The sequence below is a fragment of the Paenibacillus sp. Y930 genome (assembly GCF_056786375.1).
This window is the reverse complement of the sequence record NZ_JBXCIX010000002.1, coordinates 792,459-850,129: the sequence shown is the minus strand read 5'-3', so window position 1 is coordinate 850,129 and position 57,671 is coordinate 792,459. Positions and strand designations below refer to the sequence as shown.

At 38.8% G+C, this 57,671-nt stretch carries 56 protein-coding genes (2 of these 56 cut by a window edge); 17 read left to right on the top strand and 39 right to left on the bottom strand.

What is annotated here, in order from left to right:
* The 10 genes from AC1TO5_RS09090 to AC1TO5_RS09045 all read right to left on the bottom strand — a co-directional run.
* Window positions 1–1,144 carry the 5' portion of an ABC transporter permease gene (locus tag AC1TO5_RS09090; RefSeq protein ID WP_482062460.1) on the bottom strand. The gene continues 827 nt to the left of window position 1, outside the view, so only the first 1,144 of its 1,971 coding nucleotides appear in the window; the start codon lies at window positions 1,142–1,144; its stop codon lies off the left edge, out of view.
* Entirely contained in the window at window positions 1,119–1,895 is a 777-nt protein-coding gene (locus AC1TO5_RS09085) for an ABC transporter ATP-binding protein (protein ID WP_482062459.1), read from the bottom strand. Before AC1TO5_RS09085 ends, AC1TO5_RS09090 begins: the two co-directional genes overlap by 26 nt.
* A 151-nt stretch (window positions 1,896–2,046) precedes the next feature.
* A complete protein-coding gene (locus tag AC1TO5_RS09080; RefSeq protein WP_482062458.1) occupies window positions 2,047–3,132 on the bottom strand; it encodes a sensor histidine kinase in 1,086 nt (361 codons plus the stop codon).
* Between the two features lie 80 nt (window positions 3,133–3,212).
* Window positions 3,213–3,947 (bottom strand): response regulator transcription factor, encoded by a 735-nt coding sequence (locus AC1TO5_RS09075; RefSeq protein ID WP_482062510.1) that lies wholly within the window; start codon window positions 3,945–3,947, stop codon window positions 3,213–3,215.
* A 178-nt stretch (window positions 3,948–4,125) separates the two neighbouring features.
* Window positions 4,126–5,064, bottom strand: a complete 939-nt coding sequence (locus tag AC1TO5_RS09070) for a hypothetical protein (RefSeq protein WP_482062509.1) — start codon at window positions 5,062–5,064, stop codon at window positions 4,126–4,128.
* A gap of 17 nt (window positions 5,065–5,081) precedes the next feature.
* A complete protein-coding gene (locus tag AC1TO5_RS09065) occupies window positions 5,082–6,281 on the bottom strand; it encodes an ABC transporter permease (protein ID WP_482062457.1) in 1,200 nt (399 codons plus the stop codon).
* Window positions 6,282–6,286: 5 nt separating this feature from the next.
* Window positions 6,287–6,988, bottom strand: coding sequence for an ABC transporter ATP-binding protein (locus AC1TO5_RS09060; RefSeq protein WP_482062456.1), 702 nt, complete (start codon window positions 6,986–6,988; stop codon window positions 6,287–6,289).
* Between the two features lie 84 nt (window positions 6,989–7,072).
* Window positions 7,073–8,722, bottom strand: a complete 1,650-nt coding sequence (locus tag AC1TO5_RS09055; protein WP_482062508.1) for an alkaline phosphatase — start codon at window positions 8,720–8,722, stop codon at window positions 7,073–7,075.
* 250 nt (window positions 8,723–8,972) lie between these two features.
* A complete protein-coding gene (locus AC1TO5_RS09050; RefSeq protein WP_482062455.1) occupies window positions 8,973–9,281 on the bottom strand; it encodes a hypothetical protein in 309 nt (102 codons plus the stop codon).
* Window positions 9,282–9,318: 37 nt separating this feature from the next.
* Window positions 9,319–9,825: a Crp/Fnr family transcriptional regulator gene (locus AC1TO5_RS09045; protein ID WP_482062454.1), complete on the bottom strand. Its 507-nt coding sequence runs from the start codon at window positions 9,823–9,825 to the stop codon at window positions 9,319–9,321.
* Window positions 9,826–10,064: 239 nt separating this feature from the next.
* Between AC1TO5_RS09045 and AC1TO5_RS09040 the strand changes: the two genes are divergently transcribed.
* Complete coding sequence (locus AC1TO5_RS09040; RefSeq protein ID WP_482062453.1) at window positions 10,065–10,688, top strand: hypothetical protein; 624 nt, start codon at window positions 10,065–10,067, stop codon at window positions 10,686–10,688.
* 718 nt (window positions 10,689–11,406) lie between these two features.
* On the opposite strand, the gene AC1TO5_RS09035 is transcribed toward AC1TO5_RS09040, so the two are convergent.
* From AC1TO5_RS09035 to AC1TO5_RS09025, 3 genes are all read right to left on the bottom strand, one after another.
* Entirely contained in the window at window positions 11,407–12,507 is a 1,101-nt protein-coding gene (locus AC1TO5_RS09035; RefSeq protein WP_482062507.1) for a PAS domain-containing sensor histidine kinase, read from the bottom strand.
* Window positions 12,497–13,165, bottom strand: a complete 669-nt coding sequence (locus AC1TO5_RS09030; protein ID WP_482062452.1) for a response regulator transcription factor — start codon at window positions 13,163–13,165, stop codon at window positions 12,497–12,499. The genes AC1TO5_RS09035 and AC1TO5_RS09030 overlap by 11 nt, the downstream gene beginning before the upstream one ends.
* 116 nt (window positions 13,166–13,281) lie before the next feature.
* Entirely contained in the window at window positions 13,282–13,734 is a 453-nt protein-coding gene (locus AC1TO5_RS09025) for a GAF domain-containing protein (RefSeq protein ID WP_482062451.1), read from the bottom strand.
* Window positions 13,735–13,901: 167 nt separating this feature from the next.
* Here AC1TO5_RS09025 and AC1TO5_RS09020 point away from each other — a divergent pair, with 167 nt between their 5' ends.
* From AC1TO5_RS09020 to AC1TO5_RS08995, 6 genes are all read left to right on the top strand, one after another.
* Window positions 13,902–14,663 carry a Crp/Fnr family transcriptional regulator gene (locus AC1TO5_RS09020; protein ID WP_482062450.1) on the top strand — a complete coding sequence of 254 codons (762 nt, stop codon included), beginning with the start codon at window positions 13,902–13,904 and terminating at the stop codon, window positions 14,661–14,663.
* 245 nt (window positions 14,664–14,908) lie between these two features.
* Complete coding sequence (adhE, locus tag AC1TO5_RS09015; protein WP_482062449.1) at window positions 14,909–17,503, top strand: bifunctional acetaldehyde-CoA/alcohol dehydrogenase; 2,595 nt, start codon at window positions 14,909–14,911, stop codon at window positions 17,501–17,503.
* A gap of 59 nt (window positions 17,504–17,562) precedes the next feature.
* Window positions 17,563–19,824: a formate C-acetyltransferase gene (gene pflB, locus AC1TO5_RS09010; RefSeq protein ID WP_482062448.1), complete on the top strand. Its 2,262-nt coding sequence runs from the start codon at window positions 17,563–17,565 to the stop codon at window positions 19,822–19,824.
* Between the two features lie 38 nt (window positions 19,825–19,862).
* A complete protein-coding gene (gene pflA, locus AC1TO5_RS09005) occupies window positions 19,863–20,603 on the top strand; it encodes a pyruvate formate-lyase-activating protein (protein WP_482062506.1) in 741 nt (246 codons plus the stop codon).
* A gap of 356 nt (window positions 20,604–20,959) precedes the next feature.
* Window positions 20,960–21,133 (top strand): hypothetical protein, encoded by a 174-nt coding sequence (locus AC1TO5_RS09000; protein ID WP_482062447.1) that lies wholly within the window; start codon window positions 20,960–20,962, stop codon window positions 21,131–21,133.
* Between the two features lie 46 nt (window positions 21,134–21,179).
* Window positions 21,180–21,932 (top strand): hypothetical protein, encoded by a 753-nt coding sequence (locus AC1TO5_RS08995; protein ID WP_482062446.1) that lies wholly within the window; start codon window positions 21,180–21,182, stop codon window positions 21,930–21,932.
* Window positions 21,933–22,062: 130 nt separating this feature from the next.
* Here AC1TO5_RS08995 and AC1TO5_RS08990 read toward each other — a convergent pair whose 3' ends face one another.
* Window positions 22,063–22,422, bottom strand: coding sequence for a HesB/IscA family protein (locus tag AC1TO5_RS08990; RefSeq protein ID WP_482062445.1), 360 nt, complete (start codon window positions 22,420–22,422; stop codon window positions 22,063–22,065).
* Window positions 22,423–22,741: 319 nt separating this feature from the next.
* Between AC1TO5_RS08990 and AC1TO5_RS08985 the strand changes: the two genes are divergently transcribed.
* The gene (locus AC1TO5_RS08985; protein ID WP_482062444.1) at window positions 22,742–23,803 is read left to right on the top strand and encodes an NAD(P)/FAD-dependent oxidoreductase; all 1,062 of its coding nucleotides are present in this window, start codon (window positions 22,742–22,744) and stop codon (window positions 23,801–23,803) included.
* Window positions 23,804–24,012: 209 nt separating this feature from the next.
* Here the strand turns inward: AC1TO5_RS08985 and AC1TO5_RS08980 are convergent, their stop codons facing one another.
* Window positions 24,013–24,285, bottom strand: coding sequence for a YuzB family protein (locus tag AC1TO5_RS08980; protein WP_482062443.1), 273 nt, complete (start codon window positions 24,283–24,285; stop codon window positions 24,013–24,015).
* A 93-nt stretch (window positions 24,286–24,378) separates the two neighbouring features.
* Between AC1TO5_RS08980 and AC1TO5_RS08975 the strand changes: the two genes are divergently transcribed.
* Window positions 24,379–24,624, top strand: a complete 246-nt coding sequence (locus tag AC1TO5_RS08975; protein WP_258202428.1) for a NifU family protein — start codon at window positions 24,379–24,381, stop codon at window positions 24,622–24,624.
* A 64-nt stretch (window positions 24,625–24,688) separates the two neighbouring features.
* Here AC1TO5_RS08975 and AC1TO5_RS08970 read toward each other — a convergent pair whose 3' ends face one another.
* The 10 genes from AC1TO5_RS08970 to AC1TO5_RS08925 all read right to left on the bottom strand — a co-directional run bounded on the left by AC1TO5_RS08970 (window position 24,689) and on the right by AC1TO5_RS08925 (window position 34,646).
* Window positions 24,689–25,462 (bottom strand): SDR family oxidoreductase, encoded by a 774-nt coding sequence (locus AC1TO5_RS08970; protein WP_482062442.1) that lies wholly within the window; start codon window positions 25,460–25,462, stop codon window positions 24,689–24,691.
* Between the two features lie 79 nt (window positions 25,463–25,541).
* Window positions 25,542–26,249: a Cthe_2314 family HEPN domain-containing protein gene (locus tag AC1TO5_RS08965; protein WP_482062441.1), complete on the bottom strand. Its 708-nt coding sequence runs from the start codon at window positions 26,247–26,249 to the stop codon at window positions 25,542–25,544.
* 113 nt (window positions 26,250–26,362) lie between these two features.
* Entirely contained in the window at window positions 26,363–27,286 is a 924-nt protein-coding gene (locus AC1TO5_RS08960; protein ID WP_482062440.1) for a COX15/CtaA family protein, read from the bottom strand.
* 91 nt (window positions 27,287–27,377) lie between these two features.
* The gene (locus AC1TO5_RS08955) at window positions 27,378–27,716 is read right to left on the bottom strand and encodes a thioredoxin family protein (protein WP_482062505.1); all 339 of its coding nucleotides are present in this window, start codon (window positions 27,714–27,716) and stop codon (window positions 27,378–27,380) included.
* Window positions 27,717–27,831: 115 nt separating this feature from the next.
* Window positions 27,832–29,490, bottom strand: a complete 1,659-nt coding sequence (locus tag AC1TO5_RS08950; protein WP_482062439.1) for a putative polysaccharide biosynthesis protein — start codon at window positions 29,488–29,490, stop codon at window positions 27,832–27,834.
* 34 nt (window positions 29,491–29,524) lie between these two features.
* Window positions 29,525–30,238: a ThuA domain-containing protein gene (locus AC1TO5_RS08945; RefSeq protein WP_482062438.1), complete on the bottom strand. Its 714-nt coding sequence runs from the start codon at window positions 30,236–30,238 to the stop codon at window positions 29,525–29,527.
* A gap of 96 nt (window positions 30,239–30,334) precedes the next feature.
* Window positions 30,335–30,820 carry a DUF456 domain-containing protein gene (locus AC1TO5_RS08940; RefSeq protein ID WP_482062437.1) on the bottom strand — a complete coding sequence of 162 codons (486 nt, stop codon included), beginning with the start codon at window positions 30,818–30,820 and terminating at the stop codon, window positions 30,335–30,337.
* A gap of 40 nt (window positions 30,821–30,860) precedes the next feature.
* Window positions 30,861–31,613 (bottom strand): Cof-type HAD-IIB family hydrolase, encoded by a 753-nt coding sequence (locus AC1TO5_RS08935; protein WP_482062436.1) that lies wholly within the window; start codon window positions 31,611–31,613, stop codon window positions 30,861–30,863.
* Between the two features lie 374 nt (window positions 31,614–31,987).
* Entirely contained in the window at window positions 31,988–34,108 is a 2,121-nt protein-coding gene (locus tag AC1TO5_RS08930; RefSeq protein ID WP_482062435.1) for a peptidoglycan D,D-transpeptidase FtsI family protein, read from the bottom strand.
* A 37-nt stretch (window positions 34,109–34,145) separates the two neighbouring features.
* Window positions 34,146–34,646 (bottom strand): hypothetical protein, encoded by a 501-nt coding sequence (locus tag AC1TO5_RS08925; RefSeq protein ID WP_482062434.1) that lies wholly within the window; start codon window positions 34,644–34,646, stop codon window positions 34,146–34,148.
* Window positions 34,647–35,135: 489 nt separating this feature from the next.
* Between AC1TO5_RS08925 and AC1TO5_RS08920 the strand changes: the two genes are divergently transcribed.
* On the top strand, window positions 35,136–36,320 hold the full coding sequence (locus AC1TO5_RS08920; RefSeq protein WP_482062433.1) for an MFS transporter: 1,185 nt from the start codon (window positions 35,136–35,138) through the stop codon (window positions 36,318–36,320).
* 164 nt (window positions 36,321–36,484) lie between these two features.
* Here the strand turns inward: AC1TO5_RS08920 and AC1TO5_RS08915 are convergent, their stop codons facing one another.
* Both AC1TO5_RS08915 and cyoE read right to left on the bottom strand, forming a co-directional pair.
* Window positions 36,485–37,114 (bottom strand): SCO family protein, encoded by a 630-nt coding sequence (locus tag AC1TO5_RS08915; protein ID WP_482062432.1) that lies wholly within the window; start codon window positions 37,112–37,114, stop codon window positions 36,485–36,487.
* 21 nt (window positions 37,115–37,135) lie between these two features.
* Window positions 37,136–38,014 carry a heme o synthase gene (gene cyoE, locus AC1TO5_RS08910; RefSeq protein ID WP_482062431.1) on the bottom strand — a complete coding sequence of 293 codons (879 nt, stop codon included), beginning with the start codon at window positions 38,012–38,014 and terminating at the stop codon, window positions 37,136–37,138.
* Window positions 38,015–38,218: 204 nt separating this feature from the next.
* Here cyoE and AC1TO5_RS08905 point away from each other — a divergent pair, with 204 nt between their 5' ends.
* The 3 genes from AC1TO5_RS08905 (at window position 38,219) to AC1TO5_RS08895 (ending at window position 40,469) form a co-directional block, all read left to right on the top strand.
* Window positions 38,219–38,641 (top strand): cell wall hydrolase, encoded by a 423-nt coding sequence (locus AC1TO5_RS08905; protein WP_482062430.1) that lies wholly within the window; start codon window positions 38,219–38,221, stop codon window positions 38,639–38,641.
* Between the two features lie 26 nt (window positions 38,642–38,667).
* Window positions 38,668–39,090: a spore coat protein GerQ gene (gerQ, locus tag AC1TO5_RS08900; protein WP_482062429.1), complete on the top strand. Its 423-nt coding sequence runs from the start codon at window positions 38,668–38,670 to the stop codon at window positions 39,088–39,090.
* 383 nt (window positions 39,091–39,473) lie between these two features.
* Window positions 39,474–40,469, top strand: a complete 996-nt coding sequence (locus AC1TO5_RS08895; protein WP_482062428.1) for a metal-dependent hydrolase — start codon at window positions 39,474–39,476, stop codon at window positions 40,467–40,469.
* A gap of 400 nt (window positions 40,470–40,869) precedes the next feature.
* Here AC1TO5_RS08895 and AC1TO5_RS08890 read toward each other — a convergent pair whose 3' ends face one another.
* Window positions 40,870–41,082: an alpha/beta-type small acid-soluble spore protein gene (locus AC1TO5_RS08890; RefSeq protein ID WP_482062427.1), complete on the bottom strand. Its 213-nt coding sequence runs from the start codon at window positions 41,080–41,082 to the stop codon at window positions 40,870–40,872.
* A gap of 120 nt (window positions 41,083–41,202) precedes the next feature.
* Here AC1TO5_RS08890 and AC1TO5_RS08885 point away from each other — a divergent pair, with 120 nt between their 5' ends.
* The gene (locus tag AC1TO5_RS08885; RefSeq protein ID WP_482062426.1) at window positions 41,203–41,394 is read left to right on the top strand and encodes a DUF5325 family protein; all 192 of its coding nucleotides are present in this window, start codon (window positions 41,203–41,205) and stop codon (window positions 41,392–41,394) included.
* Here the strand turns inward: AC1TO5_RS08885 and AC1TO5_RS08880 are convergent.
* The gene (locus AC1TO5_RS08880) at window positions 41,382–41,783 is read right to left on the bottom strand and encodes an O-methyltransferase (RefSeq protein WP_482062425.1); all 402 of its coding nucleotides are present in this window, start codon (window positions 41,781–41,783) and stop codon (window positions 41,382–41,384) included. The two genes, AC1TO5_RS08885 and AC1TO5_RS08880, sit on opposite strands and share 13 nt — an antisense overlap.
* Window positions 41,784–42,037: 254 nt before the next feature.
* On the opposite strand from AC1TO5_RS08880, the gene AC1TO5_RS08875 reads away from it, so the two are divergent.
* A complete protein-coding gene (locus tag AC1TO5_RS08875; protein ID WP_482062424.1) occupies window positions 42,038–43,309 on the top strand; it encodes a methyl-accepting chemotaxis protein in 1,272 nt (423 codons plus the stop codon).
* Window positions 43,310–43,400: 91 nt separating this feature from the next.
* Here AC1TO5_RS08875 and AC1TO5_RS08870 read toward each other — a convergent pair whose 3' ends face one another.
* From AC1TO5_RS08870 to yicI, 4 genes are all read right to left on the bottom strand, one after another.
* Window positions 43,401–44,270: a CAP domain-containing protein gene (locus tag AC1TO5_RS08870; RefSeq protein WP_482062423.1), complete on the bottom strand. Its 870-nt coding sequence runs from the start codon at window positions 44,268–44,270 to the stop codon at window positions 43,401–43,403.
* 262 nt (window positions 44,271–44,532) lie between these two features.
* Window positions 44,533–45,555 (bottom strand): Gfo/Idh/MocA family protein, encoded by a 1,023-nt coding sequence (locus tag AC1TO5_RS08865; protein ID WP_482062422.1) that lies wholly within the window; start codon window positions 45,553–45,555, stop codon window positions 44,533–44,535.
* A gap of 24 nt (window positions 45,556–45,579) precedes the next feature.
* Window positions 45,580–46,362: a sugar phosphate isomerase/epimerase family protein gene (locus AC1TO5_RS08860; protein ID WP_482062421.1), complete on the bottom strand. Its 783-nt coding sequence runs from the start codon at window positions 46,360–46,362 to the stop codon at window positions 45,580–45,582.
* 236 nt (window positions 46,363–46,598) lie between these two features.
* The gene (gene yicI, locus AC1TO5_RS08855; RefSeq protein ID WP_482062420.1) at window positions 46,599–48,920 is read right to left on the bottom strand and encodes an alpha-xylosidase; all 2,322 of its coding nucleotides are present in this window, start codon (window positions 48,918–48,920) and stop codon (window positions 46,599–46,601) included.
* 155 nt (window positions 48,921–49,075) lie between these two features.
* Here yicI and AC1TO5_RS08850 point away from each other — a divergent pair, with 155 nt between their 5' ends.
* A complete protein-coding gene (locus tag AC1TO5_RS08850; RefSeq protein WP_482062419.1) occupies window positions 49,076–49,990 on the top strand; it encodes a helix-turn-helix transcriptional regulator in 915 nt (304 codons plus the stop codon).
* Between the two features lie 125 nt (window positions 49,991–50,115).
* Window positions 50,116–50,343 (top strand): 3-dehydroquinate dehydratase, encoded by a 228-nt coding sequence (locus AC1TO5_RS08845; RefSeq protein ID WP_258202455.1) that lies wholly within the window; start codon window positions 50,116–50,118, stop codon window positions 50,341–50,343.
* Window positions 50,344–50,401: 58 nt separating this feature from the next.
* Here AC1TO5_RS08845 and AC1TO5_RS08840 read toward each other — a convergent pair whose 3' ends face one another.
* From AC1TO5_RS08840 to AC1TO5_RS08815, 6 genes are all read right to left on the bottom strand, one after another.
* Entirely contained in the window at window positions 50,402–51,685 is a 1,284-nt protein-coding gene (locus AC1TO5_RS08840) for an MFS transporter (protein ID WP_482062418.1), read from the bottom strand.
* Window positions 51,686–51,856: 171 nt separating this feature from the next.
* Window positions 51,857–52,726 (bottom strand): protease modulator HflC, encoded by an 870-nt coding sequence (hflC, locus tag AC1TO5_RS08835; RefSeq protein ID WP_482062417.1) that lies wholly within the window; start codon window positions 52,724–52,726, stop codon window positions 51,857–51,859.
* 11 nt (window positions 52,727–52,737) lie between these two features.
* Window positions 52,738–53,784, bottom strand: a complete 1,047-nt coding sequence (gene hflK / locus AC1TO5_RS08830) for an FtsH protease activity modulator HflK (RefSeq protein WP_482062416.1) — start codon at window positions 53,782–53,784, stop codon at window positions 52,738–52,740.
* Between the two features lie 409 nt (window positions 53,785–54,193).
* On the bottom strand, window positions 54,194–54,703 hold the full coding sequence (locus AC1TO5_RS08825) for a hypothetical protein (RefSeq protein WP_482062415.1): 510 nt from the start codon (window positions 54,701–54,703) through the stop codon (window positions 54,194–54,196).
* Window positions 54,704–55,334: 631 nt separating this feature from the next.
* The gene (locus AC1TO5_RS08820; RefSeq protein WP_482062414.1) at window positions 55,335–56,756 is read right to left on the bottom strand and encodes an aldehyde dehydrogenase family protein; all 1,422 of its coding nucleotides are present in this window, start codon (window positions 56,754–56,756) and stop codon (window positions 55,335–55,337) included.
* Between the two features lie 164 nt (window positions 56,757–56,920).
* A protein-coding gene (locus AC1TO5_RS08815; RefSeq protein WP_482062413.1) for a proline-rich domain-containing protein crosses the window boundary here: on the bottom strand, window positions 56,921–57,671 show its 3' portion. The gene runs 1,328 nt beyond the window's last position; 751 of the gene's 2,079 nt are visible here — the last part of the coding sequence; its start codon lies beyond the right edge, outside the window; its stop codon occupies window positions 56,921–56,923.

The window sequence follows — 57,671 nt, the reverse complement described above, 5'->3', positions numbered from 1 at the left end:
CCGATTCTTCATCTGAACCGTAAGTAATTCTATTGTTGGTAAACGCTAAAGTGTAATTTCGTAATATTAACCCTTCAATCGTTACATTTTTCTCAATGTGATGTTTTGCTTGTTTTATCTCTTCTTCCACATAAGCTAATGTCGTAACTGGATTAGTATCATTTTTCTGCTCAGTCCAAGCAATGGAATATGGTCTGCCATAGTCCATTTGATCATTACTAAGCAACTGCATAATATAAATTGTACCCATAGCCGTCATAACTACTGCACTTAAAATGGTAATCGTGAATAGAATACGTGCGTTGTCTTTAATCTTATAGCCGAGCTGACCAATAATAAGCATATTGGACTTATTATAGTAGAGGCTACGATTTTTTTTCAATAGTTGTAAAAACACAATACTAAGTTGTGAATATAAGAAATAGGTACCTGCTACTACCAGAATTAGAATCGGTAGAGCGACAACAATAAATAATTCGATCGTCATCGTTGCTGCAAGACCATAGCCCCCCACAATACATAGAACGCCTAGTACGACCTGCCAAATTGAATATTTCAATTCACCTTTAGGCTTTTTGTGAGCATGTAGTAAGTCGATAATTTGTCCTTTGCCTATGCGGAGCGTCGAGTATAACGTAATAACGAAGAAGATACCTACGAATATGCCAACCGTGACTACTACTGCATTTAGTGGAATCGCAAAACTTATATTTTCTTGCAAACGCAATAATGAACCAAGTGCAAGGAAGAACAATTTGCTGAAGAGAATACCAACTGCAATCCCTACTCCCGTGGCAAGTATGCCAATAACCATATTTTCAATAAAAACGAGCTTTCGCAGCTGACGCTTAGTCATGCCAAATAACGAGAATAGACCGAATTCCTTCTTACGTGTTTTCAAAAATGATGTACTTGAATACATAATAAAAATAAAGCTGAACATGGCAATAACATACAAACAGTATTCCATCCCCATCTTCACTTTTGAAGCCGCAGCAATATTTCCACTCGTCACGTCAGGATGTTGAATGAAAGCTATATAGATATAGAAAATTGCAACTGAAAAAACACTACTCAAGAAGAATGCACTATATGAACGCCAATTTTCTTTTACATTTTTAAGCGCGAGGGAACGAAACGTCATCGAAATCGCCTCCTAGCAAACTTAATGTATCTAATATTTGTTGGAAGAAAACTTGGCGATTAGAGCCACGGTGAATTTCTGTAAACGGCTTACCATCTTTAATAAAAATGATTCGTTTGCAATAGCTTGCTGAGAATGGATCATGCGTAACCATTAATATCGTAGCATTCATATCCGAATTCATCCGCTGCAATGTATCCATAACATCTTTCGCTGACTTAGAATCTAAGTTTCCAGTAAGCTCATCCGCTAACAATAATGACGGTTTATGAATAATTGCTCTAGCAATTGCCGCTCTTTGCTTCTGACCACCTGATATTTCATAGGTGCGCTTATTCAATAATTCATGAATTTGCAGTAGCTTTACGAGTGGGAGTAGACGCTCCTCGATAACCTTCGGCTTTAGCCCTTCCATTACAAGCGGAAGAATAATATTTTCTTTCACAGTCAATGCATCTAGTAAATTGAAATCTTGGAATACAAATCCTAACTCACGACGTCTGAAGAGAGCTAACTGATGATCATTCAACTTTGCTGGGTTAATCCCGTTAATTTCTAACTGTCCACTTGTGGCTTTGTCGATGGTAGCCAAAATATTCAACAGTGTCGTCTTCCCGCTACCTGAAGGACCCATTACACCGACAAATTCACCTTTATCAACCTCAATATCAAGTCCCTGCAGCGCAGTATACAATACATTATTTTTACCACCATATACTTTACTTAAGCCCTTCGTTTTCAATACGCTCATTATAATAACTCCTTTATATAAATGATAATGTTTTCGCGAATATGTTGTTCGTTATGTATTCATTATAAAGGAGCGTTCTACTAGCAGTAATCGAAAATCATTTCATATGTAAGTTAGAACCTTACAGCTTTGTCACTTTCGAGCGTAACTATTACATCCGATGGATACCTGTAGATTGAATCGTTATGATGAATGTTGCTCCTTCTCCTAGTTGAGATTCCACACGAAGTTTATGACCTAATCGCTGACAAACTTCTTGTGCTAGATAAAGTCCCATACCCGTTGACTCACCAATGGTTCTACCATTTTCGCCTGTGAAAAATGGCTGGAATACACGCCGAATATCACTTGTTGCAATACCAATGCCTTGATCAATTACTTTTACTGTTGTGAGAGATTCTATTTGTTCAAACTCTATAGTTAGTGTCTTATTACCTGATATTGGTTTGCTATATTTTAACGCGTTACTAATGATTTGATGCATAACAAAACTGAACCATTTTTGATCTGTAGAAGCTATCGCTTCTCCTACGATCCGCGGATAGATATTATATTGAATGCATAATCGTTTGTAACGATTGATTATACCTCTGGTAACTTCATGTAACGGAACAGAACGAACATAAAGATCGAGTTCAAGCTTGTCTACTCTTGCCGAATGAAGCATCATCTCAAGTCCAGTTTCCAATCTTGTGGATTCCTCTTGAATACTTAGAAATAACTCTCCTTGCTCCTGCAAGTTCATGATAGATTTATGTTTAACCCCATCTTGAGCTTGTTGCATTAGCATATCAATAACTGATACTGGTGTTTTCATTTGATGAACCCATTGCAGAGTGAAATGATATTGAATTTCTTGTTTCCTTCGCAATGTTTCTAATTGCTCTATATACATGGATTGCTGATTAAGAAGTAACTGTCTCATCAGTTGTTGCTCACTTGTCCGCGGATCTTGTATTAACTGAACTGCGTAGAGTGGATCTTTGGCAATTAACGCTGTGGACAAAGATTCATAGTAGGGCTTTATTCTGAGGTAATTAATAATGAGCCAACTGAGCAATATGATTGAAGCGAATACTATATAGTAAATCATCGATCCAAGATCAATTTCTCCGCTCAATCTTTTCCACTCCAATATAAATAGTCCTGCACCTAATAAGCATGCAAGATAATATATGAATATATAATATCTTTGATCGGATATATACATACGTAGCATAGGAAATTTACTCTTCATATCGTAATACTCCATTCCACCTTACATCAAAGGCTTTTCTTACTATGTTAACTTGAGTATTTACTACATATTTTAAAAGGTTATATAAGTTTTAATTTATATCCTTGACCACGTATCGTCTCGATAGCTGAAGGTAGCCCTAACTCAGTAAACTTCTTGCGCAACCTCGTCATATTAACTGTTAACGTATTATCATCTACGAATTGAACATCATCCCATAAAGCTTCCAGTAATTGATCTCTTGTAACAACTTCACCGTAATAAGTGAAAAAGCATTCAGCAAGCAGTAATTCATTCTTCGTAAGATCAACTAGCTGTTGTTCATAGCTTAGCTCATTACGCGAAAGCCATAGCGTCATCCCTTCTATTTCAACTTTACCGCTCTTCCCATCAACATTTGAGGGGGAATTTTCATTCACAGCAGCAAAATTTGTTGGAGTAATCGCATATTCTCCATAAGCTCTACGCAATTGACTTCTAACTTTGGCAACTAATAATTCAAGTTGCACTGGCTTCGTAATATAATCATCTCCACCATTTTCAATAGCCATCACTTGATCCATTTCACCGTCTCTAGCAGAGATGAATATGATCGGAATATTGTAATTTTTACGTACTTGCCTACACCAATAGAAGCCATCGAAATAGGGTAAATTAATATCTAATAACAGCATATCGGGCTGAACTTCTTCAAATTGATCCATAATGTTCTTCAATTCATAAGCAATAATTGCTTCATAACTATATTGTTCTAACTTCGACTTTAATACTTGAGCAATTTTGAAATCATCCTCAACAATCATTATCGAGTACATCATATAACTCCTTTCATCTCTTGTTTCAAAATAGAAAGACACCACTTTGTTTGGCATAGTGAGCGTATTAAACCATCACTATATTACAGAAGAGGTGTCCACTATATGATAGATCAAAACTTATAATGAAATCAACTTTCCAATACCATCATATCATCTATCCAATATAATAATATTGTTACTCTTTAATTTCTTCAAAATTCGCATCATAGATTCGGAACATTGTTTTGTAGCCAGACTCATCCACTTTAACGCCCACATCTAGTCGACCAGTAATTTGAAGTGGCTTGGATGTGTAGCGAAGTTTCGTTCCATCCTTAACGTAGACGATCATTATTTTATTCCAATAGGTTTCATCCCCATTATCAAAAGGGCATTCCGCACCGGGCTCTGGAATAAGAAGAAACCAGTTATTATCTAAAGAGAGTATTTCGCCCATAAATCCTTTTATTTGAACGGTTTTTTTTGCTTCAGATAGATCCCAAAAATCATCTGAGGGTGTATTCTGTTCTTCATTATCAAAGAAGCCACTCCAACTAATAGATTGATACTTGCTCTTCCTTGTCTCTTTTTTCTGTTCAGAGGTAGATTTAATAGGTTCTTTAGTGGGAGCCGTTGTTGATTTTGGTTCTATATTATCACTGGATAGTTTACTCGTGACTGCTTGTGTTGACGTTGATTGTTGTTGTACTTCTTTTTCTTGTTGTACTTGTTGTTCTTCTTTTTCTTGTTGTTCTTGTTGCTGTTGTTTAGATACTTGATCCTTCGGTTTAGTTGAAGGAAGTGACAATGCTGATGCTGGAGTGGATACTGTAGATTCATCTTCATTACTAACTTGGGGTGAAGATAAAGCAAGTTGGTTAGCACCATTATCATTATTCTTGGACTCAAGTTCAGTTAATTCGTCTAAGTTATTCTCGTCAATGTTATTATCGTTATCACTTGTCGGAATCGTTACTACTACATCAGCTAAGTCTACTGATTGTTCCGTTAGCGTAATCCCTTCGCCAAAAGTGCCCACTTGCTCAGTTGACTTCTGCTCCCCGCAGCCGGCCAGTAGTAATATCAAAACAAGTATATAACTACTCGTAATAATGTTGTTCATTCGACGATGCATCAATGAGATCTCCTCCCTTAATTGCGAAATAAAGTTAAAGCATCGGTGCGATATACTTTCATTGCCGGTCCGAATGATGCAAGTAGAGCTAGAGATAATGTTGCGACAATAAGAACCCACTCATACGTAGCGATCTGGAACGCTTGTAATTGCACACCTGATTGAATGAACAATGAATTACTTATGATAGCACCTACAATATGACCAAGTACAAGTCCAGCTACTAATCCTATTGTAGCCAACGCGATTCCTTCGGCTACAAGTGTACACAATATGTAATATCTAGACTTGCCAATTAGGCGTAACAATCCAACATCACGCTTTCTTTCTTGAATGGATGCTGTCAATGCAAGAAGCAACGCTGTTGTCGCAAGTAACACGCAAATAGACATGACAACCATAAGTAGTTGTGAACCTGTATCCACTACATTTAATACATCTGCGACCGCTTTACTTGAATAGACAGCTTGCACATTATCCATCGCATCAAATTGTTGCTTCAAAGATTGAATACCTAATAACGAGTTCGGTTTCACGATAATTGAAGTTATTTCTTTAGCGCTCTCTTCATCATGATGAATCACCCACGCATTTTCCAACCTTGTAAATACAGTACGGTCATCAGCAGTATTAAGCTTCGGTAATATCCCAACTACTTTATAATGAAAGCTCTCATGTTCATCGTCTTCATTACTTTCATGATCTAGTTCAACATGATCAACTAATCCATGTGCACCACTGAATTGATCTCCTATACGTAAGCCAAGTTCTTTTGCTACTGAATAACCAACGGTAACTTCACCTAGCGCTGCGTATAAATGTCCTTCTTTCAGTTGACGATCCTCATAGCGAGTAGCAAAATAAGCTGATGAAACACCAACTATCGGATAACCGTTATAATTATCCCCCGTAGTCATACCAAAAGCGACATCAGTGTATTCACTATTTTCTACAATATTAAGTAGCTCTAATGGAACATTACCTGTTGGCACTCCTACTCGATAAAAAGTATTAAGAACGAGCTGCGAATCGCTACCGTCAGCTCCAATGACAAGTTCAAACGGACCATATCCTTTTTGCGCACCATGCTCAACACTATCTTTGCTCATAAGTAGAAGTACAAATAATGCTACTGTAATCATAACTGCAAAAATGGTTAATATAGACAATACAGAGCGATGTCGCATATTGTTCCATATATATTTCCAACCATTCATATGCTTTACCCATTCCTTTCTTGCACATTGTCTTGATGCATACATAAGTTAATATTGTCCATTTGTACCGTTGCAGGATACAACTGGGCTAAATGCAAATCATGTGTGACTGTCAACAGAGTCGTATTATTCTCTCCGCATATTTCCAGTAATAATTTCATAATGTGCGCAGCTGTTTCCCAATCTAAACTTCCCGTCGGCTCATCAGCAAGAATTAGTGGAGGTTGATTAATTAATGCTCGAATAATAGCTACACGTTGCTGCTGTCCTCGGGATAGTTGATAGGGGCGTTGATTCATCTTCCCGGCAAGCCCTACTCGCTCAAACCAATGTTCAATCAGCTTATTACGCTCACCTTTAGCCAAATTACGCTCCATTACAAGCTCAACATTCTGCTTCGCAGTAAGTGAAGGAATTAGATAAAAATCTTGAAAAACATAACCTACCGTTTTTGCCCGGAAGCGATCCCTCTGCATCTCATTCATCTCACTAATAAGCTCTCCTGCCACTTCAACTATGCCACGATCAACAGCTAATATTCCACCAATAAGATGAAGCAATGAACTTTTCCCGCTACCACTCGGTCCAAGCAGTGCTATCCGCTCCCCTTGCTTCACCGACCATGAAGAAATACTAACAATCGGAAGGGAACGCTGATCTGATTTATATGATTTTTCCAAGCTTTTTACGTTGATCATATCTCCCATTAAGATTATCTCTCCTCCCTATTGTAAAAATGGACAGGAGAGCACTGCTCCCCTGTCCATTACTCTTAATTTTGTTACACACTTTTACTTCACAATGCGTTCAGATAATACGTCCCAAGTCATATTTTTACTTGTAAGTTTATTAAAGGCAGCTAGCGACAAGTATAATTTACCATTATCGAGATGACCTCGCAGCCCTGTATTTGTACCGTTAAGATTAACTTCAAGTTTATTAGTATCTACTTTCATAACGTTAGTTCCACTTGTAATCGTAATGATGTGGGCATTAGCATTCCATTCAACTTTCGCACCAAGCGACTCAGCAAGAGCTTTAGCTGGGTATAGAACTTCATTATCACGAGTAATCTTAAACTTAGGATATATATATTTCGCTTGCATCGTTGCAGATGTAGACTTAAGATCAACCTCAATAATTTGTGCAGAAGCTTTTGCAATTTGCGTATTATCGATTTGACCACTCACTTGATCAACGATTGGACCATATGCCCATACTCCAACATCAACAGCTGAATGACCATGTCCGCTCCAGCCAACAAGCAATCTTTTGCTAATTACTTGGTTATACCCACCTTCTCGTCCATAAGAAGAGCCATCTCCTGCAAGAATGATTTTCGCTTCCTCATCCGAAAGATCAGTAATCCAAGTATTTGCTTTTACAATTTTTTTAATTTCATTGATAGATACTGCAGCATTGAGTTTGCTAACTAGAGATTCGGAAGAATTAATTTGCTTATCCCATAGATCAAGATTCAATTCGTATATATTGTCTCGAGATAATGATAAGCCCCCCGTCTCGTGGTCTGCTGTAATAACGACTGATGTATTGCCATCTTTCTTTGCATAATCTAGTGCAACTTTTACGGCTGCATCAAAATCAAGAACTTCCTGTACCGTAGAAGGGAAATCATTTGCATGCGATGCATGATCAATTCGTCCCCCTTCAATCATAATTGCAAAACCATCTTCATCCTTTTCCAAAATATTTAAAGCTTTTGAAGTCATCGCCGCTAGAGATGGTATTTCTGCTGTACGATCTAGTACATAAGGAATATGTGAGCTACTGAACAAACCAAGCACTTTACCGCTAGTTGCTGATAATGAATTTAGTTCAGAAGCGTTATCTATATAGGAATATCCCTTTGCTTCAAAATCAGTAATGATGCTTTTGTCTGTGCGTTTTCCACCGTCAGCTTTACTTAAGAAGAATGAGCTTCCACCACCGAATAACACATCTACACCACTATCCAAATATTGCGAAGCAATAGCAGCCTCATTATCACGACTACGGACATGTGACGCGTACACTGCTGGTGTAGCATGAGTAATTCGAGCCGTCGTTACAAGACCAGTAGATTTCCCTGCAACTTCTGCAGCTTCGATAACGGAAGCGAATGGTTTTGATACATCTTCGTTGGAAACACTAATTCCAGCATTATATGTTTTATTACCTGTTGCAAATGCAGTTCCAGCGGAAGCAGAATCAGTAACGACACCTGATACGATCGTTCCGCCATCCTCACCACGGTCTGCGTATGTAGTGGCTTGACCAACATAAATGCTATCAAGCGTTAAATGATCAATATTCTTGTTGTACATTAAATAATTGCGGGCTGCTGATACTTGGGCAGGACCCATTCCATCTCCTATTAACACGATAAGATTTTTTGATTTTGCACTTTCAGTTGTTTGATTGTCTGCTTGAACTGGATGAATGGATAAAGTAGAGAACACGAGACAGCTTGCTATTGCTGCTTTAATAACTTTCTTTTTCAATTTAATCCCTCCATTTGTTTGTTTCTAACCAATTCACTACTACCCTATTATGTAAAACAAAAGTTAGGGGAGTATTATGAAATTATATTTAAAATGTAAATTTAAGGAATATCTTTAAAAATAGGAGACCAAAAAGCGTAGTCTATGTATATTAGACTACGCTCATTTAGAATTCTATTTATCGACGATGTTACCATCTGCCACCACGGAGATGCTCAATAATTGATTTAAATTCTCCATCATGCTCTGGTGAGTCCTCTTCACCCTTCATCTCGATTTTTGTAATATCAAGCTTGTAAGTTTCCTTTGCGCTCGTAGGAGCAAAAATAAGTTCCTGTTCATTTTCAAGCTGAACTTGATAACCTGACTGGGCGAAAGCTGCAATGAAATCATTAATACTAGGTTTACGATCATCAGGAAGGAAAATTAGCGCTCTAAGCATTTTCGTCTCTGGACCATCAATAAATTTGAAGTGAAATATACATTCTCGAAGTGCCATTACTACAAATACCCCTTTCACTTGGCTTGAAGCTATTTTAACCTTTTTTGAAGCGTCTGACCAGTTTTTCCCCAACATTTGCTTTCAACCACGGTAGTACGTAGAAGTCGCCTCCGAATTTACCTGCGTTACCAGCAGCTAGCATAACAATGAAACCTAGTAAAATCATATACGGGTTCGTACTAACTGTGCCAGCAAACATGAACATGAAGTTCATTAGTAATCCAAAGAATATTGCCGGTAATGTTAGAACGCCAAGTACTAAGCCAACACCTACAAGAAACTCGCCCCAAGGTAAAATAACATCAATAATTGCTACATTAGGTAAAGCTATATGCTCGATAAATGCGTTATAGACCGGATATAATACTTCATCACCTTTCGCAACGGGATTCGTAACAACGTTTTGTAAGTAGCCTGCTGCAGTGAATTCACCGCCAGTTATTTTACCCCAGCTACTTGTAATCCATTTGTATCCTAATACGATTCTTACGATAGCAACGATAGCGGCTGCGATTTTATTTTCTCTCCAAAACTTTAACATATCAATCACTCCTTGTTCTTTATGACCTTAGTATACGACGATAGGAATGATGAGTATGTGATTATAATCACATACTCAGTGAAAATTTCCACATTTATTATTAGGATGGTATTTAGTGAGATAAAGCTACTGAAAACGGCTGAGTTGTTAGGTTTCACATTTAATCACAATGGAATATAATTACAATAGTTTTCTATTTTATTAGATTGTTTTATACTTTGAAGAAAGGTTTGATTACTATGAGAAAGGTTATTGCGATTGTTCTCCTTTGTTTATTTCTTATTGCTTGCTCATCAGGAACAACCGTTCCACCTAGTTATAACTTCAAGCTAGATTACAATGATATTAACAACCCAGTACAATACACTTCATTAGACGAAGTCATAGCACAATCAGATTATATCGTACTAGCTGAGCTCGTAAGCGTTCGAACCTCTAAGACGGCTGGTATTGGAGATACTATGAAAGTTATTAAACAATATAAAGGAAGAGATAATTTCAATAACAGTACGTTGGACTATGTCTCCATAAAGCAGCTATCTAACGATGGGGATCAATTTCTAATGTTTTTACGTGAAAACAACAATATCTATTACTCCTCACCTTATTACTCCACATTTATTAGTACGAATCCATTGCAAGATAATGTATTTCTTGAAGGTCCTTTTACTGGATATAAATTAAATGATATTATAACTCAGATCAAAAATTCTTCTCAAATTGACCAATATGATCGAATTCAAGTAAAAATCTTAGACTCAGTGATAGATCACCAACACTTAATCGAGGATGGAGAATCTGAATTGCTCCTCACATCAAGACAAGGAAGCATCATCGCCAAGAGCGATATGATTATTTTATAGAGAATGTGAAGGAAAGTATAACTCCTTAACGAATAACGTAATAATAGGAAACATTGGAATTTATTAATAAGACGTTTGGTGAAATGGACTATTAATCTAACAATGGAGTTGGTCAATGATGCCAATTATAAAAAGGTTCTCGTTTTGGTTTATTATATTTTCAATTTTGATATGCTTTTTCAATATGTCGGGAAGTGATGATTATAACATAATCATTTTTATTACAAATCCGATAAACTGGCTGAACATTAAGTGGTTAACAAGAATCAATGAAAACCCCGATACTACTTATTTGTTCTTACCAATTCTTTATTTACAACATATAGCCTTTTGGGCGATTCTTGGGCACTTAATTGATCTAATAAGAGCACGAGTAGGTAAAAACAGAAAAAAATGATATTATGTAACGAAAAAAAGGGCGTATACCCCAACCGAAGGATATACGCCGTAGAGAAGAAGAAAAAAAGATTATGAAAGTCGGTAGGTTATGACCTCTTTCACGATCCTATGGTTTAGTATTAACGACTTCATGTCGCTTATACATCCATGTCTGCCATACCTTAGCGAATGTATTGCGTAAGGTAAGCTATGAACCAGTGTAGAAATTGTCGCTAGACTTTCGATTAGATGCTGTAAGTATCACGTTATAGCTCAAAAACGACCGCTATTAGGGAAGTCCCTACATAGCGGTCGTCTGTTAATATTCTATTAAATATTGTTATTTCGGTATCGTCAACGTTATCGTCGTCCCTTTTCCTTGTGCTGATTCGACTAGAAGAGTGCCGCCTACACTATTGGCACGCTCCTCCATACTGAATAAACCTACGCCCGTCCGCTCCAGTTCACCATAATTGAAGCCTACACCTTGATCTCTAATCGTAATAACGACCCGCTCTGCATGATCTTCAAATGCTACTACAGCCTCATCTACATCTGCATATTTCGCAATATTCGTTAACCCTTCTTGAATAATACGATAAATTACCGTTTCCTTTGTAGAGGTCAAACGCTGCTTCAGCCGACCAACCAATTCGACTTTTATTCCGAAATGATCTGTATAATTGTCCAAATATGTTTTGATCGCTGGCTCTACACCAAGATCATCTAGCACAGATGGACGAAGCTGCCAGGCCATACTGCGAACATCCTGCATCATCAGCGCTACATTACTTCTTAATTGCTGTAGCTCCGTTAATTGCTCATGATCAGCTAACATTCGATCGATTTGAATCATAAACGAAAATAAACTTTGTCCGATACCATCATGTAGCTCTCGTGAAATACGTTTTCGCTCTTCTTCCTGAACTTCCATCACTTTAACCATCATATCTTTAAGTTCTTTCTCAGCAAGCTTAAGCTTAGTTACTTCATTACGGATCGCCAAATACTGGTACGGTTGGTCTAATTCATCGAGAAACGGAACAATCGTCGTATTGACCCAATAGAATGTACCATCCTTTGCACGATTTTTGATCTCGCCAGTCCAAACCTCACCATGAGAAATTGTACTCCATAGCTCCTTGAAAAAAGCTTTAGGATGGTGACCAGAATTAATGATTCGATGGTCCTGCCCGATCAGCTCCTCTTCCGAATATTGCGATATTTCTACGAATTTATCATTAATATATTGAATTTTACCGCGCACATCAGTAATCGCTACGATCGAAGATACACCTAATGCAAATTGCACATCAATTAACTCTTCTAACGATTTCTTCGTCCGTTCAAACAATTCATTGTCTTCCATTACTTCTTCCAAATGGGACAATAAAACGTCTGTTCGTTCAAAGTACTGCCGACGGGTTCGATTATTGTTCATCTTCATCAAATTGCAGCAGCCCCTTTTGCAAAGCGAATTTAATCAACTCAGGTCTAGTTTTCAAGCTAAGCTTATCCATAATATTACTTTTATGAGCTTCAACCGTTTTTACACTTATAAATAGATTTTGGGCAATCTCTTTATTCGCATACCCTTTGGCAAGCCAGCCCAATACTTCCTTCTCACGTTCTGAAAGACTCATGTAAGCTGTATCATCGGCTGGTTCTATACTTTTCCGATTCATAAATTCGCTCATTAACTTCTTCGTTGCAGAAGGATAAAGATAAGCTTCACCTTTCGCAACCGCTTGAATCGCACCAACAAGCTCATCATGAGGTGCATTTTTCAATATATATCCGGACGCCCCAACCTTAATCGCTTGGAACAAATATTGCTCATCATCGTGCATCGTAAGTATAAGAATATTGACTTGTGGCAGCAGCTTTTTCAACTCAGCAGACGCCGTCATTCCATCCTTGCCATGCGGCATACTGAGATCCATTAGTACAACATTGGGCAGATGCTTACTCGCTAGCGCAATCGCTTCATCACCCTCTGAAGCTTCACCTACAACTTCTATGTCATAACGACCATGTAATAGCATCGATAGACCTGATCGAACAACTGCGTGATCATCACATATAAGAAGCCTAATCATCTATACAACCCTTTCATCACGTCATTTTCTACATTTATTATAACGGTAAACATGAATGTTTACAGCAAAATGTACGAATTCCGTAAAATTCTAGAAGGGAATGTAAGGGATTAGGCTTAATAATGATTGTTATCTATATAATGGGCGCAATAATCGGTAAGCTCATGTACAACTTCAGCCCCAGCTTCAACTTGCTGAGCATCATAATTTCCTTCATAACGTTTACCTATTAATATAGCACCATTAATTTGATGCTGATCCAATGTAATCGGCCATACTGCTGCATGGAGCAGTTTCTCTGTCAGCATAATCGATTCACCCAAGTCAAAGATTTCATGCTTGGCTGCTCGGGATTGTAAAAAACTTCCTGTACGTAATACTTCGCCTGTCAGACCGAGATTGATCTGCTGTCGAATTCGCTGCGTGCGATTGCTTACACTACCGTACACGGGATACCAGTGGAGCTTTCTAGTTGCTCGATCTAGAACTCCAATAGCTGTTAGATCGCTTTTTGTACGCTTTAACAATTGTTGTAGCTTTTCTTCTACAATAATTTGAGTTGGAGTCATAAACCTGCTCCTTTCCGACTAGTTACCTCTATATCATACCAGCGAATAGGTCAAGTGTATGTTAGGGAGATACCTTAAACCGATGTAGGGCATTCCCCGATATTAAGTATTGTCATAACAACGTATAGTATAAATATAGAAACCGCACCAGAAAGGATGAGGCTTAGATGAGTATTTACTACGATACAGAAACAACTAAAGCGAAAAGACCGAGTAACAATTATAGACCAGGTTCTCTAAGCACTGTGTTTACAGATGAGCAACTCGACCTTCTTGCTTCAGTCATGCATACCAAAAAATACTCTGCTGGCACGCACCTATTCTGGGAAGGCGATGATGCGAATGCAGTGTATTGGATATTAAAAGGTCGCGTTAAACTGCGCAAATCTGCTTCGGACGGCAAAGATCTTCTACTATCTATTCTACAACCTGATGATATGATTGCCGACATTGATGCTTGGGACACGACCCATCGTTATACTGCCGAAACGATAGATCAAGTAGAAGTAGGGATTATTCCTAGATTGCAGCTTGAAATGCTAATGGTCAAATACGGAGATTTTGCTTATCGATATGCGATGTGGATGGGGCTTATCCAACGCAAAACAGAATCTAAGCTACGTGATCTACTAATGGGTGGAAAAAACGGTGCGCTTGCATCTACACTTATCCGTCTATGCAACAGCTTTGGCGAGAAGCAAGCCAATCAGCACATTCATATTGATATAAAATTAACGAACAATGAGCTCGCAGAATTAGTAGGAACAACGAGGGAAGGTATTAATCGCTTGCTTGCTTCCATGAAAAGAGATGGGATCATATGCAGTGAAAGTACTGGCTACTTGAAAGTAACTAATCTTGATGCTTTGAAGGATATGGCTGGTTGTCCCATATGCCCTACTTGTCCGAAAGAAATATGCCGACTATAAATGGCTATGCAAAAGCTCACTTTTGCATTACCTCTATACGAAAGAGTACTCAATGAATCTTTAATTTAGATCCGTGGAGCTGCTCTTTTTTTGCATAAGAAAAAATTTTCTCATAGACTATAAATTAATCCCCCCCCCCCTCATAAACTTTGTGATATTTAGCACATCACTTCACGCTTATCTACTCTACAATGGATTTATTATCATCGTCATAAAAGTATGAACAGGTTAAGGAGTGATGAGCTATGGCATTACATGAGTCGAAGCTCCAACATTTCAATAAAGATGATCTTCATATTCAGCTAAGTATTGAGCGTGCAGCTATAGCCGCCGAGCAATTTAGTACGATGAACCAGGAACAAATCGACGAGATTGTTCAGCATATGGCGCTTGCAGGCATTGGTCGCCATATGGAACTGGCAAAACTTGAGCTGGACGAGACAAAACGTGGTGTATTCGAAGATAAAATCATAAAAAATATGAATGCCACGGAAAGCATATATCATCAATTGAAATATATGAAAACAGTTGGAGAAATTGAAAATAATCCATATGAGCAATACAAAGTCATTGCTGAACCAATTGGCACCCTTGTTACGTTAATTACAGAAGTTTCACCTGTTGCAACTACATTATTTCAATGTTTAGTAGCGGTGAAAACACGTAATCCAATTATCTTTGTATTTCAAAAAGAAGTGACACGTTGTGGCATTGAAGCCGTTCAAAGTGTTCGAGATGCAGCTATTCTTTCCGGTGCACCCGCCTTCTGTATTCAATGGGTGGATCATTCTACTCATGCAGCAACACTCACGCTTATGTCTCATGAAAACGTTGCCTTAGTCATTTCTAATGGGGATAACGATTTACTGCAGACCGCCAAGCAGTTAGGGAAATCGACATTAAGTGTTTCCTATGGAAACGTTCCTTGCTATATTGAGCGCACAGCAGATTTGAAACAGGCGATTACAGATCTAATATTGTCTAAAAATTTTGACAATAGCATGATGTTTACTTCAGAACAAGCACTTCTCGTCGATCAACAAATTTATAATCAAGTCGTACGAATGATGAAAGTACTAGGCTGTTACTTCCTTAATGAAGAGGAAAGCAATACGCTAATGAACCATATTTTCAATGAGCAAGGTAATCTCAAAGCTAATTATATTGGCAAATCAGCGCTTGATATTGCCCAGGCGATTGAGCTAGATATACCTGAGGATACAAAGCTATTAATTGTTCCACAAGAACAGGTTGGTGCAGCCTTTCCCTTCTCAGCAGTAAAAGCTTGTCCAATTCTTGCACTCTACATTGTAGAAGATGCCGATATGGCTATAACACTCGCCCAGCAGCTTATAGCGCTAGGTCACGGGAAGCATTCGGCGATTATTCATAGTCATAATGAACCTATTATTCAGAAATTCAGCCAACAATTATCAAGTAATCGTGTCATAGTTAATGCACCATCCATTCAAGCGGCGATGAATAATCAAGAGCGCGAGCAGTCACCATTCGCATCATTCGGCTACCAATCATCAAGTAATCATCAGCGAATGAATATGGAGCTCCTTCATCTTAAACATGTATCTAATCGCAATGTCGATATGCAATGGTTCAAAATACCACCGAAGCTATATTTTTCAGCTGGTGCGACACAGTATTTAACAAAAATGCCTAATATACATCGGATTATCATCATTACGGATCAGCGTATGGAGCAGCTTGGATATGTTGATAAAGTTCAATACTTCCTACGCAAACGTAGTGAACCTGTACAAATCGAGATTTTTGCCAAAGTAGAACATGAGCCTACGATCGATATCGTGATGCAAGGTACGGAGCGGATGAATGCCTTTCAACCAGACTGTATTATTGCACTAGGAGGGGGTTCTGCAATCGATGCTGCCAAAGCGATGTGGTTATTTTATGAAAGTCCAGAAACAAGCTTTGATACGATTAAAATGAAATTTATGAACATTCGTAATCGAGTATATAAATATCCAACACTAGGTAAACGAGCAAAGCTTGTTGCTATTCCGACAACATCAGGTACTGGATCTGAAGTAACCTCCTTCGCTACGATTACCGATGTTAGAAAAGGGCATTCCAAATATCCGCTAGCAGATTATGAATTGATACCTGATGTCGCGATTATCGACTCTGAATATACAGCTTCACTCTCACCTACAGTCATTGGTGATACTGGCATGGATGTACTAACACATGCGATTGAAGCTTATGTTTCGATTATGGCCAATGATTTCAGCGATGGGCTAGCTATTAAAGCGATTCAGCTTGTCATAGAGAATTTAGAAAAATCCCATGCAATAGCTAATCCTGTTGCGCGTGAAAAAATGCATAATGCATCAACGATTGCAGGCATGGCGTTCTCCAACGCATTTCTTGGGATCTGTCATAGCCTTTCCCATAAATTCAGTGCGGAATTTCAATTGCCGCATGGTCGAGTCAATGCAATTCTGTTGCCTCATATTATTCGTTACAATGCTTCTCGACCGACAAAATTTCAAAATTTCTCCAACTATAAACATTTCCAAGCAGATATACGCTATGCAGAAATCGCTCGCTTAGCTGGCTTACCTGCCCATACGACCAATGAAGGTGTCAATAGTTTGATACTATGTGTGAGACAGCTCAATCGTTCACTTGGTATACCTGACAGCTTCGAGCAATGTGGCATCTCTGCCATTTCTTTTGACTCTAAAGTAGATTACCTTGCCGAGCGGGCATTTGAGGATCAGTACACGAACTACAATCCAAGACTTCCTTTAGTAGCTGAGCTTTCACAGCTTTACCGTCAAGCTTTCTACGGTGAATTTCAATAAATAAATGCATGTCAACTTCAACTTCAATTTCAAATTCAACATGATATGGAGGAATAAGCATGAGTACATTAAATACAGTAAAAGGTAATATTGCAGCATGGCGTAGCTTTGAAGAAGGACAATGGTCAGACGAGATCGATGTACGAGATTTTATCGTTCGCAATATGAGCTCCTACACTGGTGATGAGCAATTTCTAACAACTGCAACGGAAGCAACAACTAAGTTATGGGATCGGATTAGTCAACTTTCTCGTGAAGAGATTGAGCGTGGTGGCGTATGGGATGTTGATACAATGACGGTTTCTACAATTACTTCTCATGCACCAGGTTATATCAATCAAGAGCTTGAACAAATTGTCGGCGTCCAAACCGATGCTCCCTTCAAGCGTTCTGTCCAACCATTTGGCGGTATTAAAATGGTCGTCGATGCTTGTAAGGCATACGGATATGAAGTTCCACAAGAGCTAGTCGATGTGTTCACTACGATTCGTAAAACGCATAACCAAGGGGTATTCGATGCTTATACACCCCAGATGCGGCTAGCACGTAAAACGGGTATCATTACTGGATTACCAGATGCTTATGGTCGTGGGCGCATTATCGGTGATTATCGTCGAGTCGCATTATACGGTGTTGATCATCTTATTCAATGTAAATTAGCAGACAAAACGTTAACCGATGCTTCACCAATGAATGAAGAAACGATTCGTGAACGTGAAGAACATTCCGAGCAAATTCGCTCGCTACAAGAATTGAAAGAAATGGCAGCTACCTATGGATATGATATAGCTCGCCCTGCAGAAACAGCACAAGAGGCGATTCAATGGTTATACTTCGCTTATCTTGCAGCTATTAAAGAGCAAAATGGCGCAGCAATGAGCTTAGGTCGTGTATCTACTTTCATCGATATTTATATTGAGCGTGATCTGCAAGATGGTACATTGACAGAGCAAGAAGCGCAGCAGCTAATGGATCATTTCGTTATGAAATTACGTATTGTGAAATTCCTTCGTACACCAGATTACAATGAACTATTCAGTGGTGATCCAACTTGGGTAACAGAATCTATTGGAGGCGTTACGACGACCGGGATCCCAATGGTGACGAAATCTTCATACCGTATTTTGCATACATTGTACACGCTTGGACCATCACCTGAACCGAACTTAACGGTCCTTTGGTCTAATGATTTACCTGATGCGTTCAAAAAATATTGTGCCAAAGTATCCATTGAAACGAGCTCTATACAATATGAGAATGATGATCTAATGCGTCCGACATTCGGCGATGACTACGGTATCGCCTGCTGTGTATCTGCTATGCGGATAGGCAAACAAATGCAATTTTTTGGCGCACGAGCTAATTTAGCAAAAGCGTTATTATACGCGATTAATGGTGGCGTCGATGAGAAGATGAACCTCCCTGTCGTTGCTGCTGCATTACCAGCACTGCAATCCGAGGTACTTGATTATGAAGAGGTTATGCAACGCTTTGACCATGTCATGGATTGGCTGGCTGGATTATACATCAATACATTAAATGTTATTCACTATATGCATGATAAATACAGCTATGAGCGATTAGAATTTGCGCTACATGACCGTGAAATTTTACGTACGATGGCAACTGGTATCGCTGGCCTATCCGTCGTTGCCGACAGCTTGAGCGCTATTAAATTCGCTAAAGTATATCCGATTCGCAATGAGCAAGGCATTGCAGTTGATTTCCGTACAGAGGGAGAATACCCACAATACGGTAACAATGATGATCGCGTTGACCAAATTGCTGTAGACCTTGTCCATCGCTTTATGGAGAAGCTAAGAAAGCATCCAACTTATCGCAATGCTGTGACAACACAATCTGTGCTCACAATTACATCCAATGTCGTTTACGGTAAGAAAACAGGTACAACACCAGATGGTCGTAAAGCTGGTGAGCCATTCGCTCCTGGCGCTAACCCGATGCATGGTCGTGACCGTAAAGGTGCATTAGCATCGCTAAGTAGTGTTGCTAAACTACCGTATGAAGATTCGCTTGATGGTATTTCTAATACGTTCTCGATTGTTGGTCGTGCACTTGGTAAAGATGAAGCGACTCGGAAGAACAACTTAACAGCACTGCTTGATACGTATATGTCGCAGCATGCACATCATCTTAACGTCAACGTATTTGATCGTGAAACATTACAAGATGCAATGGCACATCCTGAGTTATATCCACAGCTAACTGTTCGTGTATCTGGCTATGCTGTTAACTTTATTAAGCTGACGAAGGAGCAACAGCTTGAGGTCATCAGTCGTACATTCCACGGTGAAATGTAATGGCGAATCTTGCTCAGCAAATAGAACATGATCGTCACATGAAAGGACGTATTCACTCCTTCGAAACGTTCGGAACAGTTGATGGTCCTGGTATTCGCTTCGTACTCTTCATGCAAGGCTGTGCACTTCGTTGTCAGTTTTGTCATAATCCGGATACATGGGATATGACGACAGGTAAAGTAATGACAGTCGATGAAGTCATTGCGGAAATTGAACCTTATCTCACTTATTATCGTACTTCTGGCGGCGGAGTCACCTTCTCAGGTGGCGAGCCGTCACTACAAGCACCATTTCTTGCTGCACTAGGCAGGGAATTGAAACGTAGACATCAGCTCCATATTGCGATGGACTCATCTGGATTCTGCGAGCCATCCCATCTTGATTCAACTAGATTGCTAGATGTATTAGATCTTATCTTACTTGATCTAAAGCAAGCTAATGAGCAGAAGCATATAGCGCTAACGACTCAATCTAATGAACGCATATTGCGAATGGCTCGTCATGTAACTGAATATGGCACGAAGCTATGGATTAGGCATGTAGTACTGCCCACATTGACTACTGATCCAGAAGATGTTGATGCACTAGCAAAGTTGGTCGCTAGCCTACCTACCGTCGAAAAGGTAGAGCTACTTCCATACCACGAAATGGGTAAATTCAAATGGCAAAGTCTTGGGCTAGACTATGAGCTTGACCATATTAAACCTCCTTCACAGGAGCAATTGGCAAGCATTAAGCAGCAGCTTGAAGCGTCATTGAACATTCCTGTTATTATGTAGCCGTTGCGAGAACTAATCGGAGTCCGCTACGGCGTAGGAGAGTGATTAGATCTCCCCGCTTGGGTATGAAGTCACTGAAAAATTAGTGTGTTAGAAAAACTTAAGCTGTTAAGGGGCGAATTTGACTCACTTAATGCAAGGTGAGCCTCCAGATGCGATATTCTGGAGGCTCATTTTTATATTAATAGTTATTTTATGTATCTTCCTTCGCTTAATCTACAAACAAGGCAATTTGTTACTCCATTTAGCTGTGGACTATAATTTTATAGTCTACGGAGCTTGGTTATCTCCTCTGCCACCAAACATTTCCAATATACTTCCATTCATGTATACTCTTTACAAAGGAGTGCTCATATATGGAAGTGATTAGTTATTGCTTATCCTACATATTACGCAAGCTTGCTGCGGCTGGGTTAACTCTTGTAAGCTTCTTCTTATTTGCTTGTCTTGTCACAGGGGCCAGCACTTATTACGCTTTTCAGTTAATGAATCTACTACCTATCTGGTTTGTTCTATATGTATATGATTAGTGAGAATTTCGAAGTGATTTGGAAGTTATATTAATAGGAGGTTAATATGAAGCGTATATTTACGATAATCTTACTGCTCACTATGTTGTTAATATTAGGTGGTTGTAGCTCCGAAAATTCCGATAAGCCGTTTATGGCATGGATGGATGCTTATATTGCTGTCGAAGTTAATACAGAGCAGCAGATTGCAGCAACCTTATATTCTAAGAAAAAACTATCCTTCCAGTCAGAAGACATCATTACTATGCAATTCATTGGAGCTCAGCAACAGCTTGCCATTCAACAATATAGGGTTATAGAAAACACGGATCCAATCACATCTTATCATCGTTATGATATTATCATTCACTACAAAGCGCTTGAAACTGGGCAGTATGAAACCTCTGGTATTGAAATTACAACATTATCTATGCCACCTATGTCTCTACCGATCGGAACATGGCACTTTGACGTAATTGATGCTCCAGCCGAAGCCATACAATCGTGGAATTCACCTGGCGCATATTCGAATAACGAGAAGCTACCTTACGACTATACTTCCTCTAATGACGCAACATTGCTTACTTCCATTCAATATAGTAAAGATTCAACTATTGAAAATAAGGATGGGTTACCATTAGCAGGAAGCATTGATATTAAGCAAGATTATAACGCTCCTTTCGTCTATATTCGGACTAAAATCCATTCTAATCATAACAATCTGACTTCACTCGACTATGGAAATGGAATCTATCTCCTTTCCCAAGCTTCTGCAAAAGAGCTTATCGAAATATCGAGAGCACATAATCAATTAGAGTAAATGAGTTCGACATAAAATCGATTAGAGGCATCTTACTCGCCGCATAATAGTATAGATATAACAGATAAAAGGGGATCATCTCTCAGTCATTTTAATGACTGAGAGATGATCCCCTTTCTTCAATTCACAATTAACAAGGATCAGCTGCTGGATTACCTGCATCTACGGCTGTACGGAAGCTAGAACCACAACCGCAAGTAGCTGATGCATTTGGATTTTCTATCGTAAATCCACCACTCATTGCCGCTTCTTTATAGTCGATAACAAGACCACGTAAATATTTTGCGCTTTCTACATCTACTGCAACTTTAAGACCATCTACTTCAAGTAATGTGTCTCCTTCTTGCTCTTCATCATCGAATCCCATACCGTAAGAGAAACCGCTACAGCCACCCTCTTTTACACCTACACGTAAAAACATTTGGTCATTTTCTTCCGCTGCAAGCATCTCACCAAGCTTTTCTCCTGCAAGTTCAGTTATTGTAATCATGTTATTTCCTCCTAAAACTTTTCATGTACTTCCCAAAATACTACTTTGTAATGAAAAGTAGCATCGGAAGCCGATACGTTATTATAATCTCGATTAGAGATGTTCACTTACCTTAATATAGTATAAGTATACTCCACTATTTCTTATTGCTCAATAGATGAACGGATTCGTTTATAAGCAATTGTTATTATCCCATCTCATACTAATTACCATCATAGAGGGATTGTACTATATAGCAAGCTTACTTTATAATGATCAATATTACTTCTATTCTATAGCATTCTAAATGGTTCGGTTACTAATAATTGGAGATGACAAAATGAGTTATAACTTAGTTGTTCTCGGTGGAGGATATGGTGGCTTAGCATTAATAAATGAGTTATTGAATAAAGGATTACCGAAAGCGACTTCAATTACACTTGTCGATCGTTCACCTTTTCAAGGGTTAAAAACAGAATATTATGCTCTTGCTGCTGGAACAGCATCCGATCTACAGTTACGAGTTGCCTTTCCTAATTCCCCGGATGTACACTTAGCTTTAGGCGAAATCATTGAAATTAATCGTGAACAAAAGACTGTACACGTAGAAGGTCATGATCCAATTCAATATGATTCGCTCGTTATCGGCCTTGGCTGTATCGATCATTATCATGGTGTTGAAGGTGCGTCGCAATATGCGAATAGTTTACAAACATTCCAAGCTGCTCGAAAAGCTTATGCTGATCTGAATAATGTGAAGCCTTATGGACAAGTTACCATTGTAGGCGGCGGACTAAGTGGCGTTGAAATGGCATCTGAGCTTCGTGAAAGTCGTCCCGATATTAACATCGCATTAATCAATCGTGGTCCAAATCTATTAGGAAGTTTCCCCTCAAATGTGCAAACTTATGTAGCGGAATGGTTTCTGGAGCATGACGTTAATTTATTAATTAATACGGCACTCCATCGAATTGAGTCCGGGGTGTTGTATGCTGAGAATCAATCGCATCCGATCGAAGCGAATTCAATTCTTTGGACTGCAGGAATTCAGCCCGTAGCATTAGTTCAACAATTACAGGCTGCCAAAGATAATCAGGGCAGATTAATTGTTAATGAACAGTATCAACTTCTTGATGATCCGCATATTTTTGTAATTGGTGATTGCGTAAGCTCTGAATATTCACCAAGCGCTCAAGTAGCTGGCTTACAAGGAGAACGTGTAGCGAAAGTACTTCATGCGATATGGAATAATTATTCCCTTCAGTTAGAACCATTCAAGCTTAGAGGTACACTTGGGGCACTTGGTAAACATAGCGGTTTCGGTGTAATGGGGAAACTTTCAATGCGTGGAAGAATACCGCGATTAATTAAAAGCGGTGTATTATGGCGCGCTAAGCATTAAGATTGGATGTTTTGAAATTCCTCTTCCAATAAAGGTTCAAAACATTCGCTTGTCAGCATCGAGAAGATGACCCACAGCGGAAACGAGTAGCACAGCGTACGTTTTGGGTACGTGAGCACACGCAGGCTTTCGATGGGGGGCATATTCGAAGCCGATTACGCTACGTTAGCATAGTCATCGTGATCACAAGTGGATGTTTTGAACTACCTCTAAAGGGTGTCGATTAGCTTATCTAGTGCTGCGGTATTCTCCTCCTCATCGATGAGAAATTGCTCTATTCGCTGCTCTAACTCTGCAACGGAATCTGCTGCGACGATTGATCCATTCACTAGTGCAAATGGCTTCAAATAACATTCGCCACAATTACCTAAGCAGCCATATTCTGTTCCTTCAAAATCATCATCCGCTTCATATTTATCAAGTAATTTTTCTGTGCCGTGGTGCATATTTCCTGCACAAAATTCAACTGTAGGTTTCATCATGATTATAACACCTTACTTTTCAAGTTCTTAATTGACTTTAGTATGCTTTTGTTTTACTTTGTACTATAATAGAGTAGAAAGGAGTTGATTGCAATGAGTGAACAAGTACAAGATACACAATATGATGAAGTATTAGACGTTCTTGACAAACTTCGTCCATTTCTACAACGTGACGGCGGTGACGTCGAGCTAGTAGACGTAGAAGAAGGTATCGTTAAGCTTCGTCTAATGGGTGCATGCGGAAGCTGCCCAAGTTCTACTATCACACTTAAAGCAGGTATCGAGCGTGCACTGCTTGAAGAAGTGGATGGCATAATAGAGGTTGTTCAAGTATTCTAATATAACCGCTACTATGTGGTCAAAAAGGCGATCCATCCCATCATCGGGAATTGGATCGCCTTTCTTATTTTACAATATTAGCTCGAATGGGATCAAATCCGCCAGTAACATCAATAATGTTTCCCGTTAAATAACTCGATTTCTCATCACATAAAAAAGAAATAACACGCGCAACATCTTCACCTGTACCAGGTCTACCGATAGGCGTCTCGCCATCCAGATCGTTAATGACTTCATGGATCGACTTTTCCTTATAGGCACCTTTAATATCTCCAGGTCCAATCAAATTAACAGTAATACCATTAGGTGCTTCTTCAACGGCGAGTGATTTTGTAAATGAGACTAACGCCGTTTTGGCAGCAGCATAAACAGCTCGTTGCGGCCATGCGCGCGCTTCATTAGCATGTCCAAAGCCGAAATGGATAATTCTTCCCCAACGTTTTTCACGCATATAAGGTAGTAGTCTATGATTCAACAGCATAACAGATAATAAATTCCCTTGAACAAGTGATCTAATGAGTTCTTCATCATATTGCTGGAATAATTTACGCTCTCTTACGAAAGGACCCGCATTATTAACAAGAATGTCCACACCGCCCCATGCCTCTACACCTGCTGCGATCTTATCAATGCCCTCTGGCTTCGCAATATCAGCTTGAACGACGGTTGCATCAACACCAAGCTTCAACAATTGCCTGCGTACATCAAGCGCTTCCTGTTCACTTTCCATATAATGAATCATAATACTACAGCCCTTTGAGGCTAGCTCCATCGCCGTTCGTTTTCCTAATCCCTTTGCGCTTCCTGTTATTAAAGCTTTTTTCCCCTTAAGCTCCACAAACATTCTCCTTCTCCGATAAAAGTTCAAATTAATCACATGCGATCAGTTCGAACAAGCTTTCTTCATGAAACGCGGGTTAATTACGATGTACCAGTATCTGAGCATATTCGAATGTAAGCTTAATTGATTGCATAGCTAAATCTAAACCAACCGCTAAATCATTCATCTGTTGATCTAAATTTTCTAGCACTAATTCTTGGCCATACATTCTCGTTCGTTGAATTAAATCATCATGCATTTCAGAATTCATATAATGCGTTTCCGTATTTCTTCGTTTACGGAGACGATGTGTTGGTTCCTTACTTTGTTCCTTTAACTCATTCAATGGCTTTGTTAATTTCACATGCACTTGTTGTTCGCGCATCGTTCGTAAAACAGTAAAATAAGAAAAGTGTGCTTTTATTTTCTCCGTTTTTAATTCCAATAGAGCATTCAAAAAAGTTCCTAATTTATCAAGCAGCGAAAAGACTCTTATAAAGCCATTTTTGTCAAAATATACATATCTAGCGTAATCTAATTTTTGCTCTGCGTCCATCTCTTTTATCGAATTCAAAACAATCTTTTCACGAAAATTTTGTGCAGCATAATGACTCGCATATAATTCACGGAGTGATGCCTGTAAACCTAACGTCCATATTTCAAATTTCGTCCACTTTTCCTTGTTATCATCCGCTTTACTACTTCGCTTCGCCATTTGCATTGCGAATTGCTCTAATAATTGATCGACTTCAGCGTACTTCCCTGTTGGTGGTTGTTCCGGTTGTTGAAACATAAACTTCAGCATACTTCTCACTCCATTCTTATACTATAGTGTAGCAACTAATGTACAAAGCAATACATCGTTATCGTATGCGACAAAAAAGCCGCTATTCCTTTAGGCAATAGCAGCTTCATGCATCATTCTTCCTTGCGATATATCCAAGAGCGAATAACAAGATCCACTAATAAGCCGAACAGCGCAACAATTATTAAGTTATGGAGTAAACTTGTAAATATAAACCAGTTTGTATTACCAATCGTATAGACTAGCCAAGCACCGCTGAATATTTGAGCAATAACGAGAATAACAATTACAGCTGACGATTTCGTCAATGAGCTCTTTCCAGTTAATCGCTTGATGTAGAAATACAATGTTATAAGTAGAATTCCTAATATCGCAGCAGCTACTCTGTGTATAAATGCTATACCAGTAGCCCCTGATAATTCAGGTACAACTTCCCCATTACATAATGGCCAGCCTAGGCAACCACCAGCTGACTCTGTATGACGAATGAAAGCTCCTAGATATACGACACCATACGTATAGATCGAAATGGCTATTGCCCACGGTAGAAACGATCGAGGATAGCTAGCCGTCTCTACAATGCCTTTTTTATCACGATAACACCAGATAACGAGTAATAACGTTGCAGCGAAGGCAATTAAAGATATGCCAAAATGAATCGCCATAACAGCATCGGATTGGGGCCATTTTACAGCAGCTGCCCCCATTAATGCTTGAATTATCGTAAATAATAGTGCATACCAAGCATATTGCATTGGCTCACGATACGTTTTACCTTCACGCTTGTACATACGGTAAATAGCGATAAAGACACCCGCAACGATAAGACCTTCCACGCCGCTAACTGCTCTGTGAGAATATTCAATCATTGAATCAACTGTATACGCAGGTATAAATTTACCATTACAGAGAGGCCAATCTGTACCACAGCCGGCACCAGAATCTGTATTTGTTACTAATGCACCACCTAACAGTACAAGTAGCATACCTATGCAGGAAATCATTGCAAATAAGCGAAATCCTTTTGAAACATTCATGTATTCACCTAATTCCAATTATTATGTTACATTAATTATAGCTATACAATTAGGTAAAAGCCATGTTCAAAATGTGAAACTTAAGTCATAACTAGACTGCATCGGCAACGTCAAGCGCACGATTCACAAACTGTTCAATTTCCTCACGTGTTTTACGTAATTTGTTAACAAAACGAACCAGTTCTTGACCATTTTTGAATGCAACAAAGCTTGGTATACCAAGAATATTCAATTCAGAACAAAGATCAGGTAATTCATCACGATCAATTTCATAGAATTCAACCTTACCTTTATATTGTTCTTCTAATTCCGGCATGAAGGGATTAATGTAATGACAATCGCCGCACCATGTTGTTTTGAATACAATAATCGTTAAATGCTCCTGTACAATTTGTTCGCGATATTGTGAATCCGTTGTAATTTTATTCATCTTCTTCATTCCTTCTTCAATTTTTTGTAACTTCTCGATAAGCGTCTTAGTATACAAAAAATACATCGAAAGCATAATCGAATCTTTTTGTAGCATCCTAACTACTTCACTATCTTTATCCTGCCCTAAGAACTCGCATAACTTTCTTCATTGGTCCACGTAATTTCCCAGGCAATGATTCGACATCTTCCGTCGTTACGATATGAAGCTTCAGCAATAATATTCCATATATTAAGCATAATATGCTGCCTGAAATGATAACGGTAATTAGATACGATAGCTTGTCAGCTAATCCAGAAGTCAGTTCTAGAACTAAATAATGTGCCAATATGCTTACTCCTGCAGAAATAACGATAGCTACAATATAAGAAGTCCATTTTTTTCCGAACACTTCTAATTGCACGTCTTTGCGTATTAAACGTAAGTTAAGCAGCGTAACCGCCAGGAAACATGCTGTTGATCCGAGAATGAATCCGAAAACACCAAAGTACAAACCACAAATAGTACTAATGACTATTTTAGCTCCTAAGCCAACAAACGTATTAACCATAGTCTGACGTTGTTTACCCATACCATACAATATGGAGTTAGTTGTCATCATGGTGATTTGCAATATGGTACCTGCACAAAGCATAGCAACAACATCACTGCCATTTGGACTTGTAAATAATAAGCCAGTAACAGAGTATGCTGCAAGGGTTAGAAACAGTGCAATTGGCACACCTGTTAAGCATACTATTTTCAACACAGCAGACGTCTGTCTATCCACTTCTCGTTGATCTTTACGTGCGAAGGCTGCTGAAATTATTGGAATAATCGAAGAACCCAAGGCAATTGCTAATATTGGTGGGATACCTGCTAGTGGTATTGCTTTACTTCCTAGAATTGCATATACCTCTTCTGATTGTGTAAATGTATAGATTTGTTCAGTAATACGTGCAAAGAACGTTGTATCAAAGAAATATACGAGATTGATTGTCATCGATGTCACAAGTGCTGGTAGAGACATTTTCAATATTTCAGCGTATATTGTTCTGAACTTGATTTTGGGTCCATGTTCAAATGTATAAGGTTGATTCGGTAAAAGTGCTGCTCTAGCCTCGGCATGAGATTGTTGATCAAAACGTTGATCTTGTTTCTTCAGTTTGCGGGCATAGTAGATCATTACTGCAAATGCTCCGATACTCCCGAATAGATTACCGAATGTTATTGCTGCCGCTGCATCTGTATCGGAAAAGCCTAGTATGAGCACATAGTAACCAAGTGCAAGTCCTAACACAATCCGAGATATTTGCTCAACAACTTGTGATATTCCTCCAGCAACCATCATCTGTCTACCTTGGAAATAACCACGCATCATCGCAATAATCGGGAAAAGTATTAGCGTTGGAGCAATGGCTCGAATCGCGAGTACAGCTGAATCTTGCTTAATGATCGTTCCATATAGTGGTGCAAATATAACTAAGACGGAAGCTAACAGCACACCCGTTACAGCGCCAAATATTAGTGCAGCTTTGTATATGCGCTTCGCTTCTTGATATTTTCCTGCAGCCATTCGTTCAGATACCATCTTACTGATCGCACTAGGGAAACCTGCAGTCGCAATAACAAGTGCAATCAAATATATTTGATTGGCAGCAATAAATGCACCTTGTCCTTCTGCATCAAGCATATACTCCAGTGGAATTCGTTGGAACATTCCTAGCATACGAGCAACAAGAGCTGCTAATGCAAGAATAAGTGTACCTTTAAGTAATGAATCTTTTTTCAACATAATATATCTAAGTCCATTCCATCTAATTTGTATGCTATAAAGTCTCTAGCGGTTGATGATTCCCTCTTACCGGCGTTGCTGTTATCGTTGGCTTAGCCCAATGAATACTATTGTCGATAACTTTTAGAATATGTTCGTTGTAATAGGTCGGGTATGTCTCATGACCTGGTCTAAAGTAGAAGATTTTACCTTGTCCACGATAGAATGTACAACCACTGCGGAATACTTCTCCGCCTTGGAACCAGCTTAAGAAAACTAATTCATCTGGAGCTGGAATATCAAAATGCTCGCCATACATTTCTTCATGCTCCAACGTAATATATTCAGGTAGCCCCTCAGCAATACGATGACCTGGATTAACGACCCAAAGCCGTTCTTTCTCGTTAGCCTCACGCCATTTCAAATCGCAGCCTGTCCCCATCAGCTTTTTGAAAATTTTAGAGAAATGAGCGGAATGAAGTACGATTAACCCCATACCTTCCATAACACGTGCATGCACACGATCAACAATATGATCCTCAACGCGATCATGCCCCATATGTCCCCACCACACAAGTACATCTGTTTGCTGTAGTACTTCTTCAGTTAATCCATGCTCAGCTTCCTCAAGCGTTGCTGTACGAATATTCAACTCATCTGATGCTAATCCCTTTTGCAGTGCAATATGTATCCCTTCGGGATAAACTCGTGTTACCTCTTCATGTTCCTTTTCGTGCAAAAACTCATTCCAAATCGTCACATTAATCATTCGATAACCTCCTGCAATTTTTCATAGACTACTTGAGCATCCTCCCGAAACATGAAAAATCACCTCGGAAGCATTAACTAGTTTTCATATGTTACCTTACCAAACCCATATCCATAAAATAAATACAATAATCATAATAAGCTGCAGGATGATTTTCACTACAATGCTACTGAATAGCCCAACTAATGATCCCCAGCCAATAAGCATAGACTGCTTAAACTTAGTTCCAATCAGTAATTCCCCTAATACAGCACCTACAAACGGGCCTAATATTAATCCGAATGCTGGAAATGCAAATGGACCAATAATAATTCCGATCGTGGAGCCAACGATAGAAGCTTTTGAACCGCCGAACTTTTTCACACCCATTGCGCCAACGGCATAGTCAGCAATAAGTAAGGCTAGAAGGATCACCGTTTGGATACACCAAAACCAAAATCCAAACTTTTCAAAGCTAATAAAGAAACCATATACAAAAAACGCAGCATATATGGCAAAAACACCTGGTAAGATAGGATATACTGTTCCGATCATTCCAATAACAAACAGCAGAACAACTAAAACGATACCTATTATTTCCATATTCCACCTCACTTTACAACATCATGTTCGTTGAATGCAACTATAGATTGAAAATAAATTTACGTATAACAGCAGCTACTCCATCGTCATTATTTGACGAAGTAATATAATCGGCAGCATGTTTTACTTCATCCTGCGCATTCTCCATAGCAACACCTAGTCCACATTGCTGAATCGCTTTAATATCATTCAAACTATCACCCATCGCGATGACTTGCTCCATCTTAATGCCCATATGATTACAAAGCTTCTGGAGTGCTGTTGCTTTGGAAGTATTGAATGGATTAATCTCGATATTATATAATGAGGAGTTCGATAACTCTAGTTGACCCCATTGCTCAATCTCTGTTCGAATTGCTGTGATCATCTCGATATCCTCAACATAATAGCCAAATTTCAACCATTCATGCTGACCATACTGACCTTGAAGCTCATTCCAGTTTTCTTTATTATAAATTTCTTCTGTCGTATATGCCCAAATCCATGCCTCTGGATAACGGTTGGCAAGTTCATATAATTTTTCAACCCATAGATGGTCTAATAATGTACGATCGAGTAACTGATAAGGTTTCTCCCATATTTCACTACCATTGACTGTAATGATTGGTGAGTCAAGTTGTAATTGTTCTACATAATCAATCGTTTTATTGAAGCCGCGCCCTGTAGAGAACATAACTGTCACTCCAGCAGCTTTCGCTTTGTTGATCCAATGAATATTTTCTTCACTAATTACACTCTCATCATTAAGTACCGTTCCATCCATGTCTAAAGCAATTAGTTTATATTGATTCATTTTCAGTCCCCCAAATCTTTTTAATGGATACTTAATATTACCATACTTAACACAACAAAAGCTCCTTCTCCAGTTGGAGAAGAAGCTAGACCATTACTTTGTTACCCATTATAAATGATTACCAAATGTAAGTAGAAATATTAGCATGACCATTTTCACCATTAATTCAAATCTTCTCACTGCAGAATTTCGAGGAATATTGCGCATGAATAACTACCCCCTTCCTAATAATAATTTATTCTATGCCACTCATACAAAGTTGGTCAAAGGAAACATTGTTGATCTCGAGAAAAATTTCCCATAAAAAAAGGTGCAAGTGTCCAGCTCATCGTACAACTGTTGACACTTACACCTATTGAACTAATCCTTGATAATTACTCCGCAGCATTACCGGTTTGTGTAACTCCCTCCGCAGTGCTACCATCTGCAATATCGCCCGCTATAGCATCCCCGCTTACTCTCGGTTTCCCGAACAACGATTCATACAACTTATCATTGGGTTTATCTCCAAGCCCATAGACTGCATCATACGCATCGAAAATTTGACGAGCAATTGGAGCAGCACCCCATCCACCAAAACCGCCATCAGGTACGACGACCGCTACTGCTAGCTTCGGATTTTCTGCAGGAGCATATGCAATAAATACTGCATTTTCCGTACGTCCGCCTGCTACGTCTTGCTCAGATGTCCCTGTTTTCCGATTAAACGTATGCTCAAACCCCACAAACCCTTGTACCCCTACTAGTCCCATGCCGGTCTCTATTTCTTTCCAATATTCAGCTGGCATATCTACTTCGTTCAGTATTTCAGGTTCAAAACTTTGTAGCAATTTGCCCTCTGATGATCGAATCTCATTAACAAATTGCGGCTTTAAACGTACGCCCCGATTAGCAAGTGTAGCTGTATATTGCGCTAATTGAAGCACAGTATAACGACCCTGTTGACCGAATGAAGCTTGCACTAAAGCTGATTGCGCACTACCGCGCTCCGCTTCACTATAGTAATCGATAACGCCCGCACTCTCTCCTAACAATCCACTACCCGTTTTAACGCCAAGTCCGAACTGCTTCATATATGAATCCCATATATCTATACTCGATAGACCATCTACTGAGCCACGCATATATAACTTATTGCCAACCCAATCTGCCATAAATGTATTAGAAGATTTCTGAATGGCTCTTGCCCCATCTGTTAGTCCATAAGCATGATTACCTGAGTTGCGAATATACCTCTCATATCCTTTTTTACCATATGAAAATCTTCCCGTATCATTGTACTTCGACTCAGTAGTAAAGAAGCCTTCATTTAATCCAATTAAAACCGTTAATGGTTTAATGACTGAACCCAAAGGCACAATGGAAGAAGGATGTTTATCACGTTCTTTTCTTGTTTCATAAGGGCCATATGCTGTTCGGATCGTTCCGTTATTCAACACATACTGGTAGTTATCGTAATCGGCCGGGCTTATGCTACCGCCCGCCCAAATATTAGGGTTATAATCCGGCATGCTTGCCATCGATATAACTTTCCCAGTTTCTACTTCCATCGCGACTGCATACCCTGTTACGGCATCGGGTGCTCGCTCATAGGAGTAGGTTGACTTCCGAATCTTCTCCAGATGACTCATAATAGACTTCTCTGTATGAAGTTGAATGTCTTTATCAATCGTAAGGTACAGATCGGAGCCCTTCGTAGGATTCGTTATACTTATATCCCCTGTTATTACCCCTTGATTATTGATTGGATAAGTTTTCAGACCATTAGTACCACGAAGTATATCCTGATACATATATTCAATGCCATCCAGTCCAACTTCTTCTTCTTCGATATATTTATACAAAGGATCTTTTATTGACAACTTTTCCTTATAAAACTCATAATCGATTCTTACACCACTATATTTTTTCAAATAACCGACAAGATGAACTGCTAATGAATCTTCATCATAATTCCTTACACTTTCCTCGAGAAGAGTAACACCAACAAAATCTGATTGATTTTCCATAATATACGCTAACTCTTCATTCGTTAAATCTTTCTTAATGCGACGAGGCGTAGACATAACATTCTGCCTGAATTCGAGATCCATCTGACGAACAATATCTTCCTTCGTCATAATGTTATCAACGTCACCATACTCCTCGAATACTTTAGCTAGCTTTTCAGCCATCGCTGTTGCTTGTTCCGTACTCTTTTTTCCTCCCTTAATAGAAGGTTGAATGTTGTAATAGATTGATTGCGTTGAAGTAGAATAGGCGATCGGATAACCATTCGCATCATAAATATTACCGCGAATTGGAGCTATTGGAACATTACGCTCATATTTTTTATTGATTGCACTAACAAATGTTGGTCCTTCTACGAATTGCAATACTGCCAATCGCACAATAAGTATGCTAAATACAACGAATACAATAAAGAAAAACACATTAAGTCGGAATGAAAACTGTTTTCTCCTCAGTATTTCTTGTTGCTTTGGATCATCTTGCACTTACAACACCCCTTCCACTACCGCTACCAAGTACGAATTATTTCTTGCTATTTGCTTCTGCTTGCTTAATAAATTGGCTAACAATATCACTGCTTTGCACCTTGAAAGCTGGAGCACCTTTAATCGATATCGATACCTCTTCACTACCAGGTTGCCCTGTCAAAGTAATAGACGAAGTTTTCACTGTAAATGTTCCATCATTATTTGTTGTATATGTTGCACTTGTTGCTTCTCCTATCATAGCATTAAGAGCCTCTTCCTTTGCACTATCTGCTACTTTAGCACCAATTTCTTTCAATTCTTCAAAGCCGTTACTCATTAGACTAGTACTTAAGCTTTTCACATCGTCAAGCGTATATCCGCTATAGATAATGACACCAACAGCCACTACTAGAATTATAGCCCATTTCACCATCGTTTTCATCACGCGAATAATTAACATGATGACAATTAATGCAATTAAAATAACGTACCATTTCTCTTCTAAAAACGCTAACCACGTATCTACATCGTAACTTGAAAAGTCCAAAAAATTCATCCTTTTTTCCCCCTAAATTTTTCATAGTACATGGGCCTACACCCAGACTCATTATAATTACTACCAAATTTTCGCTACTACCATTAAGAAATGTTATATCGAAAGCATATGCAGACTTTCAATGGGGAGGCATAATCGCCACCGAATAAGCTACGTTAGCATAGCCATCGTGATCACAAGTGACTGTTTTATACGACTTCTTCCAAGAGGAGTCACTTGAACATTATAGCCTACTGAGGCGACTACAGTAAATGTGAGCGTGTAATTTTATACCCTACCAAGACTACTAGAGTAATGTGAAGGTGTAATTTTATACCCACCAAGACTACTAGAGTAATGTGAAGGTGTAATTATAGGCATAAGTTGTCCCGCTCGAGCGTACAAGTAGCTATAGAGGATGTTCAAACCAGTTGCCTGGAATCACGCGGTAATGTATTCGGCTTCGAAACTGCCATTCATCGTTAAAAATGTTTGTAGGAGGCTTACACAGTGAAAACAGCCATATGGCTCTACTTATTTTTGTTTGTTGCATTTTTTGATTTGCATGCACAATATCCGATATTAACGCCATTTGCCATCTCTTTAGGTGCTGCTCCATCATTTATCGGACTAATTATGGGTATTTACTCTATTACTCATCTACCGGGTAATCTTATAGCAAGTGTATATGTAGATAAACTAGGAAGTCGTTTGTTCATCGTAGGTAGTCTACTCCTTGCAGGTGCTATACTACTCGTACAATCTGCCGTTACTGATCCATGGCAATTACTTATTTTACGTTCGATTGCAGGCTTCGTTCTAGCTTTTCTATCACCTGCCTGTCTATCATTATTAGCGAGACTCAGCTCAGATATAACTCAGCAAGGAAAATTAATGGCTGGTAACGGACTTGTCCACACACTAGCATCAGTACTTTCACCTGCAGCAGGTGCGATTCTAGTAGCGAAACTAGGCTTCACCAAAACATTTCTAATATTAGGTTGGCTTCTTATCGTTACTGCGATACTAGCTTTCTTCTTTATTAAAGAAAAAAAGTTTGCCTTAGCGGATTCAGCAACCGCAGTTCCAATGCATGATGCACCTGTAGCTACTACAGACGTATTAGCTACGAATACTCCGGCCAAGAAACTACGTTGGACTATTTTTCTTATTCCAATTGGCTTAAGCTGCTCTCAGGGCATTTTAACATTTGAACTTCCTCTCATGGCAGGTAGTATGGACTCTATCATGACAACCGGACTACTTTTTACAGTCGTTAGCATTGGCTCACTCATTACATTATGTATGTTGTTCGTTAATCGCTATGATCCAGCCGTTAGAACAATACTAGGGACATTATCGCTATCCATCTTCTATTTTGTTATCGCAGCAAGCTTCCAAGTTCCCTTTATGCTATTACTACTACTTATCGGTATGAGTAAAGGAGTCGTTTTCCCAGCACTTTCTCATTGGCTTATTCAACTTAGTGAAGGCAGTAAATATGGAAAAACCTTCTCCATGCTATCGATCGCAACATCGATAGGAGCATTTCTAGGACCATTTCTGGCTGGACAAGTGCGGGATATTATTTCACCATACTTTATCGCCTTCGTTATTCTATTTATTGCACTTGCTTTCAACGCTATTCCACCAAAAGATAACAAAACTATATCCCCTAATATGCTAAAAATCTAAGTGGTTGGCTGGAGCTACTTCTAGGGATCATCTGCATAGCAGTTTCACATTTTTCAAATTGAAAAGGCAGGATTAGCGCAATATCTCGGGATATTGCTACTAATCCTGCCACAGCATCGTTGAAGATTACATTCTATTAGCCATTGTTCAATTTTAAAATTTCATTAGTATAACTGTTTCAAAGATTTATATACATCCTGAGCCGTTAATTCTTTGTCGCCAGCTAAAATATTAGGTGAAGCATTAATCCATTTACGGATATTACCATCTTGATCAACGAGGATCAGTGGATTATTATGATAGAATGTTTTTGCCTCTTCATCATACATAACCGCAACACTGAACTCATGAGCCAGTTTCATCATATCCTCAGAATTCTCGCCTCGTAAAAATGTCCAATGGTCAAACTCTACGCCCACTTTTTGCGCGAATTTCGTAATCACTTCAGGAGTATCGATTTCTGGATCGTACGTAATCGAGATCAGTTCTACCTTGGTTCCGAGTTCATCTTTCTCTCTTAACATTTCCTGAACTTCACTAATTAGATATGTTGTCGGTGGACATACATCAGGACAGCTTGCAAAGTAGAAATATACTAGTCTAACTTTTCCATTAGTGTCTGCAAGTGATACTGGATTATTGTCCAAATCATTAAGTTGGAAGTTTGGTGCCGGTTCTTTTACACTAGGTACTGCTTCTGGCTGCCATAAGTAGGTGTAAAGCAAATATACACCCATTACTACGACTAAGCATGATATTGCGATCTGAAATGCGTATTTTTTCAAAAATGCCAACACTGCTTTCCCCTTTCACAGCTACATTTTCGGCGTATTGATAATCATCACAATAAACACAATCATCAAATAATTTACCGAAATTAAGAAATTGAATTTTGCCCACTTCTCTGTATCTTTTGCGAACAACCCCATAATGGTATGAACAAGCCAAAAAACAGTTAATACCGTAGACAGGATTAAGAAGTAAATACCCGCTAAGTCATATACATACATTAATATTACTGTAGCTAGCATAACGACCAAGTATGGAATCATTTGAATTTTCGTACGTTTAATTCCTTTTACAACGGGTAGTAGTGGAAAGCCAGCTGCTCGATACTCCTCTACACGACGAATAGCAAGTGACCAGAAATGTGCAGGCTGCCATAAGAATAGAAACGCAAATAATAAAATAGCGCCCATATCAACTGTACCTGTAACTGCACAATAGCCGATAACTGGAGGCATTGCTCCTGATATACCGCCAACTGAAGTACTCCAAGTAGACGTTCGCTTCAGCCACATCGTATAAATAACGATATAAGCAACCCAGCCAATAATACCTAAAATACCACATAACACATTAACTAAAGTGAATAAAACAGTAACTCCAACGACACCTAATATAATTCCGTAAATTAATACCGATGATGGCTTCATTCTACCTGATGGTAGCGTACGATCTCGCGTTCGCTCCATTTTCAAATCGAGCTCACGATCATAAAAATTATTAATAACTGTTCCAGAAGCCATCGTTAATGTACATCCAATTAGCATCCACAATAATAGCCAAAAATCAAACGACCACTTCGATGCTACCCAGAAGCCTCCTAGAGAAGCAAATACATTAAGACGCAGCAAACCAGGCTTAGTTAGTCCTATCAAGTCTTTAAACAATTGTTGATCCTCCCGCTTCACGTAAGCCGATTTTCTCGTTTGTCCTTCTATGTTGAATCGCTTCTAATCATACCGAAAAAATAGGTTTGTGACAATGTTCACTTCTGTTGTTCATTAATTCGTCATGCAAATGTGACGAAAACACTGTCACATTTAGGCAGGATACTCCATACAATGTGTTATGGATTTTCGCCTAGATAAAGTGAAAGGAGCTGCAGAAACAATATGGCTGTTATTAAAACCAATTCCGAGCAGACAAAAATGCTTGCTCGACTCATGCGTGCCGAAGCTGAAGGTGAGGGTGAGCTAGGGATGCTAATGGTTGGTAATGTTAGCGTCAATCGAGTTCTTGGTGACTGCCTTGACTTTAGAAAAATTCGCTCAATTCCTGATATGGTTTATCAAAGTCCTGGCGGATTCGAAGCAACGCAAAAAAGTTATTTTTATCAAAATGCAAGAGATAGAGAAGTACGACTTGCAGAGCGTGCTGTTCGTGGAGAGCGAACTCATCCCGCTTCCAATGCACTGTGGTTTTTCAGACCAACTGGCAATTGTCCTAGTACATGGTATAACCAGCAAAATAGTGGTCGCTACAAAGCACATTGCTTCTTCAAGCCAACCTGGGATGATTGTAAAAGCGTTTATTAATTTTTCAATTCGAAAGGAAGTTATTCATGAATTATTTTAATGCTTCACCTTATTATTATCCTTATTCCCATCCATCATTCTACCGTGATGTAGAAGTTATTCCGCCATTAGTTCCGAGCGGAGCAGCAGTAACTCCAATGGGCGGTAATATCGTTACAACATCTCCTACTTATGAGGAATCCTATGTGGAAAACATTTTACGTCTCAATCGCGGAAAAATTGGTACCTTCTATATGACTTATGAAAATAACTCACAATGGAATGCGAAAATATTTCAAGGTTTTATTGAAGCAGCTGGTCGTGATCACATTGTGGTGAGCAATCCTGAAACTGGTGAACGTTACTTGCTGCTTATGCTTAATCTTGACTACGTTACTTTCGACGAGCCAATTGCTTACGAATATCCTTTCCATGGTGAAATGGTAACACCTGAATCACCAGTAGAATAATTTCAGCTTATTCCATGCCATGAATGAACAGTGCTTTACATTGTTCATTCATGGCATTTTTAATGCATCATCATTTTTTTCCATTACCCGTGTAATATTTTCCAATAACTCGTGCATAATGGAAGTAGTGTATGTTTCCATCAGAAGAAGCACTTCAAGGTGGTAACAAAAAGTTTTAGCGTATGCTTCCGAAGCAACTTTTTGTTGGCAGGAAGCACTTCAAGTTGGTAACAAAAAGTTTTAGCTTATGCTTCCGATGTAACTTTTCATCACAAGAAGCACAGCAAGACGTTATGAAAAGTTTTAGCTTATGCTTTCGATGCGACTTTTTGTTAGCAGGAAGCACTTCAAGTTGGTAACAAAAAGTTTTAGGAGGGTTACATTTGGATACAGCATCACATTTTGTTGTCGGAGTTGGACTAGCAGGCTTATCTCAACTTGATCCGGTAGTTATTAGTCAGCCCGCTATGCAAACTGCAGTTATATTGGCAACAATTATTGGTTCACAGGCACCTGATTTCGATACTATTACCCGTTTGCGCAATAATGAAATCTATATTCGTCAGCATCGCGGCATTTCTCATTCTATACCTGCGATTCTATTATGGACTCTTATAGTTTCCGCTTCATTATATATGCTGTTCCATTTAAATGAAGGATATGGACATATCGTAGGCTGGACTTTTCTTGCCGTAAGTTTACATGTGTTCATGGATCTGTTCAATACATATGGAACACAGGCGCTTCGACCATTTTCGAGGGGATGGATATCGTGGAATATCATTCATATTTTCGATCCTTTTATATTTACGACTCATGTTATTGCTGGTGTACTCTGGATAGGCCAGTTAGCTGATCCTAGATTTATTTTCCCAATTCTGTACATCGTTATTGCCCTTTATTATGTAATAAGAGTGGATTATCACTATCGCTTAATGAAATATCTACAAAAGCATATTCCTATTCATCATGATGAAGTGCTTATGATTATTCCAACAGTACGATATCGAATATGGCATATTATGATCAAAATGGCCGATGGTAGTTATAAGCTAGGCACTTGGAAGGATGATACTATTCGCTGGGTGGAGCAAATTACGTCTGATCGTCATCCACTTATTGAGAAGTCTTGCCAACATCCTACAGTAGCTGCACTTCAAAGCTTTACTAAACATACCGTTGCGCATGTAACTGAGCATCATTGGGGTACTGAGGTGCGTTGGTCCGATGCCCGTTATCGACATCGTAGGCAATATCCGTTTGTTGCCATCGTCTTCTATGATCATGATGAACAACCACTAGCTTCTTATGTTGGCTGGCTTAACGATCGGAAGTTGTATAAGAGGCTTTACAATGAAGCGAAGCTTTCTTCTATATAGGGGAAGATCAAAAAATGGACTTTGATAACGAAGTGTATGCTAACGTAGCTTACTCGGCATCGAATATGGAGCGAACTTGGAAAGTACGGTTCGCGTGTACGTAATCATGTACACTTGCGCTTCCGCCTTTCTCAAGTAGCGCTCCATCTTCTCGGTTCTGAAAGCCCATTTTTTGAACCTTCATTGAAATGGGAAGATCAAAAAATGGACTTTGATAACGAATATGGGCTTCGTAGGTCATTCGAAATCAAATATGAACCGTACTTGGAAAGTACACGTTGCTGGGTTTTGTTTTATCGTATGATTTGATTGTACTGTTTCAACAAACATCATATAATAAAAGAAGCTCAAGGTTTGCCCTTGAGCTTCTTTTATTATTATATTGAATAAAAAATCAAATTTAACGTTGTCCGCCAGACAAATGTTGTTCAGCAATTTGTACTAGCTTTTTAGTGATATAACCACCGATTGAACCCGCTTCACGAGTAGTTAGGTTACCGTTATATCCTTCTGGTGATAAATTTACGCCTAGTTCCTGAGCTGCTTCCATTTTCATTTGATTTAACGCTTGAGATGCTTGTGGAACGATTAATTGGTTGCTTTTATTTGCCATGATGTAAATCTCCCTTCGTCCTCATAGGTAAAATTCATATGCAAGCTTGCAAACATATTATGTGCACGAAAAAGATTACTATACAGATTATCGAAAAAAAGTTTTTAAAGGAGAATGAACTTGTCTAAATCACTGTCTTTGCTGTTCTCTAGTCTAGGAATTATTTGCTTAGCAGGAATGTCGATTGCTATGACTCATAGTCTCAAATGGGTAATCTTTTGGGGGTTGTTATCGCTAATTACAATTGGAACGGGGTTTATGGTGAAGGTAAAACTACGGAAGATGAAACAACAATCTAATCAAGAAGAATAATCAATTAAACCGTTTCGCTTAGAATGCGGAACAACATTCCACGTTGACATATTGTAATTGGATTCATAAAGAACACTGGCTGACCACCCTTTTCGATTAGATCTAACCGAAAAATCGTATAGTATTTCGCCATGAGTCCAATTACGCTTCATCTTCAATGCATCGATTGCCAAAACTCTGAACCGATCTACCTGCTCTTTCGTTAATCCCGCTCCTTCTTTTTTCACCTCATCATCTTGAATATGAATAGGATGATGTTTAATGCCGAATTTACCAATCGTATCGTTTCTTACAATAATTAATACGGTACCCGCATTTGCCCCTGTTAACTCATGTTCTAATTGACGAAAAACAAAATCAACTTGTCTTGCTAATGAAATTCCAGTCATTTTATTTCTCCCTTCAAATGTTTTTTTTGTAAACTCAGTTCTAATATAACGCGAAAATTGTCTTCTTGCACCGAAAGATAGCACAGTATTTACCGAAGCATTTCGTAGTATTTACCCAATTTCTCGATAACGTTGCACAACTATTGAACTAGTTTTAGTTTAAGTATATATGAATTTCTGACTATTAATGTGATGGACCTATCCCGAAAGTGGTGCTATAATATGGATATTATTGATAAAGGAGCGCTTACATTATGGAGAAGTTCACTAATTGGTTCAACTCATTATCTGTTAGAAGCAAGCTCGTTTTCGTTACTTATTCTAACCTTTCCATTTTAACACTACTAGCGCTAATATTTACTATTATTATGAATCAGAATTTCACAGCAATAATAATCATTGCCGTAATATCTTATGGAATTGCCTATCCCATTATTTTATTTGTAGAGAATGCAATTACAGCATCATTTGATGAAATTCAAAGTGCTGCAAATCGTATTTCTAAAGGCGATTTTTCTCAAACCATTGATGTGGAGGCAACAAATGCTGGTGAGCTTGGGCATACCTTCAACAGCATGGTTATTAAATTAAGAGATATATTATCTGAATCGATGAATATTACGAAACATGTTGCAGATACAAGTCGCAGTATTTTCGAAAAAAATAATACCATTCAATCTACGATGGAGCAGGTAGCTGTATCTGCAACTGAACTTGCAACTGGTGCTAGTACGATTTCTGAAGATGTATCTCATATGACTGAATCAATCACTGAAATTGAGATTCGTGTTACAAATTACGCACATTCTACAAAAGAAATGAATACTCGTTCCGAAGAAACGATTGAGCTCGTACATAAAGGTCGTATTGCCCTTGAAAATCAAAGTGATGGTATGAATCGTAACATAGAAGCAACAGAGCAAGTTGCTATAACAATTAAAGATTTAGCTGAAAAGGCTAAAGGTATTTCAGCAGCAGCGAAAGCGATATCTGAAATTGCTGAACAAACGAACCTGCTTTCCTTAAATGCATCGATCGAAGCAGCACGCGCAGGTGAACACGGACGAGGATTTGCAGTGGTTGCACAAGAAGTTCGTAAGCTAGCTGAAGAATCAACAGCTTCGACAAAAGAAGTGTTCGACTTAGTGAAAAGTATCGATAAAGGAATTCAAAATACGATACATAATATGAAAGTCAATGAAGAAGTCGTTAGTATGCAAGCAGCACATATTCGTCAAACAGAAGATATTTTCAATGAAATTGTAGTAAGCATTCAATTTATTAGTGAGCAAATCTTCAATTTCTCTAAAGAAAGCGATAGTATGCTTGATAGTGCACAAAAGATTTCTGCTGCAATTCAAAACATTTCTGCAATTACAGAACAATCGGCTGCTGGTACTGAGGAAGTTTCAGCTTCTATGAATGAACAAATTCCTTCCGTGCAAGTTGTTGTTTCAGAAACTGAACGAATGCTTAATATGGCAACTCAGCTGCAACGTACTATCCAAATTTTCAAGTTGAAATAATCTTCGTTATCAAAGCCTGATTGCATATGAAAAGCCTTCCTTGAACTTCAAGGAAGGCTTCTTTCACCATATTGGTACAAATATGATTGCATTAACCGATGAACATTTGAACCCATTTGCCATTCACATATCCAACGCCGATTTTTGTAAAGTTAGAGCTCATAATATTCGCTCTATGTCCTGAACTATTCATCCAGTCCTTCATAACTTGAGCAGCGTTTTTTTGACCAGTAGCAATATTTTCACCTGCGTATGAGTAAGTGATTTTGTATGTTTTCAACATATTGAATGGAGAACCATACGTTGGTGAATTATGACTAAAGTAATTATTAACATCCATATCTCTTGCTTTTTCCATCGCTACTGTATTAAGGCTAGCATCTAAAGCCAATACAGATAATCCAGCTGCAGCACGCTCCGCATTAACAAGCTTTACAACTTCCTGCTGAATTGCTGCTACAGAAGAATTTCCAGCATCAGGTGCTGGAGTTGCCGTAGGCTTCACAGTCGGTGTAGGCTTCGCAGTAGGTGCAACGGTTGCTGTTGGCGTTACAGTCGCCGTTGGTTTAGGTGCAACAGTTGGCGTTGGCTTCGCAGTAGGTGTTACTGTCGCTGTCGGTTTCACTGTTGGCGCTACCGTTGCTGTTGGGTTCGCAGTAGGTGTTACTGTAGGGCTAGGTGTAACTCCAGGTTTAAGATTAGGTAAATAAATACAAAAACCAGTTTGAACATTCACTTTCCAATTTCCGATCGTTACAATCGTTTGATTGGAATCCGTGATTTTGTTAAGCAAACTATTCATAAGATTAGATTGCCAATTGGATGTATAAGTTTGCTCTTTTATGTCCATCTTAGATATAGTAGAGGCTGCATCTACACTTGCCCCTGTTAAAGTAGCTGTACTAATAAGAGCGGTTGCCACAAATGTTGCGACTCCCAGCTTCCATTTTTGCTTTGCCATAATTAATTCCTCCTAAACTTTTTGTTGCTTCTTGGATAACTGCTGTGTGTACCAATATGTCAACTTCCGCTTTATCGTATCAAAGTTTTTTTTAGGTTGCATGAATCAATAATTACCAAAATCGTTTTGTAAACGTATACATAACTGTTGTTATACCTTTGTTAAAATCCCCTCACTATGGTAAATGTAACTAAGTGAAGAAAACTTAAACAAGAAAAAGCATTTCGGGAAAGCCCGAAATGCTTTTTCTTACTGAACAATATTAGTTAACTTTAATAACACGACCAGTTTCTTGAGATTCGAAAGCATCAAGAATAACTTTCAAAGATGCTCTACCTTCCTCGCCTGTTACAGCAGGAACCGTATCATTAACGATAGATTCAATGAACTTCTCAACTACACCACTTGTTACTTGCTTCTCGTTAGTTGAAATTTCACCCGTTTGATATTTCGTTACTGTACCATCACGAAGCTCAACGATAACATCATCTACTGGGTCAGTACCGATACGCATTACACCATTTTCACACCATAACATTGTGCTATTGTCTTCGCCTTTATAATACGTCCAGCTTGCTACTAAAGTGCCAATAGCACCAGATTTCATACGTAGAATACAAGAAGAGTTATCATCACTCTCTGTATCTTTTTTATCAAGTGTTCCCACGAATGCTGCAATTTCAGATACTTCATCATCAAGTATCCAACGGATCAGATCCGATTTATGAACACCTAGATCTCCCATAGCGCCCATAATTGCTTCTTCTTTGCGGAAGAACCAGCTCTCTGCACCATCAATACTCCATGCGTCAGGACCAGGATGACCGAAAGAGGTACGGAAAGTAAGTACTTTACCAAGTATGCCTGATTTCAAAATTTCTTTTGCTTTTTCATGTGGAGGCATAAAGCGTTGGTTATGACCAACCATTAGCTTCACATTGCTAGCTTTAGTCGCTTCAATCATTGCCTCTGCTTCAGCATCAGTTACAGCCATTGGTTTTTCTACAAGGACATGTGCACCAGCTTTCGCTGCTTCAATCGTCATCTCAGCATGCAAGAAGTTAGGCGTACAAACGCTAACTGCGTCTGGCTTAATTGCTGCCAACATCTCTTTATAATCTGAAAATGCTTGTGCACCATACTCCTTAGCATAAAGCTCAGCACGTTCAATAATTGGATCTACAAATGCAACTAGCTCAACATTGGCATCACTTGCATACTCAGGGATATGACGGTATTTCGCGATAGAACCGCAACCGATTACTGCTACTTTAACTTTTGACATGAATAAATTCTCCTTTAATAATAATTATTTGAATTGATTAAGATAATTTTGCTCTAACCACTTGTAGCTTGTAGCAATCGATTCCAATGGAGGATTCGTGCATGAATCCTGCTCTACAATAATCCATTCCACACCTGCATCAGACGCTGCATTCACGATATCATTTAACGGAAGATCGCCTGCACCAAGTTCAACAGTATCAATTGTTTTTTCTGGATCACGACTTTCCTTCAAGAAATCTTTCAAGTGTAGCAACGGTAAGCGACCAGCATATTTTTTTATGTAACCAACTGGTTCAATTTTAGAGTATTGCACCCACCCGATATCCATTTCAACCTTAAGATCTGTAGCCGGAATACGTTCGAATAGTGCTTCAAACACCATTTGACCGTCAATTAACGTACTGAATTCAAAGTCATGATTATGATACAGGAATTCAATGCCTTGCTCAGTACAAGCACGACCAATGTCAGCTAGATCAATTAAATGCTGACGCCATGAATCAACATCACGAATTTCTGCAGCTAACCATGGGCAGATCGCATATTTTGCACCAATAGTTTTCAAATATGTAATTTCATTGTCCAAGTTATCTTTCAAATTGGATAATTGAATATGACTACCTATCGCTTTCATGCCAAGTTCTTCTAGTAACTCACGCATTTTCTCTGCTGGAATATCGCCATAATGGTAAAATTCTACACCTTCGTAACCTAATCCTGCAACATGACGTAAAGTACCTTCAAAATCTGCTTCCAATTGATCACGAAGCGTAAAAAGCTGCAATCCGATTGACATTCGATTCATTATATTCAAACTCCTTTATATGTTTATATATTTATGTCTTATTTTGTCCAACTAGATTAAGTATAGCGCATACATTACGATAAAACATTAATTATATTAACATATTCTTATGCTATTTTGTCATTTGTTATTTATCATGACTATTTTTACAGTCGTAACGATTTCATTTGTGCATAACTAACAACAGGACTTAGGTAGCTTTCACCTAAATCCTGTTTTCTTCAATAGTAAGCGTATTATTCTAATACAATTGTAAATTGTGTGTTACCCTTCGGATCAAGAGCAATGCGACCTGCTTCAACCGTTGCTGCGACTCCTTCAACAGCAGTTACCTCACCATGACCTTTAACAACAAGTGAAAGTGGCTTATTGGCACCGTTCAATGCAACTACGATCGAATTACCGTTGCGTGTTGCTTCAACTGTTAATGAAACATTACCTTTCACATCACGAACTACAGTTGATGCCTTAACACCTTCTTGTAAATTGTGGAGCTGTAATTCAACACCATCAGCGAAATCATAATCAGGACGATCATTAACTGCACCAATTGCAAGAATGGTATTTTCACGAACAAATAATGGCAAGCTCATGAAGCCATGCGTTTCTGATTTCCAAGTACCACCAACAACTACTTCACCCGTTAATAGATGCGTCCATTGTCCCGCTGGCAAATAGTATGTTACATCTCCCTCTTCATTGAAGATTGGAGCAACAAGTATACTATCTCCGAGCATATACTGACGATCAAGTTGCTCTACTGCAGGATCACCATGGAATTCAAGTACCATCGAACGCATAGCAGGAATTCCAAATTCATGTGCTTGAACAGCTGTATTGTATAGATAAGGCATTAATGAACATTTCAGCTTTGTAAAGAAGCGAGTAACGTCAACTGCTTCTTGATCATAAGCCCAAGGTACTCGATAAGACTTAGAGCCATGTAGACGGCTATGACTAGATAGTAAGCCGAATTGCAACCAACGTTTGAATACATGACTAGGTGCTGTATTCTCAAAGCCACCAATATCGTGACTCCAGAAACCAAAGCCTGACATGCCTAGCGACAATCCGCCACGAAGACTTTCTGCCATTGATTCATAATCCGCATAACAGTCACCACCCCAGTGTACTGGGAACTGTTGTCCGCCTGCTGTTGCTGAACGAGCGAATACTGCTGCTTCATTTTTACCAAGCTTTTCTTCAAGCACTTCAAATACGACTTTATTATAAAGCTGCGTATAGTAGTTATGCATTTTGAACGGATCAGAGCCATCGAAGTATACAACATCTGTTGGAATACGCTCACCGAAATCAGTTTTGAAGCTATCTACGCCCATATCCACAAGCTCACGTAAGTAAGATGCATACCATTCACATGCAGCAGGGTTAGTGAAATCTACTAGCGCCATACCAGGTTGCCATAGATCCCATTGCCATACGTCTCCGTTAGCTTTTTTCACTAGATAGCCTTTTGCTGCACCTTCCTCAAATAGACGAGAGCGTTGAGCAATATATGGGTTAATCCATACACAGATTTTCAAGCCACGCTCTTTCAAGCGGGCAAGCATTCCTTCTGGGTCTGGGAATACAGACTCATCCCATTTGAAATCTGTCCAATGGAATTCTTTCATCCAGAAACAGTCAAAGTGGAATACGTGAAGCGGAAGATCTCGTTCAACCATACCATCAACGAAGGAGTTAACCGTTTGCTCATCATAATTAGTCGTAAACGATGTGCTTAGCCATAGACCAAATGTCCAAGCTGGTGGCAATGCTGGACGACCAGTAAGCTGCGTATAGCGATCAAGCACGCCTTTCATATCGGGACCGTCAATGATGAAGTATTCAAGCGATTCACCTTCAACGCTAAATTGAACCTTTTTCACTTTTTCGGAAGCTACTTCAAGCGATACAAGCTCAGGCTGATTAATAAATACGCCATAGCCTTTATTCGTTATATAGAAAGGAATGTTCTTGTATGTTTGCTCAGAACTTGTACCAGCATCCTCATTCCAAATATCAACCGTTTGACCATTTTTCACAAATGGAGTGAAACGCTCACCAAGTCCATATACTAATTCGCCAACACCAAGATCAAGCTCTTCACGTACATATGCACGTTCTTTGCCCTCTGTAATGTACGCCATAGAACGCTGCGCGCTTCCTGTTAGACGTTTGCCACCACGGAAGAAGTCTACCTTCCATTCTGGACCTTTAGCAATATGAACGCTTAAGTCACCGCTAGTTAGAACGGCTTCAAGTTCATTTTCTTCAATAACTGCGTTGCTTTCCGCAGATTTCGTAAGTTCAAAGTTAGGACCAAGATTACGCACACCAGTATGATGAATAACTTTCACTCCAATAACTCCTGGTAGTGGAGAGTGGAATTGAATCGTTAATAGCATCGTATCAAGCATACTCGCTCTATTTAGAAGCGGACGTGGTGCAGCATAAGCTGTTAATACGCCATCCTTCTCATAGAATTCATGCGCTTGTACCGCGCCTTGTACATTAAATTGCTCATGGATTAACCAGTTACCATTTGTAAATTTCATAGGATATGATCAACCTTTCTATTGTTAATGTTTCTTCAATTGGACAGTAAATTAATTTGATATAATTGCATTATACTGATAAAATTAGAACAATTCTAACAGTATAATGCTGAAATATAGCACTATTTTGATAAATGTAAAAGTAGGTGTCACAAATGGACTTAAGCGTCAAAACATCGTTGAAGGAAAATCGCCTGCATGGTACTGAGCAATTTCCGCTGGCAGCCTATTGGATCGACCAAACGATTGCCGGAGCACCAATATTAGAATGTCACTGGCATAGCGAAATGGAATTTTTCTTCTGCATGCAAGGAGAGGTATTATTTCAGGTGGATACCGACTACTATGTCGTGAAGGCTGGCGAGGCTATATTTATTGATAGCGGAGAAATACATACAGGTCATTCTCATCATCATGCGACTTGTATGTATGGAGCGATCGTGTTTGACCCACAATTATTAGCAAGTGCTAGCTTTGATGCAATACAAACTGAGTATATTGCTCCTTTTTTCGAACGTACTCGCAGTTTCCCCCGTCATATTAAGCCACATTCACGCTGGGAGAAACAGCTTTTAGATTCGCTCAAAATTATATTATCACTTTGTGATCAGCAGGATTTGGGCTATCAGCTTAGTATTAAAGCATTGTTGCTACAAATGCTGCAAACGATCTTGCCAGAAGGTAGACATGCAAACCGTAGCAAACGTGAATTAACCGATCAGACGAAGACGATCAGATTGAAAAAGGCGATTAGTTATATTCAATCCAATTACAATCAGCCTCTTAAAATATCGCAGATCGCTGGGCAAATTCCGATGAGTGATGGCCAGTTCTGTCGTTTCTTCAAAAGTATGACGAGACAAACACCCATCGAATATGTGAATTCCTATCGCATACGTCGTGCAGGAGAGTTGCTGCTTGATCCATCGAACAAAATCTCATCCGTCGCATTAGATGTCGGTTTCGATCATATGAGTTATTTCGTTAAAGTATTTCGTCAGCAAATGAACTGCACACCTTCTGAATATCGAAAAAAAATGCTAAATAGCTCCTTAGACAATACGCTCTAGCTAATTTTCAATATAATTTTGCAAAATTGTTGATATATTTCGAATTTTTTGCTCAATTTTTAAGGTAATATTAATGTTCATTCGCTACAATACTCTTATACTTTGTTGTGTTGGAGGAATGAATCATGACAACTACAGTTGTATTCCAAGAAAAACAGATACCTGTATATATGCAAGAGCTTAATAAAAAAGCAATGCGCAAGCTGGAGGCCATTTTGAATCAGAAATGGGAAACAGGCAAGCAAGCTTTGAAACTTTGCTTGGCAACGCTTATTAGTATCGAAGTTATTGGTTCAGAAGCAACGTTACATGCGTTAACCGAACATCATACTTTAACGATCTCACTTTATTAATATACAAAGGGACGAGGCTACAAGTACAGTAGCTTCGTCCCTTTGTTGTTTTAATAATTTAGTTCTTAAACAGTATATTTATTTTGCGTTTAGTTAATATCGGCTTACCTTTATTACGATTTCCCCAGATGAACACAAACGTACCAATCCATCCGAAAATCGAGGCAATAATTAATATAATGTTAATTTCCACTATCGAAGTTAATCCTGTCCCTAATAACGGACCAATAGTCCCTCTTATACCAAACATCATGAGATGTATACCAAAGACAACTGCTTCTCTCCCTGGAGCAATCTTGAATATGAATGCCATAATCCCGATTTCCCAAATTGCTTCACCTACACCTTGAACTGCATTTCCAATTAATACTCCAGTAAAGCTCCCCCATAAACTATATAGCAAAGGTACAATAGCGTAAGCTGCTATTCCGATTATAAGAGTATACTTAATATCTATACGATCAATCATAATACCGCCTAACCAGAACGTTAATAAGAGTGCGATATAGTAGGCGACACGTGCATAACCTATTTCTACATTGCTTAATCCAAGTACATCGACTTGAATAATCTGGTATAAAGGAATTGACATCATATTACCAAATCCTGAAAACGTTGTTGCTATAAGAAATAATGCAAGTATTTTATTACTTTTCACAAGCTGAACTTGTTCTAGCCATTGAGCTTTTTTGCCAACTCTAGCTACTGCAGTAAGACCTCGATTAGGTTTAGAACCTTGTTTGGATACTTTAATCGAATTGAAAATACTGACAGAGATAAATCCAGCAATCGCAGCAGCAATTAATGGTCCCCTTGGCCCCAATACGTCTGTCCAGCTACCAACTAGATATGCTATTGGAATCATTAATACACCCATACCAACACGTACATAGCCCATTAATCTACCACGCAGATTAGATGGATAAATTCTAGATACGAGCGAAGCATAGGCCGGCGCTTGAATCCCCATTAATAATTGAAAAACAACAGCCGTTATTACATAGACATTAGGATTAGGGAATATTGCGGGCAATATTGGCAATAGACGACCAATCATATTAGGAATTATCGTAAATGGCTTCGGCTTATCCGATCGCTCAATCCATGAAGCCCAAATAGGTGAGAAGATTAAGCCAATTGCTGGAGCAGCTGACAATATCCCTACTTGCAAATTAGAAGCACCTTCTTGTATAGCAAAAGCAATAAAAAACTGATTCATAACTACATTGAAAAGACTAAAAAACAAAGTTGCAACAAAATCTACGCGTACATTCCACCATACCCGAGGCTGTATCTCCATTCCGAAATGTTGGTGTTGCTCAGCCTTTAATGCTTGTGACATATATTAACGATCCTTTTTTCAGTGTATTTACCCAAAAATTACTGTCCAAGAATTACCATACTATAAAAACATCTTATTTGTATAGTGGTCGCTTAATATTTAATAAATTGAAAAAACACCACAGTGCTTTAGCTCTCGAAGAGAGACAATAGACTGTGGTGTTCATGTTTACTATTCTCCTAGCAAAATTTGAGCATATGGAGATTCAATCGGCATCATAATGACTGGATTATTACTCATCGTTACAATATAACTCTCCAACGTTCGATACAGATTGTAGAATTCCGGGTCCTTACCGTATGCTTCATTATAAATTTTTGCAGCCTCTTGCTCACCTGCCGCAACTATTTTCTTGGAATCAGCCTCGGCTTGAGCCATTAATTCAAGTGCAGTACGATCTGCTTTTGATGTAATTTTTTTAGATTCTTCATCACCCTCTGATAAATAACGGGCAGCAATCGATTGACGATCGGAAATCATTCGATTATAGACACTTTCCTTATTACTTTCAGGTAGATCAGTACGCTTAATACGTACATCTACGATTTTAATACCATAATTATCACGTTGCAGTGACAGTGCTACATCCTTAGTGATTTCATCATTCAAATCACCTCTTGCAGTATTTTCACTAATAATTTCATCATAATTCACTTCAGAAAGTTTACGTCTTACTGAGTTGTATACCGCCTCATTAATCCTTTGTGCCCCATCACTTACAGCAGGACTTGTTTTGTTAAATTTCACAGGATCATCTATTCTCCATACCGTGTAATTATCGACAAGAATAACTTTCTTGTCTTTCGTCATAATTTGAGTCGGTACATTCTCATAAGTCATCTGGTACTTGGGCAACTCTTTAATTTTGTCGACAAATGGTATTTTCATATACAGTCCTGGCTCTGACTTAGCATCGATTGCTTCGCTAAAACGCAAAACAATTTTATATTCGCCTTCTTTAACGATATATAACGAGCCAAATAGGCAAATAATAATGACAATACCTGCAATAATTAATCCAGTAAGTTTAAATTTCTTCATATATTCTCCCCCTACTGCGATCCAGCAGAGTCGGAATTCGAACTGCTAGTTGATGTGTTATTCGTTGTAGAGCTACTCTTCTTACTCAAAAGCTCATTAAGTGGTAAATAGTTGACCGTATCACTACCGGTATTTGTAATAATAATTTGCGCATTAGGCAGAATTTTTTCCAGCGTCTCAATAATTAGTCGACTTTCTGTAATATCTTTATTGTTCTTATATTCAGCATAAATAGCATCGAACTTAGCTACATCACCTTGTGCATTCAAAATACGAGAAGCTTTTTCAGCTTCTGCTAGCTCAATTAATGCTTGAGCTTCTCCTCGTGCTTTTGGAATTCGATCATTTTCATACTTTGTCGCATTATTAATTTTCGTATTTTTCTCTTCTCGTGCATTGGTAACGGCACGGAAAGCCTCTGCCACTTGACCATCAGGCGGTTCAATGTCTTGGAACTTTAAGTCAATAATTATAATTCCAGTCTCATACTTTTCTTGTAGTTTCATTAATTGTTCTCTTGCTAATTCTTGAATTACTGTTTTACCATCAGTAATCGCATAATCTAGCTTCTGTGCACCCATGACCGAGCGAATAGATGCTATTGCAGAGTTACGTAAAAATGTTTCATGATTATCAATATTCGTTAAATAATTTTTGATATTTCCAATTTTCCATGTAATAACAGCATCTGCAGACACAATGTTTTCATCACCAGTAATCATCATCGCTTCAGACTCATCAACAATGTCACCATTTGCTGATTCACGATAACCAATTGTAATATACTGTGTCATTTCTGCAGGGACGATCTTCACATCTTGAATCGGATACGGAAGCTTGAAATGTAAACCTGATGTTGCCTCATCTGTAATTTTTCCGAATGTTAATATTACAGCACGTTCTCGTTCCTCCACGGTGTAAAATGAGGTCATTCCAATGTACAATAAAATAATAGCGATACAAATACCAATGACTGATTTACTAACAATTTTTGGATTCCAAGAAATGTCTTTTCTTTGTTCATTGCGATTTTCGTTGTTTTCATTTTCAAAGTTCAAATCCAATTCCCCTTTCATTCTCCTTATATCATATGACTCTATACGTTCATTTCACGATTTGGTCACAGAATTTTAAGCTTATTTTCAGCTTTACTGTTTTTGAGTCCGCTACGAGTGCAAATTGCAGAGGAGAGTTAATGAGAAAAACAACACTATTTTTTCTTTGAATCACGTAGTCGCAAGGTAATTAGACGGTTAATCAGTGAACGTTAGTATCATTCAAGCGTTTGACCCTTAATTTCGGTCAGTGCTTTCATTAAAAACATATCATTAGGATGACAAAAAAAGCTATCTACTCATTACTTTGTAGATAGCCACGATATTACGTTGATAATATATGATAGCTGCTTTTACCGCTACATTTCACTTCCTATATCGTCTTTTCTGTGTACGTTAAATTGCCGCTAAGTCAAGCATACTCAAGCGGATTTCTACTATTCATAGACAAGTAGTACGTAATAATCTCATTACCATCTTGAATACTGAACAAATCTAATGTAATTTCTTGCATAGCACCTGACTGGTTTTGAATAATACCACTCATCGAACCTGAGCCTTGCTGCAATATTTTATTCAATTTTTTAATAGCATCACTGCGAGTACTAGCTGGAAAAATAGTCGCTAAATACTTGATTGATTCTCGATATGGTTGCATCTCTGCCAAGCCAGTATATGAATAGAATAAAGCATTAGCGCCGATAATTTTATGATCTTGATCAAGTAATAGGATGCCTTCATCTATACTTTCTTGTTGTCCTAAGTTGGCGTGTTCCTGCTGTACAGTAGATAGTGTATTCATATATCTATGGCGCTTTTTAAAGTCTCTAGTAATCAGCCCTGCTAATATACCAATTCCAATTACGGTCAACATAGACCAGTAAATCTTTGCATCCATGTTACTAACTATTGAAAGTATCATCTTCATTTGCCCCTCTATGTATAATTTGATAACCATAGAGAGTATATCAGCCGATTCTGAACTTTTTTTGAACTTCCCTTACAATGAAGGGTCAATACATTCGCTTGTCAGCTTCGATGCCGACTACGCTACGTTAGCCTAATCATCGTGATCACAAGCGGTGAAACGAAACCTAGCAACGTGTACGGTACGAGTACACGAGCGGTCAAATGCCGAAACTTCCAATCAAGGTTCAAAATGTGGGCTTTCAGAATCGAGAAGATGGAGCGCTACTTGAGGAAGGAGGAAGCGCCAGTGTACGTGGTTGGTACATGCGAACCGTACTTTCCAAGTTCGTTTCAGATGCGAGGTCGATTATGCTACGTCAGCATAATCATCGTGATCACAAGCGGTGAAACGAAACCCAGCAACGTGTACGGTACGAGTACACGAGCGGTCAAATGCCCGAAACTTCCAATGAAGGTTCAATAAGTGGGCTTTAAGAACCGAGCAGGTGAAACGCTACTTGAGAAAGGCGGAAGCGCAAGTGTACATGATTACGTACACGCGAACCGTACTTTCCAAGTTCGTTTCAGATGCGATGTCGAATACGCTACCTGCATTACATCGTTATCAAAGTCCACTTTTTGAACTACCGCTTTAAGATGATGAGCTTACTTGTTGTCATATCCTCTATGGCATAAGGCACACCTTCCTTGCCAGTACCGCTCATCTTAACACCACCATATGGCATATGATCAACACGGTATGTTGGAATATCGTTAATAAGCACTCCCCCTACTTGCAAGTTCGCCGCTGCCTGCCACGCTGTTTCTAGTGTTTTGCAATAGACACCAGCCTGCAAACCATATGCAGAATTATTCACCATTGCAATTGCTTCTTCCATAGATGCAACCTTATTCACTATAACAATCGGGGCAAATACTTCCTGGCAGCTAATAACCGAATGTTCTGGCACATTTATCAAAATTGTCGGTTCGAGAATGACATTATCGATAATCTGCCCTCCCAATACGAGTGAAGCACCATCATCTAGTGCTGCTTGTATCCATTGTCTTGAGCGTGAAATCGCTGCTTGAGATATTAATGCCGATACGTCTGTATTAAGCGATAATGGATCGCCAATTACTAACTGTGAAGCTGTTGCAACAAATTGTTCTACAAAACGCTCATATTGTTCACCGATCACATATATTCGTTGCAATGAAATGCATACTTGTCCATTATTGCTAAATGCGCCTGTGACACAACGTTGAATAACTTCGTCAGTCATCATCTCATCATCAATAATTACTGCGGAATTAGATCCAAGCTCTAACGTGCGCTTCTTGATTGCTGCAAGCTGAGATATTCTTAAGCCTACGGTTGGGCTACCAGTGAATGTAATCATGTTGACTCGTGGATCGACAACGAGATGCTCTCCAATCTGCACACCATCACCTGTTACAATATTCAATGCTCCTGCTGGCAAACCTGCCTCCATGAAGAGTTCACCAATAAACAAAGCAGATAGTGGAGTTTGTGGTGCTGGCTTTAAGACAACCGTATTACCTGCAGCAATTGCCGGTCCTATTTTATGGGCAACTAAATTCATGGGGAAGTTGAACGGTGTAATAGCTCCGATTACTCCTAGCGGTTCACGAATCGTAAATGCTAATCGTCCTTCTCCACCAGGCATTGCGGCCATCGGAACCATCTCACCGTTCAAACGTTTTGCTTCTTCTGCTGCATATTGATATGTTTGAATCGTACGTTCTACTTCTATATAAGATTGCTTAATTGGTTTCGCAGCTTCAAGACTTATACAATGTGCCGCTTCATCCTTACGCTCCTCTAACAATTGAGCAACTTTGCTTAATATATGTGCACGTTCATATGCAGCAAGCTTTCGTTGTGATGCACATGCAGCTAGCGCTGAGTCTATTGCAGCATCCAATTGTGCAATCGTTGCCTGAGCAATCATCGCAATAACTTCCCCAGTATACGGAGAACGTAAAGGCTCGTAGTGTTCCGTTGACACTTTTTTTCCGCCAATGAATAAATATTTCTTCATCTCATACTCTCCTCATATCATAATGTAATCAATAAAAAACGCTCCTTTACGCAATGGGAGGACAACCCTACCATTGCTAAAGGAACGTTTTATGGTTCATTCAATGAGCGATAACATATCTATTCACGCATATAGTTAAGCATAATTAATTCTCTCAGTAGTCGTTACTCTTTACTAACTGTTTCTTCTTCGCTTTGGTTATTATACATTAAACGTGAAATCAGAATACCTACACCGCCTAATACGATGAATATTACTGCTTTAATACCTATATGCACATCCGGCAAATCAATGAATATGACTTTCATCAATACAACGAATAAGATGAAAATCCCTGTAATTCTAGGCTTTGACCATTTTTTCAATAGTCCAAGTATTATAGCACCGATGGCATATATCGTCCAAAAAGCTGACATAATGTAATGCTGCATTTCAATTCCTAATTCTGTACTTAGCACTACCGATAACATCGAGACAAATAAAAACCCAACAAAAGCTGAAGTCCAACGTAGAATTGGTAATGTAATATCCTCATCAGCGCTTTTACTGTTGTTAACAATATTCGTTTGATACTGCGTATAAATGACTGGCAAAGAAGCTAATATAAGGAACCAATTTAACATTTCAGCTGAAATGATATGTGGCACATCTTGCACCATAACAACAAGTGAAACTGTTACAAAAACGATACTTGAAAGTATTCCATATATCATATATTTCTGTCGGATCGCTACTATTAATGAAATGGCTACTATTAACTGTACCATCGTCGCTTTATAGTCATTGGCTATAAGATCGACAAATAGGATAAGAGCAATGAAACTTGCAATGTTTAAAACCAGCTCGTGGCGGTATCGAGAGGAACCTACATCTTCCTTTGCCGCATTTACCTTATTATTATAGAAGAGGACAGCA

Bases quoted from the DNA above. Each gene is read 5' to 3' on its own strand.
- AC1TO5_RS09085 (WP_482062459.1), bottom strand. From the start codon at position 1,895: ATGAGCGTATTGAAAACGAAGGGCTTAAGTAAAGTATATGGTGGTAAA.
- AC1TO5_RS09080 (WP_482062458.1), bottom strand. From the start codon at position 3,132: ATGAAGAGTAAATTTCCTATGCTACGTATGTATATATCCGATCAAAGA.
- AC1TO5_RS09075 (WP_482062510.1), bottom strand. From the start codon at position 3,947: ATGTACTCGATAATGATTGTTGAGGATGATTTCAAAATTGCTCAAGTA.
- AC1TO5_RS09070 (WP_482062509.1), bottom strand. From the start codon at position 5,064: ATGCATCGTCGAATGAACAACATTATTACGAGTAGTTATATACTTGTT.
- AC1TO5_RS09065 (WP_482062457.1), bottom strand. From the start codon at position 6,281: ATGAATGGTTGGAAATATATATGGAACAATATGCGACATCGCTCTGTA.
- AC1TO5_RS09060 (WP_482062456.1), bottom strand. From the start codon at position 6,988: ATGGGAGATATGATCAACGTAAAAAGCTTGGAAAAATCATATAAATCA.
- AC1TO5_RS09050 (WP_482062455.1), bottom strand. From the start codon at position 9,281: ATGGCACTTCGAGAATGTATATTTCACTTCAAATTTATTGATGGTCCA.
- AC1TO5_RS09045 (WP_482062454.1), bottom strand. From the start codon at position 9,825: ATGTTAAAGTTTTGGAGAGAAAATAAAATCGCAGCCGCTATCGTTGCT.
- AC1TO5_RS09040 (WP_482062453.1), top strand. From the start codon at position 10,065: ATGAGAAAGGTTATTGCGATTGTTCTCCTTTGTTTATTTCTTATTGCT.
- AC1TO5_RS09035 (WP_482062507.1), bottom strand. From the start codon at position 12,507: ATGAACAATAATCGAACCCGTCGGCAGTACTTTGAACGAACAGACGTT.
- AC1TO5_RS09030 (WP_482062452.1), bottom strand. From the start codon at position 13,165: ATGATTAGGCTTCTTATATGTGATGATCACGCAGTTGTTCGATCAGGT.
- AC1TO5_RS09025 (WP_482062451.1), bottom strand. From the start codon at position 13,734: ATGACTCCAACTCAAATTATTGTAGAAGAAAAGCTACAACAATTGTTA.
- AC1TO5_RS09020 (WP_482062450.1), top strand. From the start codon at position 13,902: ATGAGTATTTACTACGATACAGAAACAACTAAAGCGAAAAGACCGAGT.
- adhE (WP_482062449.1), top strand. From the start codon at position 14,909: ATGGCATTACATGAGTCGAAGCTCCAACATTTCAATAAAGATGATCTT.
- pflB (WP_482062448.1), top strand. From the start codon at position 17,563: ATGAGTACATTAAATACAGTAAAAGGTAATATTGCAGCATGGCGTAGC.
- pflA (WP_482062506.1), top strand. From the start codon at position 19,863: ATGAAAGGACGTATTCACTCCTTCGAAACGTTCGGAACAGTTGATGGT.
- AC1TO5_RS09000 (WP_482062447.1), top strand. From the start codon at position 20,960: ATGGAAGTGATTAGTTATTGCTTATCCTACATATTACGCAAGCTTGCT.
- AC1TO5_RS08995 (WP_482062446.1), top strand. From the start codon at position 21,180: ATGAAGCGTATATTTACGATAATCTTACTGCTCACTATGTTGTTAATA.
- AC1TO5_RS08990 (WP_482062445.1), bottom strand. From the start codon at position 22,422: ATGATTACAATAACTGAACTTGCAGGAGAAAAGCTTGGTGAGATGCTT.
- AC1TO5_RS08985 (WP_482062444.1), top strand. From the start codon at position 22,742: ATGAGTTATAACTTAGTTGTTCTCGGTGGAGGATATGGTGGCTTAGCA.
- AC1TO5_RS08980 (WP_482062443.1), bottom strand. From the start codon at position 24,285: ATGATGAAACCTACAGTTGAATTTTGTGCAGGAAATATGCACCACGGC.
- AC1TO5_RS08975 (WP_258202428.1), top strand. From the start codon at position 24,379: ATGAGTGAACAAGTACAAGATACACAATATGATGAAGTATTAGACGTT.
- AC1TO5_RS08965 (WP_482062441.1), bottom strand. From the start codon at position 26,249: ATGCTGAAGTTTATGTTTCAACAACCGGAACAACCACCAACAGGGAAG.
- AC1TO5_RS08960 (WP_482062440.1), bottom strand. From the start codon at position 27,286: ATGAATGTTTCAAAAGGATTTCGCTTATTTGCAATGATTTCCTGCATA.
- AC1TO5_RS08955 (WP_482062505.1), bottom strand. From the start codon at position 27,716: ATGAATAAAATTACAACGGATTCACAATATCGCGAACAAATTGTACAG.
- AC1TO5_RS08950 (WP_482062439.1), bottom strand. From the start codon at position 29,490: ATGTTGAAAAAAGATTCATTACTTAAAGGTACACTTATTCTTGCATTA.
- AC1TO5_RS08945 (WP_482062438.1), bottom strand. From the start codon at position 30,238: ATGATTAATGTGACGATTTGGAATGAGTTTTTGCACGAAAAGGAACAT.
- AC1TO5_RS08940 (WP_482062437.1), bottom strand. From the start codon at position 30,820: ATGGAAATAATAGGTATCGTTTTAGTTGTTCTGCTGTTTGTTATTGGA.
- AC1TO5_RS08935 (WP_482062436.1), bottom strand. From the start codon at position 31,613: ATGAATCAATATAAACTAATTGCTTTAGACATGGATGGAACGGTACTT.
- AC1TO5_RS08925 (WP_482062434.1), bottom strand. From the start codon at position 34,646: ATGAATTTTTTGGACTTTTCAAGTTACGATGTAGATACGTGGTTAGCG.
- AC1TO5_RS08905 (WP_482062430.1), top strand. From the start codon at position 38,219: ATGGCTGTTATTAAAACCAATTCCGAGCAGACAAAAATGCTTGCTCGA.
- gerQ (WP_482062429.1), top strand. From the start codon at position 38,668: ATGAATTATTTTAATGCTTCACCTTATTATTATCCTTATTCCCATCCA.
- AC1TO5_RS08890 (WP_482062427.1), bottom strand. From the start codon at position 41,082: ATGGCAAATAAAAGCAACCAATTAATCGTTCCACAAGCATCTCAAGCG.
- AC1TO5_RS08880 (WP_482062425.1), bottom strand. From the start codon at position 41,783: ATGACTGGAATTTCATTAGCAAGACAAGTTGATTTTGTTTTTCGTCAA.
- AC1TO5_RS08875 (WP_482062424.1), top strand. From the start codon at position 42,038: ATGGAGAAGTTCACTAATTGGTTCAACTCATTATCTGTTAGAAGCAAG.
- AC1TO5_RS08870 (WP_482062423.1), bottom strand. From the start codon at position 44,270: ATGGCAAAGCAAAAATGGAAGCTGGGAGTCGCAACATTTGTGGCAACC.
- AC1TO5_RS08865 (WP_482062422.1), bottom strand. From the start codon at position 45,555: ATGTCAAAAGTTAAAGTAGCAGTAATCGGTTGCGGTTCTATCGCGAAA.
- AC1TO5_RS08860 (WP_482062421.1), bottom strand. From the start codon at position 46,362: ATGAATCGAATGTCAATCGGATTGCAGCTTTTTACGCTTCGTGATCAA.
- yicI (WP_482062420.1), bottom strand. From the start codon at position 48,920: ATGAAATTTACAAATGGTAACTGGTTAATCCATGAGCAATTTAATGTA.
- AC1TO5_RS08850 (WP_482062419.1), top strand. From the start codon at position 49,076: ATGGACTTAAGCGTCAAAACATCGTTGAAGGAAAATCGCCTGCATGGT.
- AC1TO5_RS08845 (WP_258202455.1), top strand. From the start codon at position 50,116: ATGACAACTACAGTTGTATTCCAAGAAAAACAGATACCTGTATATATG.
- AC1TO5_RS08840 (WP_482062418.1), bottom strand. From the start codon at position 51,685: ATGTCACAAGCATTAAAGGCTGAGCAACACCAACATTTCGGAATGGAG.
- hflC (WP_482062417.1), bottom strand. From the start codon at position 52,726: ATGAAGAAATTTAAACTTACTGGATTAATTATTGCAGGTATTGTCATT.
- AC1TO5_RS08825 (WP_482062415.1), bottom strand. From the start codon at position 54,703: ATGATACTTTCAATAGTTAGTAACATGGATGCAAAGATTTACTGGTCT.
- AC1TO5_RS08820 (WP_482062414.1), bottom strand. From the start codon at position 56,756: ATGAAGAAATATTTATTCATTGGCGGAAAAAAAGTGTCAACGGAACAC.